Here is a 57,671-nt window from a genome sequence, read left to right on the forward strand (position 1 = left end):
ACATTCTTTCAAATACAAATTGTGTTGATTGTACATAAAAAAACCTCCTCTAAGTTTTCATTTTTATACTAACTTAGAAGAGGTATTTATTAAAAATAATTTAATTTAGCTTAAGTACACGGCTATGGTCGAGCAACCCTTCACTACAATCGCAAAGTTTGCATCTGCTAGACGTAGACTCCTGCGGGAACGCACAGAACGTAAGACGCTGGCATTCCGCTCGTTAGCGAGGGTTGCGGCTTACGTCGTGCCCACGGAAAACTACCGTCAGTAGCGGACAGCAACGGTCACAGTACTCTAATCCCTCCCCTATTCTCCTTCCATCCCAAACTTCTGTCGATAGCCACATTTTCTACATAGCTCTTCGACCGCTTCTCGTCTTGAAAAGCCTTCTACTATATTATTGGCACGCTCACCTTCTACAATTTCACTAAAGGATTGCTCATGAACATTGCCTAAGTTAATAACACCTTCTCCATCAAGACAGCAAGGTACAACAGTGCCATCTACAAGAATAGCTGCTTGGCTGCGTAACGCATGGCAAAAGCCTTTCCCTTCATCCTCTGGAGCAAGTAGACTTGGCCATCTAAATTCATGGTCTTGATTTAAATAAATATTATTCGCAATTTTTACACCCTTACCAGGCTGTACTTTTTCTTCGATTCGAAAATCAAGATTATATTCATTTTCTATAATTTCAAGCGTCTCACGGTTTCTTCTTGCGGCCAAATCTGAAACATGATCCTGTTGTAAATTCCACAAACGATACGAAATAATCGTATTAAATTTACTTGCTTCACGCACAAATTCTAAAATATCCCCTAAATATTTTTCACGATTTTCAGATCCCTCATGCCCATCAAAGCTGTGTAATGAAAAATTGATTTGGCGTAATGCAGGCTTACCTAATAGCTTTTCGCGATTTTTTTTAATCAGCGTACCATTCGTTGTAATATTGACCTTAAAGCCCTTGTCATGAGCCGCATCCAAAAGCTCATGAATACGTGGATGTAAAAGTGGTTCACCCTTTACATGCAAGTAAATATATTTCGTATGTGGGCGTATTTCATCCAATATTTTATTAAATTGTTCAACTTTAATAAGTCCCTTTGCACGCTCAGTTGGCGGGCAGAAACTACAAGCTAAATTACAAACACTTGTTATTTCTATATAAACCTTTTTAAATGTTTTCAACGTTTATTCACCGTTCCAGTTCCATAGATATTCATATAATCTTATTCATTTTAACAAATTTTCGTAATAGCGCGCAGAAATTCATGTTGGATACCCTACATGTAATGTTTGTCTCATGACTTTTTACTACTTTCACACATGGTAACAAATAATTTTCTTCATATTCTCTGTCAATATAAGGCTACACGTACAAGTAAACTTTTACTAATTTAATACTTTAATAATAATACTTAAAAGAAAGGAGTGGAAACTATGACAGGTTTTTATAATTCTCCAAAACATTCGAATCACTCGGAGGAACCTGAAAGAGAAAGTTCTAATAAACAAGCGAAAAATAACATCACAATAAATATTACATTTAATATTGGCAATACCGAAAACCACTTTGAACAAAGGGCTGAAGGTGGCGGTCAAATTAATAAAGATGTTGGAACAAATGCCAACCAAGGTGGGCAAAACGCGCTAAATCACAGTCAAACAAGAAATCTTAATTCTCAATTTGCGGATGGTAATGGCAGAAGTGGAATTGCCGGAGATGATAACGATGAGGCTGGTGGACAACAAGGTATCAAGGTACGGGATAGTTTAGTTATCGATAGTGATATCCATTCGCACGCTAATCAGTCTCAAGATGTTGAAGAAGGGCTACTAGATACAGTACCTGAAGAAGAACCATCTAACAGCGACCACAATGAATAAAAATTCAAATTCATTGCCTAAAAAAGTAAAACTTCTATCTGTAGGTACTTTCATCCTACCTGATAGAAGCTTTGCTTTAAACAGAACGCTTATAATTTTTTGTACCATCATACGAATAAAGCATGGGCTTTCCATCAACATACGTCTCTAAATGCACAGGACGCCCCCACAATTGATAAATATACGGCAAGACATTTTCTAAATAATGTGGATCTAGTTCCATTCCTTCATAACCATGAACCAAATATAATTCACCATTTCGTAGGTAATCGCCATTTTTCACAACGATATATGGGAATCCTCCATTGACGCGCATCGATACAAGCTGATCCCGCACCATTTCATGATCTTTATCTGTTATACGATATTCATTGCCCTTTTTTTGAAACAGATACAAATCCTCTTGCTTTGCTAAATCCTTTGTTAAATAGTTGCGAATAAAGGAAATATCCGATTCAATTTCTCGCACCTCAAACATCTTTTCACGCCCCGTGTTCGGTAGAACGCCTAATCTGCGCATCTCTTCACTTGGGTTATTATAGCGTTTTTCAATATCCTCAAATATTTTCAAACCTAAATAATAAGGATTAATCGATGTTTTTGATGGTTGCACAACACCTGCGTTTAATTTGGCATATTCAATTGTCTCCACTGTTGTTAAATTAAGTTCACGCATAATGCGTTGATGCCAATAAGAAGCCCATCCTTCGTTCATTATTTTGGTTTCTAATTGCGGCCAAAAATATAGCATTTCCTCACGCATCATCGTTAAAATATCACGCTGCCAGTCCTCAAGCTCCCGACTATGCTCCTCAATAAACAGTAATAAATCTTTTTCCGGTTTTAATGGAAACTGTTTAATTTTTCTACGTACGGGTCTCTGCTCTTTTTCTTTCGTATCTAAATTCCAAAGATCATCGTACGGTGATTTGGAAGTAATCACGTCTTCTTCATCTTGTTCCTCATCTTCGGATGACAGCTTTGGCCTTAATAAGGAAGGGTCGATATGTTCTTGAATGGCTAAAATTGCATCTAAAAACTGTTCCACCTCTTCTTTGCCATATTCTCTTTCATAACTGGCAATACGTTCTGCTGTTGCTGTCATACTCTCAACCATATCGCGTCTTGTATTTGAAAATCGCACATTGTTTTTAAAGAAGTCACAGTGTGCTAATACATGCGCAATAATTAGCTTATTTTGTGTAAGTGAATTCGTATCAAGTAAAAATGCATAGCACGGATTGGAGTTAATAACGAGCTCATAAATTTGACTTAATCCCAAATCATATTGCAGCTTCATCTTATGAAATTGCTTGCCAAAGCTCCAGTGGGAAAAACGAGTAGGCATACCATATGCGCCAAATGTATAAATAATATCTGCAGGACATATTTCATAACGCATCGGGAAAAAATCTAAACCAAATCCTGTTGCAATCTCTGTTATTTCATCAATCGCACGGTGAAGCTCCTTCTCCATTTTTCAGCCTCCTCCTTTCGGAAATGAATGCTTAGCACCTTCCAATTTAATTTTCATTTTGCAATTCAGTTTTTTGGAAAAAGCTTTTTAAGGCATCGTAGACATCGCCTTTTTTCTTTAAAATATGATATCTAAATTTTGGATCATCAATTTTTTTATACGTATACATTAACGTCGAGAAACGATTATGCTGATTTACTTCTCCATAGCCAAACATACTCGATACTTCCATCAATTCACTCACTAGTTTTAAACATTTCTCATTGTCCATCGAAATGTTCTCGCCATCCGAAAAATGAACTGGGTAAATATTGTAACGGCTTGGGTTATATTTATCGCGTATTAACTCTAACGCTTTTATATACGCTGATGAACAAATCGTTCCGCCACTTTCTCCCTTTGTGAAAAACTCTTCTTCTGTCACCACTTTTGCCTCGGTATGATGTGCAATAAATTCAATTTCCACTGTCTCATATTTCGAACGTAAAAATCTCGTCATCCAAAAGAAAAAGCTTCTTGCACAATATTTTTCAAAAGTGCCCATGGAACCACTTGTATCCATCATTGCAAGCACGACTGCCTTCGATTCAGGCCTCTCCACTTCATCCCATGTTTTAAAGCGTAAATCATCGTTATGAATGGGCGTAATTTGAGCATTCCCTTCCATGGCATTGCGTTTGATCGCATTTAAAATGGTACGCTTCTTATCAACATTGCCCATAAGCCCTTTTTTCCTTATATCATTGAATTCGATTTTTTCGGTTTTAATATCTGCTTTTTCTTTTTGCTGTAAATTAGGGAGTTCTAGCTCTTTAAACAACACATTTTGAACTTCTTCCATGCTGACTTCTGCTTCATAATAATCTTGACCAGGCTTGTCACCAGCTTCTTTGCCATTGCCATTGCCTTGATTGCTCTTGCTACCGTCACGTGCAACAACATCCCCCACACTACTATCACCTTGTCCTTGACCGACATGCTTTGAATTATCATAGTTATATCGAATTTTATATTCATCGAGGGAGCGTATAGGTATTTTGATAACCTCTCGGCCATTTGACATAACAATACTTTCTTCACTTACTAAATCGGGTAAATTGTTTTTAATCGCATCTTTAACCTTTTCCATATGACGTTGTTGGTCTTGGTGCCCTTTACGATGGAGGGACCAATTTTCCTGAGAGATGACAAATCGCTTATTTTCGTTTTCAGTCATTTTTATCCTCACCCATCTATCAAATTCGCTTTTTCTATCCTATGCTAGCAGTCAGCTTTCTTGAACTTTTTTAGAGAAATAAAAGGAGTGCCCTAAAAAATGGGACACTCCTATTCCGACGATTCATTACGCCCCTGCATAATTGTCACTGGCATTGGTTAACGGTTTAACAAACTACCTACATATTGTAATAATTCATTCGCCGATGTTGTGTTATAGCCATGCTCATCAACAAGCCTTGCTACAACTTCATTAATTTTCTTCAGTTGTGACTCATCAGGCATTTTGGAAGACGTTGTAATTTTCACGATGTCTTTCAAATCAGCAAACAGTTTCTTTTGGATCGCTTCTCGTAATCTCTCATGAGAATTATAGTCGAAGCGCTTGCCATTTCTTGCGTAAGCTGAAATGCGAATTAATATTTCCTCACGGAATGCTTTTTTCGCATTTTCAGAAATGCCAATTTGCTCTTCAATGGAACGCATTAGCTTTTCATCTGGATTCATTTCTTCGCCAGTTAAGCGATCAAATATTTTATTTTTATTACAAAACGCCTCTACATTATCGAGATAATTATTCATTAATGTTTTGGCAGATTCCTCGTACGAGTAGACAAACGCTTTTTGCACTTCATTTTTCGCAATTTCATCGTACTCTCTTCTTGCAACAGCAATATAGTTCATATATTTTTCTCGATCTTCTTGAGATATAGAAGCATGCTGATCAAGACCATCTTTCAGTGCTCGCAACACATCCAATGCATTAATAGATGGGATTTCTTTGCGAATGATTGCTGATGAAATACGGTTAATAATATACCGTGGATCAATACCGTTCATGCCTTCGTTAGGAAACTCTTTTTTCAGTTCCTCTAAGTCAACGGAATTAAATCCCTCCACATTTTCTCCGTCGTACAAGCGCATTTTTTTAATAAGATCCACACCTTGTTTTTTCGGAACTTCTAGCCTTGTTAGAACCGAAAAGATTGCTGCGGCCTTCAATGCATGTGGCGCAATATGAACATGAGCCATATCACTTTCATTAATCATTTTTTCATAAATATGTTCTTCCTCGCTCACTTTTAGGTTATATGGAATTGGCATAACAATAATACGCGAGTGTAGAGCTTCGTTCTTTTTATTCGAAATAAAGGAACGATATTCCGTTTCATTTGTATGAGCAACAATTAATTCATCGGCACTTATTAAAGCGAATCTTCCTGCCTTAAAATTCCCTTCCTGCGTCAGTGACAATAAATTCCACAAAAACTTTTCGTCTAATTTTAACATTTCTTGGAATTCCATCATTCCTCGGTTCGCCTTATTTAACTCTCCATCAAAGCGATAAGCACGAGGGTCCGACTCTGAGCCAAAAACGCCAATAGTCGAGAAATCAATGCTCCCCGTTAAATCTGCAATATCTTGAGATTTTGGGTCAGAAGGTGTGAAGGTTCCTATGCCCACACGTTTGTCTTCAGAAAAAGTGATACGCTCAATAATGACATTTTCAATACGTCCCTCGTATTCTTTTTCAAGACGCATCGTATTTAAAGGCGATAAGCTGCCCTCAATTCGTATTCCATACTCTTCAAAAAAGTCATTACGTAAATGATGTGGAATTAAATGCAGCGGGTCCTCATGCATTGGACATCCCTTAATTGCATAAACCGCTCCTTCTTCCGTGCGCGAGAATTGTTCAAGTCCTCGCTTTAACAATGTTACGATCGTTGACTTTCCTCCACTTACAGGCCCCATCAGTAATAAAATCCGTTTTCTAACATCTAATCTTCTTGCTGCAGGATGGAAATATTCCTCCACCAGTCTTTCAATTGCTGATTCAAGCCCAAAAATTTCTTTTCCGAAAAATTGATACATCTTTTGCCCATCGCGTTCCTCTACACCTGCGCTTTTAATCATATTGTAGACGCGAGAATGGGCTGTTTGAGCAACTTCAGGTCTTTCCTTTATGATGCGTAAATAATCTGCAAATGTACCTTCCCACTTCAGTCGGTTTTCTTCTTCGCGATAGCTCTTCACTTTATCTAAAATGTTGATAGCCTTCCCTCCATTCTTTCAGGGCTTGATTTATAACATAGTATGAAGTTAGATACATTATGATACCCATTACTTTTTCATTGAATTAGTTTCTTCTTATTGTTCAAGTTTTTTTCTCGCTACATAAAAGGGATTTACTGCATTTAAAGTGGACTTATGAAATATAAAATTTCGGTTATTCTAATCTGTAGAAAGGAGGTCCAATTTTGAATCGTTATTTAATTTTCCTTCTGACATGTATGCTGCTGTGGAGTTATTTTCCCCCAACGGTTACACTGGCAAATGAAGGACCGAGTAATGAAGAAATTTTACAGCAACGTATGTCCTATTACGTACAATTCGATGAATTACTAATTCCATGGCACTTTTTAGCGGCTATCGATCAATATGAGCGCAATCTTCAATCCGTTCGTAAAGATATCCCGAAACGAGATGGCTTCATTGCCATTCAATTTTCTAATGAATATTGGTCAGGTGCATTAAATCCTGTCAAGGAAGATACGATACCTGAAACAATCAGTTATTTTGGTGGAATGGGACTGGATGGCAACGGTGATGGTATTGCAAGCCCTTCAGATGATGTAGATGTGATCTTCTCCATGGCCAGTTATATAAGTCAATTTGGTTCTACAGATGAAGACTTTAAACTTGCTTTATGGGAATACTACAGAAGTGAAGAAGCCGTTAATCAAATCGTCACGATTTCCACTTTGTATAGACATTTTAAAACGACTGAGCTGGATGCCCATACATTCCCGATTCCAACACGCTCCGATTACAGCTATAGAGGTACTTGGGGTGATAATAGAGGTTGGGGAGGCAGACGAATCCACGAGGGAACTGATATTTTTGCTGGCTACGGGACACCTGTACTGTCCACTTCCTATGGTGTAGTCGAAGTCAAAGGCTGGAATCAATTCGGAGGTTGGCGAATTGGCATTCGCGATAACCATAATTCTTATCACTATTATGCCCATCTTGGGAGCTATCATAAGGACATAAAGGTTGGAGATGTTGTAGAACCAGGGCAAGTACTCGGTTATGTAGGCAGCTCGGGTTATGGAAAAGAAGGCACATCTGGAAAATTCCCACCACATCTTCATTACGGCATATACAAATTTAATGGTCGAACAGAATGGGCATTTGATCCATATCCATCTTTATTGCAATGGGAGCGTCAAGCAAAAAAAGATAAGCAGTAAAGAACTAGGCAACTGCTCCATTCACAACGAAATCAGATGGATACCTCTAAAGACAAGGCAAGAGGCTGGGACAAAAGAGAAAAAGTGTTAGATTGAACCTAATCAATCTAACACTTTTTTGCTATGCCGTTGTTGTCCGCTACGACGGTGCTTTCCGCTCAGCACAGTAAGCCGCAACCCTCGCTAACGCGCGGAATGCTCGCGTCTTACGCTGTGTGCGTTCTGAGCAGGAGTCACCTCCTCCGCTACCGACAACTAGTGAACCCTTCTAAATTTTTATTTATTGCAAAAGCAAGAATAGCTAAGTGTGCTAAGTTCTCCATATAGCCAAAATTTATGAACACCTTTCCTCTGTTCCTTAAATTTTTTAATTTTGTCCCAGCCTCTTGCAGTTTTTTGATATCCACTATAGAACTTCTAAAAAATTGTATAGTATTGTCAAATTTATTTTTTCTAAAAACACCATGACAATAGGTAAATAGACACACGATTTTAGCAAACAGACAAAAATATTTGAAAAATATGAATTAAATTATGCCAAAAAACCTTTTTTAGTATTTTTAACAAAAAAATTCTACTTTTCTTTTGAAATAGTAATAAAATAAATAGAGTAGGATAAGTTTTAAAGAAAAACTAAAAGGATGGAAAAAATGAATCGTTTATTTCAATTTAAAACAATTAAAGCACGTTTATTAAGTACATTTATTATGTTATTAGTATTATTTGCTTGTTTTACTACGTATACTTATTTTTCTAATACAAACATGGAGAAACAGGCTAAAGTCCTCGTTGAAGAAGATTTAATGGTGTTAACCGCAAGTAAAAATCTAGCAATGTCTACGAGCGTCCGATTATCTGCCGCCTTAAGTTATGTTGTATCCGGTGAAGAAAAATACATAGAGACGTTTAATGAATACCGTAAAATTGCTGAAGATAATAACCTTATCGTTGAAAAGTATGAAAATACGCCAGAACGAGAAAAACTGGTAGAGATGGCTCGTGAATGGAGCAACCGAGTAAATAGTGAAGTATTTGAAGTATATAAGCAAGGTGATAAACAATTAGCGTTAGAAAATTTAACAGCTATCAATCATCTTGTTACTGAAGTGCGTGCTGGCTATGAAGAAGTAGCTGATAAACGCGCAGAAGCCATTACAAAGGTCGGCAATGATGTCGTATCAACAAGTTCAAGCAATAAATCAATTGGGGTCATTGCAAGTATCATATTATCAATTTTAGGAATTCTTATCGCTATTTTTACAGCAAGTAGAATCTCTAAGCCTATTTCTATAGTTTCCAATCGTATGAGGGAATTAGCTGATGGGAATTTACGCAATGAAAAGTTCTCCGTAACCCGTCAAGATGAAATTGGTCACTTAATGCTTTCTGCCAATGACCTGAATGAAAAATTACAAGATACGATCAGTTCTATTCATAATGTATCAGAAACGGTAGCTGCAAGCAGTGAGGAATTAGCGCAATCTTCTAATGAAGTTCAGACAGGTACGGAACAAATTTCCTATACCATGCAAGAGCTTGCAACTGGCACAGAAACACAAGCCTCTACAGCTAGCGATTTAGCTGAAACTATGACAACGTTCCAACGCCATATTTATGAAACAACGCAAGAAGGCATTGAGTTGAAAGAGCATTCGGGGCAAGTACATGATTTAACAAACACAGGGAAAACATTAATGGTACAATCTACACAACAAATGGCAACTATTAATGACATTGTATTAGATTCCGTAAAAAAGGTAGAAGGTTTAAACGAACAGTCTGCTGAAATCTCAAAGTTGGTTTCTGTAATTGATGAAATTTCTAACCAAACGAATTTGCTTGCTTTAAATGCTGCCATTGAAGCGGCACGTGCAGGAGAGCATGGCAAAGGCTTTGCAGTAGTTGCCGATGAAGTGCGTAAGCTGGCAGAACAAGTACAATTCTCTGTGACAGATATTTCAACAATCGTTCATCGCATTCAAAGCGAAACAGGTAATGTAACAAATTCCCTTCAATCTGGTTATGAAGAAGTAAAAAAAGGAACAGCACAATTAAATCAAACGAATCATACATTCGATCAAATTTCTCAAGCGATAGAGGATATGAATAACAATATTAATGTGATTTCAAATAACTTAACAAAAATTTCCCAACATTCCGAAGCGATTAATGGTTCGATTGATGAAATGGCTTCTATTTCACAAGAATCCGCTGCTGGTGTTGAGCAAACAACGGCTACTGTTGAAGAAACGGCTGCAACAATGGATGAAATTTCAAAGAGTGCCAATCAATTAGCTGAAATGGCTGAAGAGCTAAACACACAACTACAAAAATTCACACTTTAATAAGGAAAAAGCTATCCGAATGTCTTCGTGATAGCTTTTTTATTAGGCTAGATTACATCTAGTATAGGTTATTGCCAATGTCGGATAGGTACTCGCTCTAATTCATAGTGCTTAATAATAATACTGACCTTTTGATACCATTGTTCACACAACGCCATTGCTTCGATATACGTATCATCTTCTATTGACATGCCATCCTCTTGTTCTAAAAAGATATACTCTATAATTGGATCGCTTAGATTGTCTACCACTATTTTTAAAGCTAATTGCGACACTCCCTGTTCCTCACATGCTTCTTCCTCAATCTCCGCTTCTTCTACTAAAACACGGTTTTCCCCCGCTAGTAAAGAGTCACTAAACAAACCATTACTAGTTCTTGCCACAATATGACCGTCCTCTACAATCGCTACCTCATAAATTTCATTAAAACAGACTTCTTTCTTTGCTACTGCAGCTTCCCAATCTTCTCTAACTGCCAGTATAAGTGTTTTGGTTTGCTCATTCAGTAATAATGCATGTAAAGCATCATTTGCGATGGTGGCATGGGTATGAGGGATATTCTTTAACTCTTCTTCACTTGCACTTTTAAGTTCTGCCATCATTCTAAAAGTATGATATTTCCATTTAATATAACGCATTACGCCAATGATGACTAAGGTTATGCCAATTAAAAAGTACAATTTTTTTATTAGTTCAGCATTTATTGCCATTGCTAAAAACAAATATATCGTACCTAACAATACTAGAAAGATTGTTTTCATTATTATCCCACTTTCAACAAAATAATAGATAGGGAAAATACATCTCTATAGTAGAAATCTTATTCAGCTATCTCTCTTTTCATGCTTCATTTTTGGATAATAAAAAAACACGAAACACTGTCATACTCAAGTGTTTCGTGTTGTTGAACAAGTCTTTTTAAGCTAAAACAGAGCTTATTGTTGTTTCACTAGCTCGTCCTTACTACCTACATTATCTAATGTTTTATCTTTTTCAATTTTATGCATATCAAGCACATGTTGTGAAGGTGGCACAAGCAAACTGACAATCACAATCGTTATACCTGAAATGACTACTCCAGAGAAAACAGGTGCCTGCCATAATTCGTTTATTAAACCTATAAAGCCTTCAGACTGTATGGATAAACTAGGTACAAAAGTTAGTGTTGTGATTATATAATAGATAAGCCCGACCGATATACTTGCCCAGACAGCTGGCGTACTGACCCGCTTCCAAAATGGACCTAAGACAATTGGCCAAAAAATCGTCACGAATATTACGTCCCAAGCTAAGTAAGCTAAATCAATTACTTTTTGAAAGCTAACAGCCAAGATTAAGCCTAATACTGCACTGCTTAAAATCACAAGTCTTGAAAATCTCAATAAATTTTTAGGATTAGGATTACGATTAATAAAGTCTAAATAAATATTCTTTGTGATAATACCAGAAGTTGCAACATAACATGCGGCAACAGTCGACATTCCCATCGCTGCCATTGCTGTTAAAAAGATTGCAGCTAAAAGAGGAGGAAAGTATCCTTGTGCAAAGGCTAGCATTAACGTTTCTGGATTTGTGCTATTAGGATAAATTGTTTTAAAAGCTTCACCTAACATGCCAGGAATCCAACTAATCGCTATAATAACGATACCAGCTATAATCATACTGCGTTGTGCTACTTTTGGACTTTTCGCGGCCGCCACCCTTTGACCTAAGTCAACAGCAGGGATGTCACCAAGTGCTAATACAAGATATAACGTCCAAAATTCAGCTCCTGCCTTATTAAACAATTCACTTATATTCCACCACTCCGGATTAAACGTCACATCAGGATAATAAATAAACACAAAAATGGTAATACCTAAAATACCAGCTACTGCTAGCGCACCTTGTACGATTTCTGTGTAGGCTACAGCCCATAAACCGCCAATTACAGAATACAGTGCTGTTAACGATACAAATAATAATGCTGCTGGAACAAAATCTATTTGTAGCAATTGCTGGATAATATACGTTCCACCAACCGTTAAAGCTGCTGCATTAAAGATTCCAAAGGCGATAGCCATTACAATCCCTGTGTAAGCTCCTAACTTTTTACTACCATATCTTAAACCATAGTAGTCTGCTAATGTCCATCCTTTTAATCTTCTAAGCGGTTTTGTCCATATAAGCGCACCAAGAATCATACAGGTCCCTAAACCACCCATAGTCGCTGATCCCTCAAAGCCGCCACTCGTATAACCAGAACCGACAGCGGCAAAAAAGAACGGAGCGGCTAATAAAGCCGCAATTAAACTTCCCGTCACAACTGAGAGAGGCATGCTCCAACCGGCTACGATTAAATCTTCTGCCGTATGAACGCGCTTATACCCCTTATAACCAATATAATAAATAAAAATTAAGTACAAGCTAAAGATTAAAATATTCAACATTTTTATTGCTCCTTAGTTCTTACATTATCCATTCATTACTACTCCACCATTAGGCGTTAAAATTTGACCTGTATAGAAATCAGCATTGTCAGAGGCTAAAAAAAGTACACTTTTTGCGATTTCCTCAGGCTGTGCCAAGCGTTTTAATGGATACTTTGCGGATTCCTCTTCAATATAGTTCTCTCCAAATTCTTGTAGGATATCTGTGAGTGTCCCACTAGGAGCTACAGCGTTTACTAATATGTTGGGCGCTAATTCTCTTGCCAAAGCTTTTGTAAATGCATTAATGCCACCTTTTGCAGCTGAGTAATGCGTAAACTCTTCACAACCTAGACTACCAATATCTGAAGAAATATTAATAATCTTGCCTTTGTTTCTTTCCTTCATTCGTTTCGCTGCTTCTCGGCAATTATAAAAACATCCATAAAGATGTACTTTAATCATCCTGTCCCATTGTTCGTCTGTTAAATCTAGCACGCTAGAAGCTTGTGCAAATCCTGCATTATTGACGAGAATATCAATCTGCCCTAGATGCCTGTCCATGTATCGGAACATGTCCTGTACTTGATGAGAGTCTGATACATCAGCACGGTATTTATAAGCTCGTACACCTAGCTTTTCAGCCTGTGCTCGCACTTCTTCCGCTTCATGATCGTCACCAATATAGTTAATGAATACATTGGCACCTTGTTTTGCGAATGCAAGTGCAATTGCTTTTCCGATGCCCTTACTAGAACCAGTAATCAGAACATTTTTTTGTGCTAAATTATTTTCCATTTTCATCGTTCTCCAATTTGAATTTTGCTACAAGTGCTTGTAATTCTTGTGCTGTTATTCCTAAAGAAGAAGAAGCCTCTTTCACTTCTTGCATCGTCGTTAATTGTTCCTGTGTCGCTTTTGAGACATTAGATGAAAACTCTGATGAAAGCTCCGATGATTGTTTAATGTTATTGACAGACGCTGCAACTTCCTCTGACGAAGCTGAAATTTGCTGAGAGGCTGCTGAAATTTCACGAATTTGACTAGCGACTTCTTCCGATGATGTAAGAATTTCTTTAAAGATTTCCCCTACTTCATCTGTATATTCCATACCTGCTTTTACATCTGCTTTTCCTTTTTCCATCACGACAATGGAAGCATTTGAATCGGATTGAATCGTACTAATAAGATTGTAAATTTCTGTTGCTGATTGGGAGGATTGTTCTGCCAACCTTCTCACTTCATCTGCTACCACTGCAAAACCTTTACCATGTTCTCCCGCTCTTGCTGCTTCAATAGCCGCATTTAAGGCAAGTAGGTTAGTTTGATCCGCAATTGCTGTAATAAGACTCACAATATCGCTAATTTTATTCGTATTAACATGTAAGCCATTAATGGTTTTGCCAATTTGTTCTACTGAACCATTAATTAGCTCCATTTGGGATATAACTTGTTGCACGACTTTATCTCCACGTTCAGATGCAAGAGACGCTGCTATAGATGATTCGGCAGCTGTATTTGCTGAGTCAGCTATTTGTTGAATACCTGTTGCTGTTTCCTCCATAGCTGCAGCAGTTTCTTCTGTCATCACCATAGCTGCTTCCGCATTCTCATTTATACGTTTCATATCCTTTGCAATATCGGTAGAACTGTTAAACGACTCTCCTGCATTGACAGTTAACTGACTTGCAGCAGAAGAAACATGATTAGATGTATTTCTAATATTTAAAATAATATGTTGCAAATTGGTAACCATCGTTTGAATAGATTGCGATAAATTCCCTATTTCATCTTTTGTAATTTCTAATTGAACTTGTTGCAATTCACCATTTGCCACTTGATTTGCAACATCGACTACTTTCTTAAGAGGTTTTAATAGTCGATCGATAATTATGTAAAGTAAAATTAGTAAAATAATCAAACCAACAACTGCGATTGCAATTTGTTTTATCATGCTTGTTTTGATGATCGTATTTATGTAATCTGCTGAATAATCAATACCTAACAAAGCAATTATTTTGCCATTATCATCTTTAATAGGAGTAAATACTGTTCTCCAAGCACCATATTGATCTTCGAATACGTTCGTCACTTCAGACTGATTATTGTCAATTGCACGCTTAGCTGTTGCTACATGTTCATCTGCTAACTCTTCGAAAATCTCACCAGCTTCATATACCTCATTCAAGTTGGACGTATACCCTATCGGATTAACACCTTTATCTTTCATATCCCAAATATAACTCCAGCTCATTATCCCTTGCTCTTCTTGGATCATGTCTAGCTGTTTTTGGAGATTTTTAAAATCCGGATTACTTTCCCCTTTTTCAGTTAATAAATGTTTAATCTGATCACTATCAAGATTCATAGCTGTCAATATACCAACACTTTTTAACTCTTGTTCCAAATCTACATTCATTCTTTTGTTTAGCTCACTAATACTTTGCGTTGTGATGATAGAAATCAACATTAAAACAATAATAGAAACTGTAAGTAATAATTTGTATTTCAATGAAACATTTTTTAAAAATTGCATAGATAGTTCCTCCTCTTTATATTTTATAGGTCAAAAAAAAAATAACCTATTTCAAAAGAAATAGGTTATTAAAGATAAAAAATAATAAATCCCAATAACTACTAATCTTTTGCAACCCAGCCATCATAGCGTTATCTGCCTTAGACCTGTAGCTTTGCGTCTCTACCTTTCAGTAGATTTGCCCTTATTTCTCCTCAAATTAACATAATAGTAAAAAATAATCAATACAACTTCCAAAATTACTATTTAGTCCATGCTCTTATTTTACTACTTCTGTACAAACAATGAAATAATTACTATGTAAAAATATTCTTTTTTATTGTAAAAAGTCCTTACAAAAAATAAGCAGCGACAACGTAAACATACGTTATTGCTGCTTAAATTTCTGATAAACACTTACCCCTAAATGTTTATTCAATTATGCAAGTTGTGTTACGAGTAAGACAGCTGGAATAAAGGATAATGCAAAAACGCACATATACCATACAGAAGTACGGCGTAATGAAAAACGAACTTTTTTGCGTTCTGCGTAAAAAATGTCTAACATAACAGCAACTATTAATGGAATACTAATGCAAGAAATAGCAATTAAAATAAGATCAAAAAATATCATAAAAAGCACCCCTCTGTTCATGAACATTTCTTTTCCCTTTGTGACAACTTTGTGTCAATTTAATTGTACACAATTCCGTCACATTTATCAACAGTTAAAAGAAAATAATGGTGATTTTACAATTTATTTTTTATTGCTTTTATTGTTATTATGTATGTCATCCGATACAAACAAAGGCGGGACGCTTACTGTAGGTAAGCACCCCACCACAATTCACTATAAAGAAAATTAATACTTAATCTCTATATTTATATGTTAAACCTTTTAAAAAGTTTCTCACAAAGCGATCGCCACATTCTTTGTAATTACGATGACTAGGATTTCTTAAAATCGCACCTAACTCACCTTTCGATACTGTTACGCCACCTTCATATAAAATATCAAGCATATCTTCCGTTGTTAAAGCCATTGCAATTTTTACTTTTTTCAAAAGCATATTATTCGGACTTTCTTTCCCTGTAACCGGTGGTGGTCCTTCTTGTTGACCTTGTTTTGATTGTTGAGGGCCTCGTTTAAATGTAATTAAACCATTTAAAAATGCCTCTACCATTTTATTATTACATTTAATGTAATTCTCTGGGATATCTTCTTCATCATCTTTAATTTTGATAAGCATGTTTAATACATCCTCTTTTGTGTATTTCATGCCACCCAGCTTAAAAATTTCTACCATATCCGTATTTTTAATATCTAGTGCATATCGTAAACGAATCAAAATATCATTATTCGTCATCTCAAAACCTCCTTGATTTTCTTGCAAAACCTTAATTTAAAAGAGCCAGGCTTTATTATAACAGAGTAAAATGTATTTTTAGCTAGCTTTGTGATTATTCCTCACCTATAGTATGTAGATTGCACATTTCCTTGTTTTTAAATGTATGAAAATCAAACTGCCGACCATTCTAATAGCACAAGGAGGTGAGAAAAATGGCTAATAAAAATCGAAGTTCCAATAAACTTCAAGTTCCTGGTGTACAAGAAGCTGTTGATCAAATGAAATATGAAATCGCACAAGAGTTCGGCGTACAACTTGGGCCAGATGCTTCTTCTCGCGCGAACGGTTCCGTGGGTGGAGAAATCACGAAACGACTTGTAGAAATGGCTGAAAAAAAACAAAAATAAATAAAAGGTGCCAGGCACTAAAACAATTCAGAATTGTTTTAGTACCTGGCACTTACTTTCTTGCTCCTTTTATCATGACGAAGATGAATGCTAATAAAAGAATAAGTAATGCACCTATAATTACGTATCCGACCATACTTGTTATTCCCAAAACACTAATACTCCTTCCATACGTAAAGCGGAACGAAAAATTCCCCATTGTAGAACCGCTATATTTCCACTTTAGTTTACTTATTTAAAATACCCTTCTACTTCTATTTCTTCAACTAAACTGCTCTATTAGTATAATAAATTCAACGACTACAGCTTTCTATTCATTCACAGTAATTTCATTTTTTCCGATAAACACAATTTATAAACTTTTAATTATAGATTGTATCTTTAGACGCTACGCTTTTCCTTAAAGTACAGCACACCAAACAAACCAATGATGGAGAAAAGAACTGGCACAATAAAGCCATAGTAGTAGCCATCATCTACGTAACCTGAAACAGATTGAAAATGATCTAATAAATAACCAAAAATAATGGGAAGCAAAACGGCACTTAAAAAGCCTCCCGTATTGGCAAATCCAGAAACTACGCCCGCTTCGTGTAAAGGGAAAGATTGCCGTACAGCAGCAAAAGTTAATGCACTTGCCCCGTATCCAAAGCCGATAATAAAAAATAGTACTAACAGCAAGAAAAAAGCTGGATGTCCATTGCATATAAGAAACGTACACCAACTAAGTAAAACAGTACTATGCACGACAATATAGGGCCTTTTAATGGTATCTAGCTTGCTAGCCAGCCAACTAGTTAGAGGAGCTCCGATTAGCGCCCCTATAAGACCAACCATAATCAATTGGCTTGCATCCGAACGTGTCATTTCATATAAAGTCATACCGTATGGTACAGCCCAGGAACTGATAAATCCTACATAACCCCCTACTACACCAAAATGACAAAAAAATAGAGCCCATGCTTGCGGATGTGAAAATATTCTTTTCAGTAATACGGATGTTTTATCACGTTGTTCTTCATCGGTTACAAAAATTTGCTCGTTGATAAAACGTGTTTTAGGCTTTTTGACAAGTACAAAATAAAGGACAAAGCCACACAAGCTTAATAGTAGTCCTGCGCTACAAAAAGCCATCCGCCAACCTAGTAAATCAATCCACGTGGAGAAGGGGACTGTCGCCAATAAAAACCCTAGACTCCCAGTCATACCTGCCAGACCAATTAACCGTACAAACTCCTTACGATGAAACCATTGTGCCAAAATTAGCACCATATTAACCCAAATCGTTGCATCTCCTATACCGGTCAGTATTCTCGAAAAAAATAGCATGAGTTCATGGGTGCTAAGGCTATAAATGATTGTACCTAACCCTGTAAGTGTCGCCCCTAAAATTAAAAAAGTATTTGGACCGTAGCGATCAGCCAATATCCCCATTGGTACTTGTAAGCTTGTATATACAAAAAATTGGATACTTGTTAACAAGCCAATCGTTGCTGCCGTTACCTGAAAATCGCTCATTAATTGGTCTGTAATTAATCCTGGCGCTGTGCGTTGACTCGCCATTAACAAATAAGTAAACAATACAACAACAAATACAACCCATCTGTATCTGCTATTTTGTTTGTCCATGGATATCTACTCCCATTAGCTTTTACTAGAATATATGAAAGAGTGCCAGACACTAAAACAATTTAGAATTGTTTTAGTGTCTGGCACCGATTTCTCTATATTTTTAAGCTGACAAGGTTTCCTGCTTCTTGCACTAATTTATCCATTGTACTTAATTCGTCATCGCTAATTTCAACTAGCTCCTCAAACATTTCCACCGATTCACGTGAAATGAACGAAATGTCTCTCATTGCCACCATGATTTGCTGAGAGCTTGAAGATAATTCTTCTGTACTTGCAGATGAATTGGCATTATTTTCAGCAATAATTTTTGTCGTTTCTACAATTCTTTCGAACATCGTACCAATTTCTAAAATGGTAGTATTCGTTTGTGCAAACTCTTCTGTTCCTTGCTTCATGGATGTAACCACTCGATCCGTCTCTTCTTGAATATTTTTTACGATATTCGATACTTCAGCAGCGGACTGTTGTGATTGTTCTGCTAATTTACGAACTTCATCCGCAACGACAGCAAACCCTTTTCCATGTTCACCTGCACGAGCTGCTTCAATAGCTGCGTTCAATGCTAATAAATTGATTTGCTCTGAAATCCCCGTAATTACTTTTACAATCTTGCCAATCTCATGTGATTTTTCTCCAAGGATATTGATTGCATCAAAAGTTGTATTAATCGTTTGATCAAATTGCTCCATTTTCACCATCGAATCTTTTAGCTTTTCGTTACCCTCTTGCGTCAATTCTAACGTCGTATTCGATTGTTCTGAAATTTGGTTTGATCTTATAGACAGTTCTTCGATAGCCACTGTGATGTCTTCAATCGAAGTTGAACTTTCCTCCGTAGCTACTAATTGTTTTTTTAACCCTTTGCCTACCTCATCAATGGCTGCTCTAACGATATCAGCCTTCTCCGCTGCATACTCTCCATGTTCAACAAGATTTTGACCTTTTTCATTTATATTTTTTTCGTATAGATGAAATTGCTCTTTTAATTGACTTGCAGATAATTCCTCTGCCCCGTTGGTCACTTCACTCTGACTATCGGCCCGACGTTTAAGCGAAAAATATCGGTAAGCAAAATACAAGGACGTGCATAATAAAAATACTATAATCACTAGCATAATAGCATCCATGATATAAAAATCTCCTATTCTCTCTACCTATGATGTTTTATAACTCTTTTACAATAATATAAATTCCATCAGCTACAGTCGCTGGGATATCGTTTAAATGCTCATTGCTTTCGTATTTATGAACAATGAAATCCCCTTCAACATTTACATATTTTTCAAATCCATGATACTTCTGTAACAAAGTCATTGACTTCGGATTTGTAGCTTCAGCTAACACCAGTCTTAACCCTTCTTCAGATGCTTTTTGAACTAACATATCACCTAACGTTTGTACAATTTCATGACGATTGTGCTCAGCAACGACACCTAATAAAAATAAATGCAGCACTTCATTATCTTCCATTTCTTTCCCATATCGTTGTTTATAGTCATTTAAGAAACGAACATCGATATCCTCTAAGACATCCATCACAATATTCATATCAGAAAACGTACCACTAAAAATAGGACCTTCATGTATTTCCAGTGCGTTTGTATCTCCAACTAGAGCGCCTACTACATTGTGCTCTGCATCAAGCGCAACCACACAGTATCCTTGATGCACATTGTCTTCAATGTATTCCTTCGTGAATTGGTAGAAATCATCATAAGGCAATTTTAAAGAGTACCCGATTATCGGTTCTTGCACCCATTTACCGGCTACATCTACTCCAACAAATGTTTTTGCTAAACATGTTGCCGCTTTTTCAATTAAATCTGGTTGGTCTTTTGTAATGATTTCATATGTATATACATCTTGTAATGTTGGCATCATAAATTCCTCCAAAATATGCTTCTAGTGATTTAAAAACTATCGTGTTGCTAATTGTGATACATTGTCAACTACTGTTCCTGGGAAATTCACTCCCTCTAAAGCATTTCTCACTTGCACATAGGCAATTTTAGAGGATGGATTGACAATATAGATATCTTTGAAGCCAAGTGATGCGTAAAACATTAATGTTTGCCCTAGCTCCGCTGAAACTTTAGATGGAACAGGTGATTGATACGTTGCATCAACTACAAAGGTATAGGATTTTTTTGGTACTTTCGCCACGGTCTCTTCCAAATCTTTTATATATTCCTCTACAAGTTCTGTTTTAATAAACCCATGAACTTGAACGTGTACTTCTTTTTTTGCTTCATAAATCGCCATATTATATTTCGGTTTATCAACGACTAACATTTTTAATCTCCTTTTTCATATAGTTTTTTTACTATCCTATACTAATAAGACTTTATTAACGCTATAGTTCTTTAATTCGTCTCCTTTTAGGAAAATAAAAACTACCCTTATTATAAAAATTAAGGATAGCCAAATAATCGTTTATTATTTTGGCAACCCGACTATCATAATCCCAATAGGATTTTAGACTCGTAGCTTTGCGTCCTTACCTTTCAGTAAGTTTGCCTTTTCATTTTCTTAAAATAATTCTAACATTATTACAATTTCACATTATAAATTACATGTCAATTTTTGTCGACACTAGTAGTATTATCTAAAGAATATTAGGTAAATATAAGTAATATTAAGATACTACGTAGTAAGAATGTAGTACGTGCCAGTCACTCAAACAATTTAGAATTGTTTGAGTGACTGGCACCTATTCAAATTGATTGAGTAATTCGCGTACTTCATCCGTTGTCTTTGTATTCATCAACTGATTTCTTAATTCACTTGCCCCGCGGAATCCTTTAACATAGATTTTGAAAAAGCGATGCAACGCAGTAACTGAACGTGGTAGCTCCTCAGCATATTGATCTTGAAGATCAAGCTGTAATCTTAAAAGATCAAGATATTCTTTACTACTATGTTCCTTCGGCTCTTTTTCAAAAGCAAATGGATTTTTAAAAATACCTCGCCCAATCATCACGCCATCCACACCATATTGTTCAACTAGCTTCATACCTGTTGCACGGTCAGGGATGTCTCCATTGATTGTTAATAGCGTATTTGGTGCAATTTGATCTCGCAGTTTTTTAATTTCCGGAATTAGCTCCCAGTGTGCTTCTACTTGGCTCATTTCTTTTCTCGTACGCAGATGGATTGATAAGTTGGCGATATCTTGTTTTAAAATATGTGTAAGCCATTCCTGCCACTCATCCACTTCTGTGAAGCCAAGTCTTGTTTTCACACTGACAGGCAGCCCACCCGCTTTCGCTGCTTGAATAAGTTCCGCAGCAACATCAGGACGTAAAATAAGACCGCTTCCCTTGCCTCGTGAAGCCACATTCGGTACAGGACAGCCCATATTAATATCAACACCTTTAAAACCAAGCTCCGCCATACCAATACTCATTTGTCTAAAATATTCAGGATTATCTCCCCATATATGAGCAACCATAGGCTGTTCATCTTCAGTAAAAAGCAAACGTCCTCGCACACTTTTCTGACCCTCTGGATGACAATAGCTATCTGAATTTGTAAACTCGGTAAAAAATACATCTGGTCTACCTGCTTTACTTACGACATGACGAAACACAACATCCGTCACATCTTCCATTGGAGCAAGTACAAAAAATGGTCGCGGTAAATCCCGCCAAAAATTATTCGTCATATTTTACTTCAAACCCTCTCATTATAGGATATTCGGTTATACACTTATCCCCTAAAACTTCATTGCTTCTACTTCTAAAAACGAATCGTCCTTAACACCATAATGCTAGTTTCAGCAATAAAGTCATTATTATAGTATAACCTAGCTTTTGTTATTTATCTTCATACAGTTCCTACTTTAATTAGATTTCTAACTTCTAAAATCAGGAAATACTATGAACTAGCGGCTCGTGTTAAAAAGCGAAAAGGCAGTCCTAGCTAACGGTACAATATCATAAACTTCGTGATATCAAACTCATCATCTTGAACTGCCTACTAATTATTATTTAGCTTCTATACTCTCATCTTTGTTGTAATTGTACTTTGAAGAATCTACTGGCGTATAACCTGTTGGTTTATAAAATCGCAGTAAATCACCATTCACTACTTTGTCAGATAAGCCTAATTTAAAATCTACTTCTTTTTTAATAGCTTGTGCTGCCTCTAGTTGACTATCATCTAGTAGTAATCCGGTTTTATTATCATAAAATTTTTCATTAATTGAATAAATCTCTGGACTCACAAAATCGCCATTTCTAAATGGCACAATTTCATTATGCTCATCTGATAATAAGTCTGAACCGAATTGAATAAAGTTTTGTGTATCAATTCCTAGTAAATGTAAAAGCGTTGGAAGCAGGTCTGTTTGACCACCATACGTATGGTTGATACCACCTTGCATACCTGGAACATGAATAAATAATGGGACACGTTGTAAATTAGCACTTTCATATGGTGTAATTTCTTTCCCCATAACTTGTTCCATTGCTGCATTATGATTGTCTGAAATACCATAATGGTCACCATAAAGAACAATCATTGAATTATCATATAAACCTGATTCTTTTAGTTGATTAAACATTTGTTCAATTGCTTCATCGGCATAGCGTGCTGTTTGGAAATAATTATCTACACTTGCATCGCCCGTATTCGCTTTATCGATTGTTACTAAGTCTTGATTCATTTTATATGGATAATGGTTCCCTACCGTAATTAATTTTGTATAGAACGGTTGTGGTAAAGAATTTAAAAAGCTTTGCGATTGTTCAAAGAACGGTTTATCTAACAAACCATATTCAGCCATATTATCTGAAGAGGCTGTGTCATAATAATTTGCATCATAAAACTTATCGAATCCAAATGATTTATAAATAACATTTCGGTTCCAGAAGCTTCCGTTGTTACCGTGGAAGACAGCCGATGTATAACCATAATCTTTTAAAATACTTGGTGCTGCTTGATACGTATTTTGTGCTTTTGTAATATAGGCAGAACCTTGTGGTAATCCGAATAAAGAGTTTTCTAACATAAATTCTGCATCAGACGTTTTACCTTGACCTGTTTGATGGAAGAAATTATCGAAATACAATGTATGATTATCTTTTGCTAATGAATTTAAAAATGGTGTAACTTCTTGACCGTTTAATTTATAGTCGATCAGGAAGTTTTGGAATGATTCTAAGTGTAAATAAATTACGTTCATTCCTTTTGCTGCACCAAAATATTTTGCATTCGGATTCGCATAGTTCGATTTTGTATAGTTAATTACTTCGGTAATATCACTACTATCAGCCAACGCTCTTTGTGAGGAAGCTTTCATCGTTTCTACTGAGTCATAAATCGTATAGTTATACATACCTAAATATTTCACAATATAGTTTCTATCAAACCCTCGCGTTAATAGTTGAGGGCGGCTAGCCTCAGCTAATCCTAAATTGACGACTGATACGATTAATGCAAAAGCAATAATCGCCATTGCTTTTTTATATCCAAATGATTTTGTTTCTTTTGGTACTTTGCTTGAGAATCGTAGATAAAACATGACAACGACATCCACAAAGAACAAAAGATCATAAGGTTTTAATAATGAAAGAATACTACCACCTAAATCGCCAAAGTTTTGCGTTTGGAAAATGGTTGGTAACGTAATAAAATCACTAAAAAATCTGTAATATACTACATTGGCATATAAAAGAATTGACATAAGCGTGTAAATAACAAGCAGTAATGTATATCTTTTCTTTCCTCTAATTAAAAAAGCAATCCCTAAAAATAGCATTGCTGAACCTAGTGGATTTAACAGTAAAAGGAAATGTTGAAGTGCTCCTTCTACACCTAAATCAAATTGTGCTGTCTGCGTGATGTATGTTTTCATCCATAACATGACGACAGCTACTATATATATCCCTAAAAAGCTGTTTAATAAGTCACCTTTTTTACTTATTAGACTTTTCATTTCTGCACCTACCTATTACTTATTAATTGAAATCTAATGTTAGATTGTTCGTATAAATTTCGGAAAATTATTACTTCACTATAGCTTTTTTTCGGTAGCTAATGTATAATACTCCCGTTTTTGCACTTCTGTCAAGTTGTAGACGATATTGCAAGAGAATAAGTTTCGTTTCTCTCTAGTACTGCCACGCTTGCCATAAAAACACCCTGCAAACGTTAGTTTGCAGGGCAATTTAGGTCAAATCATTCTTTGTGTCTTCTTAAACATGTTGAATTTTATAAATGACCATACTACATGACTAAACTGGATTGCTTAAGATTTTACACTTCATACATATTTAAACGCCTTTGCGAAAAAATTTGTTATAAAAGAATTCGATCGTAACAAACCAATAACAAACAAAAAAAGAACGAATTCCAGCAAAATTGGAATTCGTTCTTTTCTTATTATATTGATAACGTCTACCATCTTTTATACTTGTGTTTCGACGTTGCTTTCTTGTATTTTTTCGTTAAGCTGATACTCAATGTTTTCCGTTTTTTTCGACCAATAAGTGGCAAGAATTGGACCGGAAATATTATGCCACACAGCACCAAGAACACTCGGTAAGGCAGCTAACGGACCAAAATGGGCAGTGGCTAATGCTACCCCAAGACCAGAGTTTTGCATCCCCACTTCAATGGAAATCGCTCTCCGATTACTTTCATTAAGTCCTAATAGTAGCGCTGTTAAATAGCCAAGCAGCAGCCCAAATGCATTATGAAGCATTACTGCCGTAAAAATAATAAATCCTGCCGATGCTATGCTATCAACATTGCCAGCAACAACTGCAGAGACAATAATGATAATAGCCACTACTGAGATAAGAGGAATGACATTAATGCTCTTTTCTACAATCTGTGGAGCAAATTTTCGTATGACGATGCCTAAAATAATCGGCAAAATAATCACTTGAATAATAGAAGTAAACATTGCCATTGGATCGACCGGCATCCATTTACCTGCAAGTAATAGAAGTATGAATGGTGTGGTAATTGGCGCTAATAACGTTGAAAAGGAAGTCATCGTAATGGATAATGGGACATTGCCCTTCGCTAAATACACCATGACGTTCGAAGCTGTACCCCCTGGAACTGAACCGAGAAGAACAAGCCCTGCCGCTAATTCTGCGGGTAAGTTCATGATATAGGCAATGGAAAAAGCAGTTAGCGGCATAATAAGATATTGAGCACAAACACCAATAATAACGGGCACTGGATTCGTTAAAATTAATTTGAAATCAACCGCTTTCAACGTTAGTCCCATACCAAACATAACGATGCCGAGCAAAATTGTAATATAGCCACCAAATAATAAAAATGGATCGGGAATGATAAAAGCAATAACAGCTATGCAGATGACCCATAGCGCAAAGTATTTTCCAGCTATCGTACTAATCGCTTCTAATATTTTCATATTCCCACTCCCTATTTCTTTATTTTTAATATTTTATTTGGATTCAACAGTGCATCCGGATCAAGCGCTTGTTTAATCTTTTCCATCACAAGCAGTGCTTTCCCATGTTCTTTCTCTTGGTATTTCTGTTTCCCTATACCGACACCATGCTCTCCTGTACAAGTTCCCCCTCGTTCAAGCGCATACATAACAATTAATTCATTAAATTCATCCGCCTTTGCTATGTCATTAGCATCCTGCATATCAATCATTAAAAGAACATGGAAATTGCCATCACCGACATGTCCAACAATCCCCCCTGTAAGGGCAAACATATTCAGTGTTTTTCTCGCATGTTCAATAGCCCCTGCTAACTCAGAAATCGGTAAACAAACATCTGTCACCATCAGTTTTTTTCCTGGATGTCCATGGACATAGGCGTAAGCTAAATTATGGCGAGCTTCCCATAGCTGATTTCGCGCTGCATTATCAGTCTCAAAATCTATATTTTGACAATTATGCTCTGCTACAATTTCTTTCATAAAATCAACGTCTTGCTTTAAGCCAGCTTCATTTCCATGAAACTCTAAAAATAACGTAGGTTGCTCTTCATATGCTGTTTTACTATGCAAGTTCACTTGTTTCATAGAAGGTTCATCAACCAGTTCGACTCTTGCGATTGGAATTCCGGCCTGTAATATACTAACGACTGCTTCAACTGCATCATTGACTGTTTTGAAAGATGCCCGAGCAGCCATTACATATTCAGGAAGTCCATAAACTTTTAGCGTCAATTCCGTAAAGCAACCGAGCGTTCCTTCAGACCCTACAAAAAGACCGTTCAAATGAAAGCCAGATGAAGATTTTTCCGCTAAATTACCGGTATGAATAACCGTACCATCCGACAGCACAACTTCTAAATCTCGAACTTGATCGCGCATTACTCCATATTTAACAGACGTTGTGCCACTCGCATTTGTCGCGGCCATTCCACCTAGTGTTGCATCTGCCCCAGGGTCCACTGAAAAAAACAAACCGTATTTTTTTAACTCTTTATTTAACTGCGAACGCGTTACCCCTGGTTGAACTTTTACGAGAAAGTCCTTCTCCCTTACTTCTACTATGTTGTTCATGTCTGAAAAATCAATGGTAATCCCTTGTTCATAAGGAATTACATGTCCTTCCAAGCTTGTTCCTCTGCCAAATGGGACAATTGGAACTTTATATTGATTTGCAATAGTTAGTATGTGACTCACTTGTTCTGTTGTTGTTGGAAACACAACGATATCCGGCAAACTAGCTTGATGATAAGATTCATCACTACTATGTTGTTCTAAAATTGTTTGATTGATCGTTACTTGGCTTTCTGACAGAACACCTTGTAAAGCGCTCACCAATTGTTCATTTGTTGCACTTGCCATCATTTTATTCTCCCCTTCTTTTCTCCCATTTTCCCAAAGTCATGAATGATAAATAAATAGGTTATACCAATCTTCATAAATATTAAAATTGGTCCAACCATTTTTATTATACTTAATATTCAGAAAATATCAATAATTAATCATTTTCTTTCATTGCTAACAAGGTGGGAATTCTGTATGATTAAAGCGTTTATACTTTTACTATGTAATTGAGGGGAAGGACATAGGAAATGCTGCAACCAAAGAAAAAAGCTTATCAAGTTATTGTAGATCAAATACAGGAATATTTTTTAAATGGAGAATTACAGCCTGGAGAAAAACTACCGACGGAAAGAGAATTAGCGAGTCGCTTTAATGTAAGTCGAACATCGGTTAGAGAGGCACTGCGAAAGCTTGAAATAAAAGGAATTATAGATATTAAACAAGGCAGTGGCAGTTTTCTGAAATCACCTGAATGCCATTCATTAGGACAAGAGCTTTCCTCTACCATTTTAAAAACAGAAAAAAAACTTATTTATGAAATGCTAGAGCTTCGCCAAACACTTGAAGTAGAATGTGCCTTTTTAGCTTCACAACGGGCCACTTCTGAAGATTTAGAACGAATTGGGCAAGCATTGGAAATGATGAATCAAGTAAAAAATGACGTGGAACTAGGCATTCAAGCTGATTTAAGCTTCCATATTAATATCGTTCTCGCTGCTCATAATTCAATCTTCTCGCAATTATTCCAAACCCTTAGCGAACATATGCAAGATACAATCCGTGTGACCCGAACACAGCGCTTAAAAGACTTAGACCGTACGCAAGAAACTATAGATGAACATAAAGAAATTTACTTGGCCATCGCAGCCGGTGATGCCACGCAAGCCAAACAACTAATGGAAAAGCATATTAAGCAAATCCGAAGAGAATTGACCTCCTCCCTTTTCAATCATATTGGCGAACAACATAAATAAAACTACATCTACCCTCAATAAAAAAGCCACGGATTGATATTAAATCCGTGGCTTTATTGACAAAAACTAAAAATACATAAATAAGTAGATCTTATTTATATTTTATACAAAAAGAACGAATCCCATGAATAAGAATTCGTTTTTGATAAATGATTGTATAAAAAAATGTCAGTTCCCTGTCATTCTTATTATCTTTGAGATAGCGTCTAAATACGCATTAATGCCCCATTCGGCTTTGGTAAATCTTGAACTGTTATCTGATTCATTTTACAAAAATGTTTTAAAAATTGTTGTGCAAGCTCTCGTTCTGTTGGTTCACTCTTCAATGAAACGATATCGAGTAAAATTTGAGCCATCCATAAATTATCAAAATAACGGTATTTACCTGTATTCCATGTCATTTTGTCAGGGTATTTTTTATCTATATAATAATTCCATAAAAGTAGCTGATTCGATTCCTGTTCTGTAAGTTGGAGTCTGTATTTTGAATGGGCCGGAATATTCCCATCTTCACACAGCTTACCGATGAAATCTTCATTCACCATATAGACACCTAAAATACGTCTGTCTTTTTCAGGCATGCCAGAATCTAATGCTGTTAATAGGACAGCGCTATTTTGGTGCATGCGGTTAGGTTTGTTTGGCTTTCCTTTGTTATTACCACTTTTTATTGCGCCTGAAAAAACCTTCCACTCTAAAAAAGAACTATTTTGTTCTTCTGTGTCACACTTAAAAACCATTTGAGATTCTGGATGAAGTTTATGATGCTTCATCAGTTTTTCGTGTTCTAAGCGAAGTTTTTGGTTTCTTCGTTGCAGTTTTTTTTCTTCTTCCTTCCTCATTTCTTCTTCCTTACGTTCGATTTCCTTTTTTTGTATTATTTTTTCGATTAACTGAGCATCACTTTTATCATGGAGTTTTAAGTACTTTCCAAATACATCAGGGAAAACAAACATTTTATTTTCTGATGCAAAATGTATTTCAATAATGGACTCATTATGTTTAACGATACTACCCGTGCCAAAACGCTTATGTGTAACTTTCTTATTAATTAGATTCATTATTCTAGTCCTCCTTATGGAATAAAACCTCGGTTACTATTAGATAGTCAATTAATCATTTAATTCAACTACCTACCTCAAAAAGCTCACATAACTGTTTTAATTTTTTTCTTCGTCTTAATAAAGGATATTAAAAAACGTATCCAAATTCTATCTGCAAAAAAGGTCAGCGGAATTCGAAATACGATTTAAAAAAACAATTATAAGACTATTATAACATTTTTTTAAAAAATCACAAACTTATTGTTGACAACATATTTTATTATAAGGTAAAATAAAAAATTATTCTCTAAATCCTCATGAAATAAGAGCCTTATAACAAATCACAAAGCTTCTGAAAAGCCCCTATAAAAAGCAACTGATTTCCGCTGATAAGCATAGGAAATCTTCTTAAAATAAATCAAGTTCCTTCCCTAGAAAGAACGGATGGAAATCTATGTACAATCCTATAGGCTGAACATACATATATTCCAATTAATTTCCATATAAAAAGACCCCAATTTCGCAAAAGTTATTTGCAAGATCAAGGTCTGTATTGAAAATATCTACTTTTTCAAGTTTTATAGGAATGCTTTTAAATTATCCGAATCGTTCAATCATTATATGTGTCCCCCGAATATTAAGCAAATTCCAACCAAGCAACTGCTTCACAATGTGTAGAGTGCGGGAACATATCAACTGGTTGTATTTCTTGTGTTTTGTATCCGCCATCTTCCAAGATGCGTAGGTCGCGTGCGAGTGTGGCTGGGTTACATGATACGTATACTACTCGTTTAGGACGCTGCTCTAAAATCGTTTGTAAAAGGGCTTCGTCGCAGCCTTTACGTGGTGGGTCGACAACTAGGACATCCGCTTCCTTGCCTTCCTTATACCAGCGTGGAATGACTTCCTCTGCTGGGCCTGCCTCGAAGTACGTATTGGTAAAGCCGTTCAGCTCTGCATTGCGTTTTGCATCTTCAATAGCTTGGGGTACGATTTCAACACCCATCACCGCTTTTGCTTTTTGTGCTAGGAATAAAGAGATGGTACCGATGCCGCAATAGGCATCAATGACACGTTCATGTCCTTGTAAATCAGCATAGTCGAGCGCTTGCTTGTAAAGTACTTCAGTTTGCTGCGGATTTACTTGATAGAAAGAACGTGCTGAAATTTCAAAGCGTACATCGCCGATAGCGTCAATAATGACGTCTTTGCCCCAAAGGTTAATCGTTTCATCACCAAAAATAACGTTTGTTTTATCGCTATTGATGTTTTGCATAATGGATGTAACATTTGGTACTAGCTTTACTATGCTCGCTACAGCGGCTTCTTTTTGCGGGAATTTTTTCTTTTTCGTCACAAGTACAACCATGACCTCACCTGTTGCACGTGCTGTACGGATTACGACGTGACGTAGCATGCCTTCATGTGATGCCTCATTGTATGGTTGCATGCCGATAGCTGTTAATTCTTTTTTTAGACCAGAAAGAATTGCGTCTGCCTCGCCTGTTTGAATAAGACAACGATCCATATCGACAATCGTATGCGATTTTGTTTTGTAAAAACCAGCAATCACTTGGCCGGCGTCATTTATGGAAAATGGAATTTGGGCTTTATTACGATATTGCCATGGTTCCTCCATCCCTTTCACTGGTAAAACGGGTGCTTCGATTTTGCCTAGACGTTGCATAACATTACGCACCATATTTTCCTTCCACTTTAACTGACCTTCATACGATAAGTGCTGTAACTGACAGCCGCCACATTGCTTGAAGTAATCACAAGGTGCTTCTACTCGATCAGGTGAAGGCTTTAAAATATCCAAGACTTTTGCAAAGCCATAATTTTTTAATGTTTTTAAAACATGGACTTCTGCTGTTTCATTCGGTAAAGCCCCTTGGATAAATAATGGATAGCCTTCGACTTTTGCGACACCATTGCCATCATGTGTTAAATCTTCTATATAAACTGTAAGTTGGTCATTCTTTTTTACGGGTGCTGACATTCGTACATCCTCCATTTCAATCTCCTTATTGTAGCATGTGATAGCGGAGGAAAAAAGAACAAGGCTTGAATTTATCAGGTTGTGCTAATTTTGCTAAAAAAGAGCCGCTATTCGCGACTCTCTTTCTTATTTTTTCTTACATAATCATCCTTTGGTGCCCACCAAAACATAATGATGATACTAATAATGACGACTATAAACGGCGCATAAAATATTTCGATTTTTTCCATACCTATATCCCCCTATGCATGATGGTCTTCTTTTCCTGTCACGTAATTTTTGTTGAATAGGAATAATTTCAACAATAAATAAAGCGAAGGCAGAAGCAAGCATAATCCTAAAATAAAGACGATGACTAATGCAATGGCCATTTGCGTGCTTGTGAAGCTATCGTAAATTGTTAAATACGGATACAGTAAATATGGATATTGTGCGATGCCATAGGCGAAAAATGCTACCGCAAACTGCGCGATTAATAATCCTACTGCAAGACCATAATTTTTTCGCATCCATAGTAATATCACTGTAATGATAAATAATACGGCGGAAATAGCAAACATCCACCATAAATCAACCATATTCTGATAGCTTTCAGGGTTAATGGATTTCATCTCATACATAATACCAAGTGCACTAATCATTAAAGGCGCTGCCCAAATAAGCGCGTATTTTCGCATTAAATTTGTAGCCTCTACATCGGTTGCTTTATGTGCATACCACGTTAAAAATACTGCGGATATATAGAGAACTGCCGCTATACTTAATATGACAATACTCCAAGCAAATGTACTTGTATATAATGTCCAATAATTTAATACAGGTTGACCTTCTACAATGTCTACATAACCACCACCTGCAATAGCAAAAACAACAGAGAGCGAAGCTGGAATCAATAAACCTGATACGCCATATGTCAGCGTGTAACCAATATGCCCGCGTGCCCCATACGCCTCAAATGCATAATACGACCCTCGAATTGCAAGCAACACTAATGAAATGCTGACTGGAACAAGCAAAATCGTTCCATAATAGAAGGCGGTTTGTGGAAAGAATCCTACAATCCCTACAAAGAAAAATACTAAAAAGACATTTGTTACTTCCCATACAGGCGATAAATAACGCTTAATAATATTTGTTATGACATGATTTTTTCCAATAAGTAAACTGTAAGCATTGAAAAAACCTGCCCCAAAATCAATAGATGCCACCATCACATAACCGAAAAGGAATATCCATAAAACTGAAATTCCTAGAACTTCTAATGTCATATGATGTCACCGCCCTTTTCTGTATGCCGATCTTCAATTTCACGTTCAATCGGATTCTTTTTAAACATACGAACTAATACGACTGTACTTCCTATTCCAAGTACAGTATACACACCTGTAAATAACAGCATCATTAAATCTACATGATCACTCGTTGTAGCGCCTTCTGGGGTACGCATGATACCGTATAATATCCACGGTTGACGTCCAACCTCCGCAAGCCACCAACCGGCTTCAATTGCAATAATTGACAGTGGAGCACCTGCTACAATAATCCATCTAAACCATCGTGCATGAATAAAGCGCCAACCTCGGGGTTTCCCTACTACGTAAAGGAAGGACACTAATACCATAAACATGCCGATAAAGACCATAATATTAAAAAGATAGTGTATATAAAGTGGTGGTCTGTCTTCCTCCGCATATTGATCTAAACCAATAACTTCTGCATTTGGATTATTGCGTGCTAGTATACTTAAAGCATAAGGAACTTTGATGGCATACTTAACTTCCTCGCCATCCAATACACCAAATAAAACCAATGATGCTTTATCTGTTGTTTCAAAATGCCATTCAGCCGCTGCTAATTTTTCTGGTTGGTATTCCGCTAAGTATTTACCTGAGAAATCGCCTATAATTGCTGCAGCAATTGATGAAACTAAACCGATTTTCATCAGTAAAAATAAAGACTTTTTATGGTAAACATGATCTGAGCCTTTGAGCATACGGTAGCCTGCAATGGCTGCCAAGACGAATGCTGATGTCATATAGGCTGTTACGAGAACATGCGCAACTTTTGTTGGCATAGCCGGGTTAAACATTGCTAGAAATGGTTGAATATTCACAAGCTGTCCGTCCACAATATCAAAGCCTTGAGGTGCGTTCATAAAGGCATTTACCATTGTGATAAAGACAGCTGACATGGATGCACCAACTGCAACAGGTATTAGGAGTAACATATGCTTTTTCTGGCTATCAAAGCGATCCCATGTATATAAATAAATTCCTAAGAAAATGGCTTCAAAGAAAAATGCAAAGGTTTCCATAAAGAGCGGTAATGCTATCGTTTGCCCTGCAAGTTGCATAAAATTCGGCCATAGTAACGATAATTGCAATCCAATAGCTGTTCCTGTTACGACTCCTACAGCAACGGTAATGACGAAACCTCGTGCCCAACGTCGCGCCATCAAAATATAATGTTCATCATTCTTTTTATATCCAGTCCATTGTGCGATCATGATCATTAACGGCACACCGACACCAATCGTTGCATAAATGATGTGGAATGATAACGTAAGCTCCGTTAACGCACGACTCCAAAAGACTGCTGATTCATTAATCATCTCATTGCCCTCCTAACTTCCAAATATTCTTCCAAGTATGGAAAGTAGCATGATAATTGCAACACCAAAACTTAACCAAATAAGCTTCTTTTCCTGTGACTTATACAACTGCACCACTTCCTTTCCCTTTCCCATACCCATATTTTCCACTATTCCAACTAAAAAAACCTTTATAATGGTCCGATATTTCGGCCTATTATAAAGGTTTCAAATTTTGTTCAAGTAATATACGCACATTTGCCAAACATTTTTCTTAATTCGTTCACAATGCTTCATTATATGGTAATAAAATACAAAAAGCGTAAATTTATAAAATAAAATTTACGCTTTTTGTTAATCTAAATACGGTCTTCCTCACGAATATCTTCAATTGGTACAAAAATTTCAATATGGCGTTTTAAGTTTTCAAAAGTCGCAGGCGCATCTCCACCATATTCACCATCTAAATTTAAATGAACTTCACTATCCGTCGTTACTTTTACAACACTTGCCTTTTTATAAATAACACGATCATCCTTTAAATGTTCGCCTCGTAAAGCCATTGCTGCAAGTTGAATAAATTCTGGCAAGCTTACTTTTTTTAATACTAATAATGTGAAGTAGCCATCGTTGATGCTCGCATCTGGCGCAAGCTTTTCAAAGCCTCCTACTGAATTCGTTAAGCCACATAAAAACATCATGGCATCGCCATCGAATACTTCACCATCATATTCAATACGCATATGCGATGCCTTAATAGATGGAATCATTTCAACTGCTTTTAAATAGTAGGCAAGCTGTCCAAGCATTGTTTTCATTTTGCTAGGTACTTCGTACGTTAGCTCAGTAATACGTCCTCCAGCAGCAATATTGATGAAATAGCGTTCTCCATTTAACAATCCAACATCAACTGGTAAGGTATCCCCTTTAATAATAATATCAACGGCTTCATCAATATTTCGTGGAATATGGACAGCACGTGCAAAATCATTCGTTGTCCCCATAGGAATTAGACCAATCTTTGGACGTTTATCGAATTGGCCTACACCAGAAACAACTTCATTTAACGTTCCATCGCCACCAACCGCTATGATAATATCAAATCCACGTTCTACTGCATTTTTTGCTGCCTCTATTGCATCACCTTCACAAGTTGTTGCGTGACAAGATGTTTCATAGCCTGCTACCTCTAGTTTCTCCAATACTTCTGGTAGATGCTTTTTAAACACTTCTCGCCCAGATGTAGGATTATAAATGATTCTTGCTCGTTTCATAACATACCTTCCTGCTTCATAAGATTCTAATACTTTCAACGAATTTTTCGTTGAAATGTTGCACTACTATTACTACGCCAGCACAAACACCTCTGGCGCTAAACAAAGTGTTTTATTTTTGTAATGCTGCTGTTACATGTTTTTTGAAATCTTCATATACATAAGTCCAATTTGTTTTGTTGGTAATATTGTCTTCACGAATTTCAGCGTAAAGCGATTTTTGTGCTTCCTCAAAATTTGGGTCTTCTTTATCTGGCAACGTCGCTCTTTTGTTCACAACAATATCCTGTAACTCTGGCGCACGTGGTCCCCATTTACCTATCACTTGTCCCGACTCATTTAATAAAATATACATCGGAATCGCGCGTCCACCATTTGTTAAATAACGGTCGATTAAATCTGTATCTGCATCACGGAAAACTGTACGCATATCTAATCCAGCTGCTTCAGCAACACGGCGAATAATTGGATTATTTAGCATTGCATCGCCGCACCAATCTTCTGTAATGGTTAAAATTTTTGGTTGCTTGTCCTTCAGTAACGTTACAAAACCATCGTTTGTTGGCACTTCAAAACCATCATAAATTAGAAAGCTATCTTCTTTTAGCGTCGTCATCTGATCCATATATTGTTGAATTGAAATGGCTTCTTCAAAATATTGTTGCTCAGTTTTCATATACTATCCCCTTTTTAAGTGATGTGATTGTTTCTATTCTATATTTTGCTATGAATACTCTTTTTAGACAACTATTAAGTGCTACTTTTTGTTAGTATGTACAGTCTTTACATTTAAAAAGCCAAGAAAGTGAAGACACTTTCTTGACTCGTTGTAATAGCAAAAAATTAGCGTTTAGCAATTTCTTGTTGTAATAATTTATTAACCATTGGTGGGTTCGCTTGGCCTTTTGTCGCTTTCATAATTTGACCGACTAAGAAGCCAATTGCACGATCCTTACCATTTTTAAAGTCCTCGATTGATTGTGCATTGTTATCTAATACTTCTGTAACAATTGCTAATAAGGCACTCTCATCTGAAATTTGAACTAAACCTTTTGCTTTTACGATGTCATTAGCTGAACCGCCGTTTTCTACTAATTCAGCAAATACTTTTTTACCGATTTTAGAAGAAATTGTACCGTCCGTAATTAACTTCACCATACCAGCAAGGTTTTCTGGTGTTAATGCTGTATCTTTAAGATCCTTTTGTTCAGCATTTAAATAAGCTGAAACATCGCCCATTAACCAGTTAGCTGAAAGTTTTGCATCTGCACCATCAGCTACCATCGCTTCAAAGAAATCCGAAATTTCTTTAGAAATAACAAGCACGCCCGCGTCATAAGGTGTTAAGCCTAATTCTTCAACATAGCGTTTTTTACGAGCATCTGGCAGTTCAGGGATTTCTGATTTAACGCGCTCTAACCATTCATCGTCGATTGACAGACGCACCAAGTCAGGCTCTGGGAAGTAACGATAATCATCTGTTCCTTCTTTCACACGCATTAAAATTGTTTTACCTGTTTTTTCATCAAAGCGACGCGTTTCTTGATCAATCACGCCACCTGAAAGTAATACGTCAGCTTGGCGTAACTCTTCGTGCTCAATCCCACGACGTACGTAGTTGAATGAGTTCAGGTTTTTAAGCTCTGTTTTTGTACCGAATTCTTCTTGGCCATATGGGCGAATCGAAATGTTGGCATCACAGCGCAGTGAACCTTCTTCCATTTTACAGTCTGAAACATCTGTATATTGGATAATGGATTTTAATTTTTCAAGGTAGGCGTACGCTTCATTTGCTGTGCGAATATCTGGCTCAGACACGATTTCTACAAGCGGCGTCCCTTGACGGTTAAAGTCCACAAGTGAGTGGTCACCAGCATGCGTTAGTTTACCAGCATCTTCTTCCATATGAAGACGTGTAATACCGATACGTTTTGTATAACCATCTACTTCAATATCAATCCAACCGTTTTTACCGATTGGCTTATCGAATTGTGAAATTTGATAAGCTTTCGGATTATCTGGATAGAAGTAGTTTTTACGGTCAAATTTTGTTTCTTGTTCGATTTCCATGTTTAATGCAAGTGCTGCACGCATTGCGAAATCTACAACGTTTTTATTTAAGACAGGTAGGACACCAGGGTAGCCTAGGTCGATTACTGTTGTGTTTGTATTTGGTTCAGCACCGAAGTGAGCTGGCGCTGGCGAGAAGATTTTTGAGTTTGTTTTTAACTCAACGTGTACTTCTAAACCAATGACTGTTTCAAAGTTCATGTTATTTTCCCTCCCAAATTTGAGGAACTTCTTTATGGAACGCAGTAGCTTGCTCGAACGCATGCGCTACACGGTAAATTGTTGCTTCATCGAAGTATTTACCGATAATTTGCAAGCCTAATGGTAGACCATTTTCAAAACCACATGGAATTGAAATGGCTGGCACACCTGCTAAGTTCATAGGAATTGTTAAAATATCGTTAGCATACATCGTCATCGGATCATCTACATTTTCACCAATTTTAAATGCTGGTGTTGGTGCAGTAGGTCCAATGATGACATCAAAGTCTTCGAATACTTTGTCGTAGTCTGCTTTGATAAGTGTACGTGCTTGTTGCGCTTTTTTGTAGTAAGCGTCATAAGTACCTGCGCTAAGCGAGTATGTTCCTAGCATGATACGACGTTTTACTTCATCACCAAAGCCTTGCGCACGTGTTTCTTTGTAAAGGTCCATTAAATTCTTCACGTTTTCAGCACGGAAGCCGTAACGGATACCATCGAAACGAGAAAGGTTTGATGAAGCTTCAGAAGAAGATAGGATATAGTAAGCTGCAAGTGCATATTTAGAATGAGGAAGTGATACTTCTTCTACTGTTGCCCCTAAGCCTTTTAGTACTTCTAATGCATCCAGTACGGATTGACGTGCTGCTTCGCCAACACCTTCACCTAAAAATTCTTTTGGTACAGCAATACGTAAGCCTTTGACATCGCCAGTTAGTGCTGCTGCGAAGTTTGGTACTTCTACATTTGCTGAAGTTGAATCGTTAGGGTCTAAGCCTGAAATTGCTTCTAATAGAAGTGCATTGTCTTCAACATTACGTGTAATTGGTCCGATTTGGTCTAACGAAGAAGCAAATGCTACAAGTCCAAAACGAGATACACGACCATATGTAGGTTTCATCCCTACGACACCGCAATATGCTGCAGGTTGGCGGATTGAACCACCTGTATCTGAACCAAGTGAAAATGGCACTTCTCCTGCTGCTACTGCTGCTGCAGATGCACCTGATGAGCCACCTGGTACGTGGTTCAAGTTCCATGGATTTTTTGTTGTTTTATAGTATGAGTTTTCATTTGAAGAACCCATTGCAAACTCATCCATGTTTAATTTTCCGATTGTAATCATGCCCGCTTCGCGTAGCTTATTTACAACAGTTGCATCGTATATTGGCATAAATCCTTCAAGAATTTTAGAAGCACATGTTGTTTCTAAGCCTTCTGTTACGATATTGTCTTTCACGCCAATAGGAAGACCAAAAAGTGGTCCACGTTTTTCAAATGGTACTTTGTCCATTTCAGCTGCTTGTGCAGTTGCTTTTTCTTCGTTTGAAGCAAGGAAAGCTTGTACATCGCCGTCAAGCTTTGCCACTCGTTCATATGCTTCTTTTGTTAAGTCAGCGATTGTTAGCTTACCAGCTTTAATATCAGCTTGTAGCTCCTTTGCTGAACGTTCAAATAACGTCATGAGGAATCCTCCTATGTTTTAGTATTACATGATAGCTGGTACTTTTACTTGACCATCTTCTTGTTCTTTTACATTTAACATCATTACATCGCGGTCTAAACCTTTTGTTGCCACGTCTTCACGCATTACGTTTACTAATGGTAAAACGTGTGTTGTTGGTTCAACATTTGTAGTATCTAACTCGTTTAACTGCTCTGCAAAGTCAGTAATTTTCCCAAGTTGCTCAGCAAATTTTTCCGCTTCTTCTTCTGTAATTGCAAGACGTGCTAAATTCGCAACGTGCTTAACCTCTTCTTTTGTTAATTTTGCCATTGTTCACACCTCCGAATACTATCCAATTCATTGTTTTTATCGATAACAATAGGGTTGAATAAAGTTAACCATGCCCATTATCATAACATTTTTCCTACTAAAAATCACAACTTTCACCAAAAATATAGAAACTTTCACTACTATGACAAAGTGTTGTCTTATGATGTCTTCTATTGTTGAAATGGACAACATCATCCATAGCGGATTTCCGTACTTTGAGGCTTATTCGTACTATGTCTTGTTCTCATTTCATTAAAAATAGCCAGCACAAGGCTGACTATTTTTTACTCATACACGTGTACATATGGGTCTTTATCATTCGCTTCTTTCATAATTAAAGCTTCTGGACCATTAACCGATGTAATGCTCACTTCGACATTGATATTATCAAATTGATTGATAAGGACGCCCGTCAAATATTGTGTGAAACCAATAATTTCAGCCGTGCCGAAAAATTGGATTGGAATTTCAATTGAGAGCTTTTGTATTTTTTTATTTTGATAGAAGCCAGTACCAATTACACTCGTATAGTTAGAAAAATATTTATCAACATCTTGTTTGAAGTTTTTAAAATTATTACTTACATCTCGATAAGCATCATGTGTGTCATCTGTAGGGAACATCACATATTCTTCATCAAGCGCCTGCCAATCGCCAATATCATTTTGCCCTTCTTTGGCAACACCATAAGTAAAATACGTACCTGGAATTATTTCATTGCGCGCTCGCTGTTTAAATAGCCCTACGACAATCGGTACATCTTTTAGTTCATCACGTGTACGCATACGGGAAACGATTTCAGCCGCCATCTTTTTGCCTTGTTCAATAAGAGCAGATTCCGGAATAGGCTCCTCGTAATACTCCCCATATTGTTCTTTCTGATAATAATAAATAGAATTCAAAGCGAGCCCGATTGAAATACCACCTAGTTTTACTTTGTTATCATCCGTTTTCTTTAAGTAGTTTTGCTCTACAATATGGGCTAAATAAATAGGCGCTTTGGTTGCACGTTCTTCTGGCGTCATAGCGTCTGTTGTCGGAGGATTTAAACCATTCTCCGTTTGTGAACTACGCGCTAACCAGGAGCTTACTGTGCTTTCAGCTAAATATTGCCCTTCTTGGAAGTAATAATTTTCTGTGTCAAACTCATTTTGAGAAAGACGCATTAACCCTGTTTCAACTTCCTTCATATCATACTTCGTGTAAATATTTGAAACGACTAATCCACGGCTTGCACTTTCTTTATATGGAATGAGTGTTTTATAAAAAGATTCATCAATCTGTAGACTAGGAATAATCGTTGTTTCCGCTTTTTCCTGTTGCGTTTCCTGTGTAAGCTCTGTCTCCTTCTTATTCGAAGGTACACAGCCGACTAGCATTGCAGCAGCTACAATTGCTGGAATGAGTCGAAATGACTTCATTATGTTAGTACCCCTTTACTAATATCAGATTCGTCTTGGACAAATTATATTTGACGCCACTAATTTTTGGGCGCAAATATTCTTTACGCTTTACCTGTTTTCTTGCGTTATGAAGCTTTACTTTAAATGATGTTAAGTCAGTTGCTCAATTAGGTCATCTTCGTTCCAAATTTCAATGCCTAGTTGTTGTGCTTTCGTTAGTTTGGAACCCGCATCCGAACCAGCAATAACAAGGTCTGTTTTCTTACTAACACTGCCTGTGACAATTCCACCTAACTCTTCTATTTTCGCCTTTGCATCGTTCCGTGTCAATTGCTCAAGTTTACCAGTTAATACGATTGTTTTCCCTGCAAATGGATTGTCTCCTAGGATTACTTCTACCTTTTTTCCTTTATATGTCATATTGACACCCGCTTCAGCAAGTCGCTTAATAACAGCACGGGCATCTTCATTAGCAAAATACTCAACGAGCGACGAGGCCATTTTATCGCCAATTTCATGAATCGCAACAAGTTGTTCCTCAGATGCAGCCATAACCGCCTCCATCGTCTCAAATTCCTCTGACACGATTTTCGCTGCCTTCTCTCCAACATGTCGTATTCCTAACCCAATCAATAGACGTTCCATCGAATTGTCCTTAGATGCTTGAATAGCTTTCACTAGGTTGGTAGCTGATTTCTCACCCATTCGTTCCAACTCTACTAATTGCTCCACTGTTAACTGATATAAATCGGATACATCATGAATTAAATCAGCGCGCAACAGTTGCTCGACAACCTTCTCGCCAAGCCCATCAATATTCATGGCGTTACGGGAGACAAAGTACTTGATGCTCTCTGCAATTTGAGCAAAACAAGCTGGATTCACACAGCGTAAGGCAACCTCCCCCTCAATTCGAATCAGTTCACTATCACATACCGGGCAATTTGCCGGCATTTCGTAAGGAATTGAATCTTCTGGACGTTGCTCTAATAATACCCCGACTACTTGAGGAATAATATCCCCAGCTTTTCGGATAATGACGGTATCTCCAATGCGAATATCCTTCTCGCGAATTAAATCTTCATTGTGTAGAGAGGCGCGTTGCACTGTAGTTCCAGCGACCAGTACCGGTGCTAACATCGCAGTTGGTGTGACAACGCCAGTGCGTCCTACTGTTAAATCAATATCAAGTAATGTTGTGACAACTTCTTCAGCGGGGAATTTGTAGGCAATTGCCCATCTTGGACTTTTTGCTGTATAGCCAAGTTCATCCTGCTGTGCAAAACGGTCGACTTTGATAACAATACCATCAATTTCATAGGCTAAATTCGGTCTGTTTTCTGTCCAATATTCAATAAAGGACAATACTTCCTCAATGGACGCACAACGTTGACGCTCCTTATTCGAAGGGAAGCCGATTCCTTCTAAATAATCTAGCATTTCGCCATGTCCATCAATTCCGTACGCCTCACCATCTCCCCCAATTGCATAGATAAAGGTTGATAATTGACGACTTGCGGCAATTTTAGGATCTAATTGACGCAATGAGCCAGCAGCGGCATTGCGAGGATTTGCAAATAATTCTTCGCCATTTTCTGCTCGCTTTGCATTCAATTTTTCAAATGATTTTTTAGGCATATAGGCTTCGCCACGTACTTCAATCGTAATTGGTTCTTTTAAGCGCAGTGGCACAGCACGAATCGTTTTTAAATTTGCTGTTATATCTTCCCCTACAACGCCATCACCGCGTGTAGCTCCTTGCACAAAAACACCATTCTCATATTTTAATGAAATAGCAAGACCATCTATTTTCAATTCGCAAACATAAGAAAAGTGATCGCCGATTGCTTGACGAATTTTACGGTCAAACTCTTGTAAGTCCGCTTCATTAAATGCGTTTGACAGACTTAGCATCGGATAATCATGCGTCACTTTTTTAAATCCTTCTACGATTGCACCGCCTACACGCTGTGTCGGTGAATCAGGATAAATAAGTGACGGATTTGCCTCTTCTAATGCAATGAGTTCATGTAATAGTTGGTCATATACACTATCTGCAACTAGAGGGTTATCTAGCACGTAATACGCATGCCCATATTCATGCAATAATTTATTTAACTCCGCTATGCGCTGTTCAATTTCATTCATTTAAGTTCCTCCGCTTACGCTTTTTCAATAGGTGCAAATTGCGCCAATAGTCGCTTAATACCGATTGGTTGTGGAAATGCGATATCAAGTTCTGTACTATCACCTTCACCTTTTACGCTAACAACCATACCTGTTCCCCATTTTTTATGAATCGCTTTATCCCCAGCCTTCCAACCGAATTGGTCGCCTCCAGTTGCTTGCAGGCGTGCAGTTGCTGGTTGTGTATGCCGGTGCGCGCCAAGTGTGCGTTTTGAATACCCACTAGACGAGCGATTACTTGATGCAAATGGTACTTCAGGTTTTGAACCACCTTTGGAAATTGACTCTAAAATGTCCTCTGAAATTTCACGTAAGAAACGGGAAGCATTGTTAAAGCTTGAACGACCAAAAATCGTACGAGATTGTGCACATGTTAAATACAAGCGTTCCTCTGCCCGTGTAATTCCAAATGGTGATAGGTAAGCCTTTGAAGTTATCTCCAGCTTTTCCCCCACCCCACACCGTGCGTGCGAGTTTCCCCGCACACGGCGTTCCATCTAATCATCAATAGTTAATTTCGCATTATTTTAGTGAATTATAACCACAAAGTTTTCTGTATTTGTTCAGTTGTTTTAAATTTATATAGGCAGGTAAATCCTTTAATTTCAAATTCACATCATGTACGAATTTATGTGATGTTTTACTTAACATTACAAGGTTATTGTAACTATCCGTACCACCTAGGCTTCTAGGAATTTTATGATGCAAGTGTATTTCTTGAGGGTCCATTGTCAAATACGGTTTATCTAAAATCGGTTCTTTTTTATGTTGGTTCAGTAGACTGGGGATATAAATAATATTACTGCAATTTTCCCCAGTTTTCGTTCGGTTTTCAAAGAAATAGTTCAACCACTCTAATGCTTTATATTCTGTTTGATTTGGCTCCCATAATTTGTGTACTTCATACATATAATCTATTGTACTTTTTACACTTTGTTGCCTCATCTCCCATAGGTCAAGTAGTTGTCCATTTATGATAAAGCTAACATGAGGGTTTCGAACTTTATTAATTTTCACTTCTTGCCGACGTCTACACATCTTTTTTATAAGCAATAAATGTATTCTACTTATTAGCCACGTTAAATTCGTACAGATATTATAATAATAAAATATACCTCTGATATATACGATGAAGTAATCCAATTTGCCTTTCCAAAGACACCATTCAAGTCTTCGTTTGGTTTCCTTCCAAAGTTTCTTTTGGTTCTCTACCGAAATAATAAATGAATTTTGTTTGGTACTGTGTGTTTTTCGGTATTTATATCCTAAGAACTCCAGTTGTGCATCACCATTAATTGGTATTAACTTCGTTTTATCACGATTTATTTCTAATTCGTTTTCTTTACACCAATCTTCTAGCATCATTATTGCATCGTATATATCATATTTTCCTTTGCTAATTAATACAAAGTCATCTGCGTAACGAATAATTTTTACTACTCTACGATGTTGCAACCAATTAAAGTAAAATTCACATCCACGTTTATAGTTCTTACCGTGGTTTTTATGAATATTCGGGTTTTGTATAATCTGACGACCATTTTCTCGCTTGAAATCATTTATTTCATGAAGTCGAAGTTCAAAATCATGGAACATGACATTTGCCAGTATTGGTCCCAATATTGTCCCTTGTCTTAATCCAACACCATTATATTTTTCTTTTGGTTGTATAAGGTCAATCCACATTAAACGCTTTATACACTTTAAAAATCCTAAGTCGTGTATATTGTGATTGATTTTTAATTTATCAAGTACCTTGTCGATTTGCACCGTATCAAAGTAGTCTTTTAAATCACAATCGTAAATATGACCTTCGTTATTGTATTGTAAAGTAGTTGCGATGTAGGACATGCATTCTTGAGCATTTCGATTCTTTCTGAAACCAAAGCTTTCTGGGTTGAAGTGCGCTTCAAGAATTGGTTCTAAAATATTTCTTACACATTGTTGTGCAATTCTATCGAAAATATTTGTAATGCCTAATGGTCGCATTTTTCCGTTGCTTTTTGGTATGATCACACGTCTTGCTTTTCCCAGTTTAGAACCATATAACCGATTTTTAATTTCCTTTATAACAACATGGAATTCAAAATTCATAATGTCGTTAAATGTTAGACCATCTGGACCTGCTGTTTTCTTACCTTTATTGCTGCCTATAATTTTAATTGAACAAATAATATTCCTTTCATCTATGACGTATTGCCATAAGTGGTTAAATCGTGTTTTTGCTAATGCTTTGTCAAATAGAATCTGTTCGATATCATTTAGTCCATATCGCCAAATATCCTTTTCTTTGACTTTCAACCGTATCGCCCTCTTTCCACATGGGATAGCGATTACTATTGATGTTAGACTAGGGGCCTTCCCTCCACTTCCATTACAGAAGCTTCGACAGTACTATGCCCCTACTGACTCCCCTATTCATGCTCTTTCATGCAAATTGCAATCCCCAAGCGATTACTAAACGTTAGGGGTCTCAAACGTTCCGATATTACTAGGTATATAACTGTACTTAGGTTCCACCTTTATCCCGACTATATCTTTTCAGTAGAACAACCCATTAGTTCTATCCATCAGAATCCCATACGATAAATCCTTTGGAATATAGTTAATTAGACAACATTTCTATTGCCCGCTCTACGAGACGTACATTCAGTGGTTCGTCATTAAATTCTTAAATCCTAACCATATACAGCTACCCAGCCCGCACCATGTTCGCAGTAATGTTTAACCTTTCCTCAGCTTGACCTGTTAGGGCTACTTAGCGCGACTTCACCCAACTTCACACAATCTGTTACCAGTGTTGCATGTGGGAGTATTAGCTTCCATCTAGTCACGGAGATTATTTGGGTTCTCCGCCGTGGTGTCATAATATCAGTTGTTGCTAGCAAGCTTACTTGCTAGCCCTGCCAATCCTTCGCCTAAGCGATTTCTGACAAACGTTTCATACCATATGCCAGTCGTCGTTCCTCTTCCATTTCATCGTTGTCATCTAAAGAACGAGAGTGAGGGAAAATATTTTCTTCCATGCCAATAATGAAAACGACAGGGAATTCTAATCCTTTTGCAGCGTGCATCGTCATTAAAATAATATTTCCTTTTGATGCATCTTCCTTGTCGAGCGCATCGATATCGGCAATAAGAGCTAAGTCCGTCAAGAAGGCGATTAAGCTCTTATCTTCACTGCGTTCTTCAAACGCTTTTGTTACAGATAAAAATTCCTCAATATTTTCTAAACGACTTTCCGCTTCAATGGACTTTTCGTTTTGTAACATCGCACGATAGCCTGATTTCTCAATTACTTGTTCCACGATTTCCGTCACAGATAAGTAATTTTGCATTTCCGTAAAACCTTTAATCATTGCATAAAAATGTTCTGCTGAAGCAGCAGCTTTTCCTGTTAGTCCCATAAAGATTAGATCATTCATCGCATCAAAAATGGAGCGATCCTGATCAATTGCATAGCGTGCCATTTTTTCAAATGAGGTAGCACCAATACTGCGCTTCGGTTCGTTGATAATACGCGCAAGCGATAAATCATCGTCATTGTTGGCGATTAGACGTAAATACGCCAGTAAATCCTTTATTTCTTTACGGTCATAGAATTTTGTACCACCCACAATTTGATACGCCATATTGGACTTCACAAGCACTTCTTCCATCACACGAGACTGTGCATTTGTACGGTATAAGATGGCGAAATCATCGAATGAACGATTTTCCTTCTCCATAAGCTGTTGGATTGTTTGCACGACAAACTGCGCTTCTTCCTGCTCATTATATGCTTTATATAAAGCAATTTTTTCACCATGTGCATTTTCTGTGCGCAGCTCTTTCGGATAACGGCTTGTATTATTTTGAATGACGTCATTTGCCGCTTGGAGGATGCGCTTTGTAGAGCGATAATTTTGCTCTAGCATAATGACCTTAGCATTTGGATAATCTTTTTCGAACGATAAGATATTGCCAATATCAGCGCCTCGCCAACGATAAATGGATTGGTCCGAATCCCCTACAACACAAATATTTTTAAATTTTTTCGCAAGTAATTGCACTAATAAATATTGCGATTTATTAGTATCTTGATATTCGTCAACATGAATATATTGAAATTTATTTTGATAGTATTCTAATACTTCAGGTACTCGTTTAAATAAGGTAATCGTTGTCATGATTAAATCATCAAAATCCAGTGACTGATTGCGTCGTAATCTTTTTTCATAGCCTTTATAAACAAGGGCAACTGTTTTTTCATACGGATTATGTTCATTGATTTGCGCTGCATATTCATCTGCAGTTATGCATTCATTTTTTGCTGAACTAATCGCATTTAAAATAGCACGTGGTTCAAAGCGCTTAGGGTCAATATTTTCATCTTTCAAGACATTTTTAATAACTGATAGCTGATCTGTCGAATCTAAAATCGAGAAGTTGCGTGAAATACCTAGTTGCTCGATATTACGGCGCAAAATGCGTACACACATCGAGTGAAATGTGGACACCCACATGCTGTCGCCCGTTCCATTTCCGAGAATGCCATCTATCCGCTCTCTCATTTCACGAGCAGCCTTATTCGTGAACGTAATCGCTAAAATCTTTGATGGGTATACTTCTTTTTCTATGATTAAGTACGCAATACGATGTGTTAGTACTCTCGTTTTGCCCGAACCAGCGCCTGCCATAATAAGCAATGGGCCTTCAGTTGTTTTCACTGCTTTTTCCTGTTCAGAATTCATACCTACTAATAAGTTTTTTGTTAAATGCTCCATTTCGCACCACCTTACAAACATTTGTTCTTAATTATATCGCATTTTTTACAGCCTTAACAGTCGAAAGTGCAGCTTTTAAATCTTCATATATAATATTCCCCACAACTACAGTATCAGCAACTTGTGCCATTTCAGCAGCTTGCTTAGAAGAAGTTATGCCACCACCGTAAAAGAGCTTCGTATTTTGCAATTCACTTTTCACCGCACGTACTATTTCAATATCGCCATACTCTCCGCTATATTCTAAATAAAATACAGGCAGTTTGAAGAAGTTTTCTGCCATTCGTGCATAGGCCACTACATCATCCGTCGATAAATCGGTATTCGCTTGTGTTACTTCTGCAACTTTACAATTTGGATTTAAAATACAATACCCTTCAGCTACTAACTCATCCCAAACCATAATATCTCCATATTCTTTAATAGCCTCATGGTGTAAATTTTTAATCCATTTCGGGTCATCACTATTTAACACCGTTGGAATAAAATAATAGTCATAGCCAGGCGTTACTGCATCAATTGTTGAAATTTCCAGCGCTATTGGTACTTCAAAGCGACGCACACGGACAAGTAAATCTAATACGCCATCTAATGTTACGCCATCTGTGCCGCCAACCAAAATAACATCCGTGCCAGATTCGCAAATTTTTTCTAGTGCTTCATCCGATATGTCCTTTGCTGGGTCTAACTTGAACACATGTCTCCACTCTAAATAATCCATCTATTATACCACCTATCATTTTCTATCTATTCGTTTACAAGTATAGCTTATGGCTCTCTACAAAAAAATACAAAAGACTGAGCAGAAACTCTACCCAGCCTCTTACCTACTATTCTTTTGGTGCTTGAAACGGCTTTTCATCTGGATACAAACGACCTAACATTTCATCATATGTATCGTTACCATAATCAAAGCAGCGACGTACACGAGAAATTGTTGCGGTACTTGCCCCTGTCTCCTTTTTAATGGATTCATAGGTTTTCTTTAAACGTAATAAATGTGCTACCTCAAAGCGTTGTGCTAGCGATTGAATTTCACTAATCGTACATAAATCATCAAAAAATTTATAGCATTCTTCAATGTCCTTCAGTTCTAGTACTGCTTTAAATAACTGATCTGTTTGATGCCCTCGAATTTTTTCGATTTGCATACAGTTTTCCTCCCTCTTAAGGCTGCGTTTTCACCATTGCTTGTAACCCTGGTGAAGCTGGTACGAAATGAACCCATGACTTTCCTGGAACTAGCTTTACAAGGTCACCAGATTCTTCGACAGCCATTGGTAATCCATCGATATTAGCCCATTTTACTTCTCTTAAATAACCATTTTGCAATACATACGCATTTCCACCAGAGGTTAAATCAATATCTTGACGACCCACATTATCAATTGTTTGGTGATTCATTTCAAAAAATAACACATTTGCAAATGTTAATGCTTCGCCTGTCAACATATCTTTCGTTTCCACGCCTGCCGATTGTCGTCCATAACGATTCGTTTGATGATCGTACACATACGTATTGTGGAAATAATTACTATTCCCATAGTTAATGTCAACTTGACTTGTTTCAACGCCTATTTTACCACGTTCATCGGGTTCATAAAAAGCCTGATGCACTTTTTCACTGTAATTCATTGAAGCGCCTACTTTTTCAGCACCTTTTAATATATTTTCAGAGGTAATATAAGAGTTATGTGGCGCTACGCGATCATTCGAGCGTTTAAACAGTGTTCCATCGTAATTCATACCATTTATATTATCCACGACATTATTGCTAAGCATCGCTTTTGCCTCTGGGCTGTAGCCATGTGCGACATAAAATGCCCCAAGACCTTTTGCCATATCTACAAAATATGAACGTGCACTTCGTACTGGGCCAATGTTTTCTGGTAAATCACTTTGATAGACTGCTAGTAAACGCGTAACGTCTCCTTCAGCTAGCATTTCATAAATAATATCTGCTGATGCCAAACCTGATTGAGGGCGTGCGGCAGGATGATTATTAATGGTCACTATAATTGGACGCTGTGTTACTTCTTCTTCAACACTCTCTCCTGTTAACGGTGCCACAAATGTCTCTTGCTTTGCAGGCTCTTCGATAGCTGGCTTATCATCTACTTTCTTTGCTTCCTCATCTGATTCAGACGCATCCTTTGAACATCCACCGATGAACAAGGCGCTTAATGCTAAGCCAACTAGTAGTTTTTTTGATTTTAACACTTGCATTACTCTCCTTTAGTCAATGCCGCTCTGATGTAATGTCTATTTGCTGGTGCTCTGGCGCTACATAAATTGTACTACTTTAACTACCGCATTACTGCTGGTAATAATAATTTATTCTTCAGGACATCAAAAATCCCTTTTGGTGTTATTCGAATATACGGCAAATGCGTAGATTGTAAAAATAGCAAAGTATAAATGGCATCTCCTAAACGATAGCCACGTTCTGCCAATGCTTGTTTTAAATCAAGCTCCTTCACTGTCAGTTCCTCCATATTCCCTTGATACAGAATACCACCGATAGTTAACGGAACAGATGCTACGACCTCTCCTTTTTCTACAAGCACAATGCCTCCACGCATTGCCTTCATCTCTTCAAATGCCTTTTGCATATCGTCTTTATTTTTGCCGATAAGCAAAATATCCCCAGTATTTGAATAGGAGGAGGCAAAACCTTGAACGTTTGTGGCAAAACCTTTAATCATCGTATTAACATGCCAGTTACCACTTCGATTAATCAGCATTAAATAACTTTCATCATGGTTTGCAAGCTGCCCTTCTCGTGTAATCAACGAATTATAAGGTTTCGTTATAACGTCATTCACTAATTCAATTCCAAATGGCATTGAAAATTGGAAATCATGAGAGGTTAGCGAAAAGTCCAAATCAAAAGAAGGAATTGCTGAATAATCTATGTCAGCAAAACGATGCACCCGTTCTCCATCACGCTTTAACCAAACACCTTTTGATAGTACACTTTCCGGTATTGGATGATATTCATCTTGTAGAATATTTAGTGAGGCAAAGCGTCCCGTCGCAATAAAACCATGTAAGTTTGACATATTGTAATAACGCGCAACATTATAGGATGCCATTTGGTAAGCATCGATTGGTGAAACCCCTGCATCTAATGCGACTTGAATACATTTATCCATCACACCATCCTGATGGAATGATGGTGTTGAGCCATCCGTTGTCATCATTAGATGGTCGAATATCGGTAGTTGTTTTTCTACGATTCCTTTCAATAGATTTGGTAAATCTGGACGAATCGAAGAATGACGAAGCGTTACCGCAAATCCTTGCATAATACGACGTTCTACTTCTTCCACCGTCATGGCTTCGTGGTCTCCATCTGCACCAAGTAATTTCATCCGCGCTAAAGTGCGCTCTGATGCGCCTGGAAAATGACCTTCAATCTTTTTGCCATATCCTTTCGCCATTTGCATGCGATAAAGCATTAAATCATCACCATGTAGTAAGCGTGGCCAACCCGTTAGCTCTCCACCTAACAATACATCGTCACGTTCTAACCATTCTAAAATAGAAGTGTTTGAAAAAATTTCTTCCTCTTGCTCCATTTCAGTTTGTGAATCAAAGCGCGTCCACCAATAGAACGAAAACGGTAATTTCTTTAAGTCATCTAATATTGAAAACGCTTTCTTGTTTTCTAAAGATAAGACGAAGCTTAAATTATCCGATATAAAAGCTGTAGTCCCAAGTTGCCCACAAAAATCAGCAAAGGATTGAGGATGATACAACTGGAACGGATGAACATGTGGTTCAATGTAGCCAGGTACAATCGTTTTACCCGAACAGTCCACTATTTCTGTTCCTTCTATTAATGGAGGCATTTTTTCTCCCGCATACACGATACGGTCTCCTGCAATCCAAATATTCCCTATCACCCATTGTTTCAGCATGCTATGTAAATAACGTGCATTTTTCAAGACAATATTAGGCGACTTTTTGCCATCTATAACAGCTAAATGCTGACGCAATTCCGTAATTTTCCATACTGGATCCATGTAAATCGCTCCTTCCTAATTTGCGTAAAATTTCATTGTGTAATTCCTATTTGAATTCACATACTACTACTGCATAAACGCTTTTGCATTCATTGTGCATATGGATGTATTGGCGTTCGCATTTTGAATAGGACTCACAAGTTGACGCCTTTCAAAAACCGAGCCATGTACATCTTCATTTCAGATTATCTGCAATATGAAGCAAAATAATGCTTTATGCAATCATCTTGTTTCAATCGTAACACAGCACTTTCATAAAGCAAAGTGCACCCCGCTTTATTTTTCCCACTATGACTAAAGGAGGAAACGATATGATGCAACAAGCAAATCTTAGTGATAAAAATGCCTTTTGCCGTTTTGCCCTTGGCACAAGTATGACGGCATTTGGTATCGCTAAAGTTTCAAGAAATCCTAACTGTTTGAAAAGTCGACTGATGATCGCATTAGGGGCAATGAAAATGGCTGAGGGTATTTTTAAATATTGTCCTGCAAAGGCAATGTTAAACACAAATGTGGAAACTGCCATGAACACCTCTATGCAAAGTATGTTCAGTGGGCAAAATTCTATGTCTTCTGAACAAAATCCAATGTCCACTGAACAAATTGGTAAGCTTATGAAGGATTTCTCCTCTGCGATTACTGGTAATTCGTCAGATATAACTGCAAGTTCTTCTAATTCATCTGACACCAGCACTTCAAACCAACATTCCTCGGACAGTAAAAATTCTACAACAAAAGCACAAAATCCTTCTTAGTCAAAGAAGCCGTCTCAATACAAATTTGAGACGGCTCCTTACTTTTTAGAGAAATGAAAAGTCTATGAAAAATATTTGTAAATGTTATTTAAATGTACGCCAGCCAATATCTTTGCGATAGAAGAAGTTGTTCCATTCAACTGTGGCAATACCAGCATACACTTTTTCTTGTGCTTCTTGTAAAGTAGATGCTTTAGCCGCGACAAGTAAAACACGCCCACCATTCCCTACATACTTTCCATCTACAAACTTCGTACCTGCATGGTAGACTGCATGTGAAGCTGATAATGTTTCTAAGTTCGGTAACGCATTTCCTTTCTCCACATCACCAGGATATCCTTCAGCAGCAATAACAACACCTAACATCGCTTCATTTGACCATTGCAAATCAAATGGTTTTTCCTCCATTAATGCGTTCATAAAGGCACCGAAATCGGATTGCATGCGTGGCAGGACGACTTGAGTTTCTGGATCACCGAAGCGCGCATTGAACTCGATTACTTTAGGACCCGTTTTTGTTAAAATTAGACCTGCATACAAAATACCCGTAAATGATACCCCATCTGCTTCCATTCCTTTAACAGTCGGCTCAACTACTGTTCGATAGGCGACATCCACTACGTCCTGCGATATTTGTGGAACGGGAGAATATGCACCCATGCCACCTGTGTTTGGTCCTTTATCGCCGTCATAAGCCCGTTTATGGTCTTGTGCAATCACCATTGGATAAATTTGTCCTTTATGTACAAAAGACATAAAGGAGAATTCTTCACCATCAAGGAATTCTTCAATCACGACACGAGATGAAGACTCCCCGAAACGCTGATTCCCGATCATATCCTGTACGGCATCAATCGCTTCTTCTTCTGTCATAGCTACTACTACACCTTTACCAGCCGCTAAGCCATCTGCCTTAATAACAATTGGTGCACCTTGGGCTTTAATATAGTCAATCGCTTTTTCTGATTCTGTAAAGGTTGCATGTGCAGCCGTAGGAATATGATATTTATTCATAATATCTTTGGCATATGATTTACTACTTTCAATTTGCGCTGCTGCCTTCGTTGGACCAAATACGCGTAAGCCACGTTGCGTAAAGAAATCGACAATCCCTTCTGCAAGTGGTTGCTCTGGACCAACAAATGTTAAATCTACTTCGTTTTCTTTTGCAAATTGTGCAAGTCCTGCAAAATCCATTGTGTCAATCGCAACAACTTCTACATCTTCTCGCATCCCATCATTACCTGGCGCTACGAATACTTTTTTTACGGACGGAGAAATGCTAAATTGTTTGGCAATTGCATGCTCACGACCGCCACTTCCTATAACTAATACGTTCATAATTAGTGAATCCTCCTCTTTAAGAGTAAGAGCTGTCTAATAAGCTGCTCTAAATAAATCCTTCGAACCTCATGTGAGTTAGAGCATTTATATGCTTTTATAGAAAAAATAGTATACTAGAAACGCTCCCAGTATACTATTTTCCTTATTAGGACAAACCCTTTATTATTTGTATATTTTTATATAGCGATGATTAATGCTTGAAGTGACGTACGCCTGTAAACACCATTGCAATGCCGTACTCATTTGCTTTATCAATCGAATCTTGGTCTTTAATAGAGCCACCTGGTTGAATAATGGCTGTAATTCCTGCCGCATGAGCTGCTTCTACTGTATCACTCATAGGGAAGAATGCGTCAGATGCTAAAGCAGCACCTTTTGCTTTATCACCAGCTTGTTCGAAAGCGATTTTCGCAGCACCTACACGGTTCATTTGACCAGCGCCAACACCTAATGTCATTTGAGAATCTGTTACAACGATTGCATTTGATTTCACATGTTTAACTACAGCCCAGCCAAGTTGTAATGCTTCCCATTCTTTGTCAGTAGGCTCTCTATCTGTCACTACTTTAATGTCTGCATCACCAAAGCCAAAGCTGTCTGGCTCTTGTACAAGTAAGCCACCTTCAACAGAGACAACGTTAAATTGATCTTTTTTAGCTTGCTCAAATGGAATTGTTAATAAGCGAATATTTTTCTTTTGTGTAAGAATATCTAATGCTTCTTGCGTGAAAGATGGCGCAATAATAATCTCTAAGAAAATATGGCTTAACTTTTCTGCCGTTGCCGCATCTACTTCCATGTTCAATGCAATAATTCCACCGAAAATAGATGTAGGATCGGCTGCATATGCTTTGTCAAAAGCTTCTTCTAGCGTTACACCTGTACCAACACCACAAGGATTCATATGCTTCACAGCAACTGCTGCAGGCATTTCAAATTCTTTCACGATTTGAAGTGCGGCATTACCATCTTGAATGTTATTGTACGATAATTCTTTTCCGTGTAATTGCGTAGCATAAGCTAATGAGAAATCCGAACCAAGACGTTTTTGATAAAACGCTGCTTTTTGATGAGGATTTTCACCGTAACGTAAGTTTTGCTTTAATTCGTAAGTAAGCGTTAAGCTTTCAGGGAATGCTTCCTCTGTTAAGTGATTGGAAATATAAGAATCATACGCTGCTGTGTGACGGAAAACTTTTGCTGCTAACTTACGACGTGTTTCAATCGTTGTAGCACCCGTTGCTTTCAGTTCTTCTAATACAGTTGCATAGTCATTGCTATCTACAATGACTGTTACATATTGATGATTTTTAGCTGCTGAACGTAGCATTGTTGGACCACCAATATCAATATTTTCGATGGCATCATCCCATGTTACATTAGGCTTTGAAATTGTTTCAACAAACGGATAAAGATTAACACAAACAATTTCAATTGGTTCAATTCCATGCTCATTCATTTGCGCTTGATGAGAAGCATCATCGAATTTCCCTAATAGTCCACCGTGGATCATTGGATTTAAAGTCTTTACACGCCCATCTAAAATTTCAGGGAATTTTGTTACTTCATCCACTGCTGTTACTGCGACATTATTGTCCTGTAACATTTTTTTTGTACCACCAGTTGATAAAATTTCATAACCTAATGCCACTAATTCTTTGGCAAATTCTAAAATACCATCTTTATTGGAAACACTGATTAATGCACGTTTTGTCACAACGAAATCCTCCTAATTTGTCTCGTGTAAAGCCACGAATTATCTATCCATCTTGATTTAGCGGCGTTAGGTGCTAATTGAACGACTCGTTCTACTTGAGCGGAGTTCATCATGATTTGAGCGAATCTTACAGGAGTAATTAGCGTTTCCTGTTACAATGAGCCAAACCTAACTACCTACCAATCCATTATTTTAATAATTGTTGTAATGCTTTTGTATATAACACATGCTCTTGCTGATGAATGGCCATTTCAGTTGCCTCACGATCACCTTCGATAACAGCAACTGCAGCTTGTGCAATAATAGGCCCTGTATCCATGCCTTCATCTACAAAATGCACCGTAACACCCGTCACTTTCACACCATGTGCAATTGCTTGTCCAATAGCATCTTTTCCTGGGAAGGATGGTAACAGTGAAGGGTGGATATTCACAATACGCTGTGGATATGCCGCCAATAATACTTCGCTAATTAGACGCATATACCCTGCAAGTACAATCCACTGCACACCACATTCACGCAAGGCTTCAATAATCGCAGTTTCGTAGTCTGCTTTCGATGCAAATTCTTTTGGATTTAAAGCTAGGACAGGGATACCAAATTTTTCAGCACGAGTCACAACAAATGCTGCAGGCTTATCTGTCACAACAAGCTCCACTTTAGCATGTAGTTCGCCACGTTCAATCGCTTCTTGAATCGCTTGAAAATTACTGCCGCTCCCTGAAGCAAAGACGGCAATTTTTACTGGTGCAGTCATTACACTAAGCTCCCATCATGTGAGCCGTTAAATACAACGCCCTCGCCTTTCACAACGCGACCGATTTTGTATGCTTTTTCACCATTCGCTTCTGCTGTAGCAATAACTTTATCTGCTTCTGCTGCTGGTACAGCCAATACGAAACCAATGCCCATATTGAAGACATTATATAAATCTTTATCTTCAAGCTGACCTTTTTCCTTTAAAAATTCGAAAATACGAAGAACCGGCCAAGAACCTAGGTCAATTTCTGTTGCTAAGCCTTCTGGCATCATACGTGGTAAGTTCTCATAGAAACCGCCACCCGTTACATGTGCACAACCATGCACATCAGCCGCCTTTAATGTTGCAAGAACTGGTTTTGCATATAATTTAGTTGGGACTAACAGTGCTTCACCAATTGGGCCTAAATCTTCGAAGCCTTCAACAACTGCATCCACTGCATAGCCGTTGTCAGCAAACACGATTTTGCGCACTAATGAATAGCCGTTCGAATGGACGCCGCTTGACGCTAATCCAATAAGCACATCACCTTCAACGATTTTTTCACCTGTTACGATTGCTGTTTTTTCACAAGCGCCTACAGCAAATCCTGCTAAATCATACTCATCTTCTTCATAAAGACCTGGCATTTCCGCAGTTTCACCACCGATTAAAGCAGCACCAGACTGCACACAGCCATCTGCAACACCTTTGACGATTTGTTCAATTTTCGCTGGTTCTGCTTTACCAAGTGCCACGTAATCTAAAAAGTAAAGTGGTTCTGCACCTTGCGCTACAATATCGTTTACACACATAGCAACACAGTCCACGCCAATTGTATCGTGCTTGTCTACCATGAAAGCTAATTTTAATTTTGTCCCAACACCATCTGTCCCTGAAATTAAAACAGGTTCTTTAAGATTTAGTTCTGACAAGTCAAACATACCACCAAAGCCTCCAAATGTACCCATCACGCCTAGTCGATTCGTACGTTCAACGTGAGACTTCATTCGTTTAACAGCTTCGTAGCCCGCTTCAATATTTACACCTGCTTGTTCATATGCTTTTGACATGCAGAGATCCTCCTTTAAATTAATTCAGCACAAGTCCCTAACTTTTACATATAGAGAGTCGTACAAAATTATGTTCAACATCATGCTGGGAATATCAATCCTAACTCAATGTCATTTTCACCTTTAGAGGATACCCAACATCGTTTGAATGTGGGTACTCCAACAAGGCTTTATTGATTAACATACACTTAGCGTAACAGTTCTTTTTCGTGCGGTAAGATTGTATCTGGGAAAATTTCTGTTGGGTATTTGCTTGTAAAACATGCTAAGCAAAGACCTTTATTTTCATCCTCAAATGGACGTGCAATCGTTTCGACCATGCCTTCAACTGAAAGGAATGTTAGTGAATCAGCACCAATTGCGTCTCTTATTTCATCCACACTATGGCTCGAAGCAATCAACTCTTCATGTGTTGAAGTATCAATACCGTAATAACAAGGGTCCGTCATTGGTGG

Annotated in this window: 46 protein-coding genes, 2 pseudogenes and 2 riboswitches (1 of these 50 running past the window's edge); of the genes and pseudogenes, 6 read left to right on the forward strand and 42 right to left on the reverse strand. The window is 37.5% G+C overall.

Features of this window, described 5'->3' with window-relative positions; all coding sequences use genetic code 11:
- Positions 1-309 precede the first annotated feature (309 nt).
- Positions 310-1,194 (reverse strand): radical SAM/SPASM domain-containing protein, encoded by an 885-nt coding sequence (locus tag C9J37_RS20760; RefSeq protein WP_107896913.1) that lies wholly within the window; start codon positions 1,192-1,194, stop codon positions 310-312.
- 252 nt (positions 1,195-1,446) lie between these two features.
- Here C9J37_RS20760 and C9J37_RS20765 point away from each other — a divergent pair, with 252 nt between their 5' ends.
- Complete coding sequence (locus tag C9J37_RS20765; RefSeq protein ID WP_107896914.1) at positions 1,447-1,893, forward strand: hypothetical protein; 447 nt, start codon at positions 1,447-1,449, stop codon at positions 1,891-1,893.
- 76 nt (positions 1,894-1,969) lie between these two features.
- Here C9J37_RS20765 and C9J37_RS20770 read toward each other — a convergent pair whose 3' ends face one another.
- The 3 genes from C9J37_RS20770 to C9J37_RS20780 form a co-directional block, all read right to left on the reverse strand.
- Complete coding sequence (locus C9J37_RS20770) at positions 1,970-3,370, reverse strand: SpoVR family protein (RefSeq protein ID WP_107896915.1); 1,401 nt, start codon at positions 3,368-3,370, stop codon at positions 1,970-1,972.
- A 46-nt stretch (positions 3,371-3,416) separates the two neighbouring features.
- Positions 3,417-4,586, reverse strand: a complete 1,170-nt coding sequence (yhbH, locus tag C9J37_RS20775) for a sporulation protein YhbH (RefSeq protein WP_025220635.1) — start codon at positions 4,584-4,586, stop codon at positions 3,417-3,419.
- 158 nt (positions 4,587-4,744) lie between these two features.
- Positions 4,745-6,640, reverse strand: a complete 1,896-nt coding sequence (locus C9J37_RS20780; protein WP_024364498.1) for an ATP-dependent protease PrkA — start codon at positions 6,638-6,640, stop codon at positions 4,745-4,747.
- Between the two features lie 206 nt (positions 6,641-6,846).
- Between C9J37_RS20780 and C9J37_RS20785 the strand changes: the two genes are divergently transcribed.
- Both C9J37_RS20785 and C9J37_RS20790 read left to right on the forward strand, forming a co-directional pair.
- Positions 6,847-7,842 carry a M23 family metallopeptidase gene (locus C9J37_RS20785; RefSeq protein ID WP_107896916.1) on the forward strand — a complete coding sequence of 332 codons (996 nt, stop codon included), beginning with the start codon at positions 6,847-6,849 and terminating at the stop codon, positions 7,840-7,842.
- Positions 7,843-8,492: 650 nt separating this feature from the next.
- The gene (locus C9J37_RS20790; protein ID WP_107896917.1) at positions 8,493-10,187 is read left to right on the forward strand and encodes a methyl-accepting chemotaxis protein; all 1,695 of its coding nucleotides are present in this window, start codon (positions 8,493-8,495) and stop codon (positions 10,185-10,187) included.
- Between the two features lie 68 nt (positions 10,188-10,255).
- Here C9J37_RS20790 and C9J37_RS20795 read toward each other — a convergent pair whose 3' ends face one another.
- From C9J37_RS20795 to C9J37_RS20820, 6 genes are all read right to left on the reverse strand, one after another.
- On the reverse strand, positions 10,256-10,948 hold the full coding sequence (locus C9J37_RS20795) for a hypothetical protein (protein WP_107896918.1): 693 nt from the start codon (positions 10,946-10,948) through the stop codon (positions 10,256-10,258).
- A 174-nt stretch (positions 10,949-11,122) separates the two neighbouring features.
- On the reverse strand, positions 11,123-12,616 hold the full coding sequence (locus tag C9J37_RS20800) for a sodium:solute symporter family protein (protein WP_107896919.1): 1,494 nt from the start codon (positions 12,614-12,616) through the stop codon (positions 11,123-11,125).
- Positions 12,617-12,640: 24 nt separating this feature from the next.
- A complete protein-coding gene (locus tag C9J37_RS20805; protein WP_107896920.1) occupies positions 12,641-13,393 on the reverse strand; it encodes an SDR family NAD(P)-dependent oxidoreductase in 753 nt (250 codons plus the stop codon).
- Positions 13,383-15,131 (reverse strand): methyl-accepting chemotaxis protein, encoded by a 1,749-nt coding sequence (locus C9J37_RS20810; RefSeq protein WP_107896921.1) that lies wholly within the window; start codon positions 15,129-15,131, stop codon positions 13,383-13,385. Before C9J37_RS20810 ends, C9J37_RS20805 begins: the two co-directional genes overlap by 11 nt.
- 107 nt (positions 15,132-15,238) lie before the next feature.
- Positions 15,239-15,324, reverse strand: a riboswitch (cyclic di-GMP riboswitch).
- A 225-nt stretch (positions 15,325-15,549) separates the two neighbouring features.
- Entirely contained in the window at positions 15,550-15,744 is a 195-nt protein-coding gene (locus tag C9J37_RS20815) for a hypothetical protein (protein ID WP_107896922.1), read from the reverse strand.
- Between the two features lie 235 nt (positions 15,745-15,979).
- On the reverse strand, positions 15,980-16,477 hold the full coding sequence (locus C9J37_RS20820; protein ID WP_069509663.1) for a YehS family protein: 498 nt from the start codon (positions 16,475-16,477) through the stop codon (positions 15,980-15,982).
- A 194-nt stretch (positions 16,478-16,671) separates the two neighbouring features.
- Here C9J37_RS20820 and C9J37_RS20825 point away from each other — a divergent pair, with 194 nt between their 5' ends.
- Positions 16,672-16,866 (forward strand): alpha/beta-type small acid-soluble spore protein, encoded by a 195-nt coding sequence (locus C9J37_RS20825; RefSeq protein WP_107896923.1) that lies wholly within the window; start codon positions 16,672-16,674, stop codon positions 16,864-16,866.
- Positions 16,867-17,247: 381 nt separating this feature from the next.
- Here C9J37_RS20825 and C9J37_RS20830 read toward each other — a convergent pair whose 3' ends face one another.
- From C9J37_RS20830 to C9J37_RS20865, 8 genes are all read right to left on the reverse strand, one after another.
- Positions 17,248-18,495, reverse strand: a complete 1,248-nt coding sequence (locus tag C9J37_RS20830; protein WP_107896924.1) for an MFS transporter — start codon at positions 18,493-18,495, stop codon at positions 17,248-17,250.
- 95 nt (positions 18,496-18,590) lie between these two features.
- Positions 18,591-19,625 (reverse strand): methyl-accepting chemotaxis protein, encoded by a 1,035-nt coding sequence (locus C9J37_RS20835; protein ID WP_107896925.1) that lies wholly within the window; start codon positions 19,623-19,625, stop codon positions 18,591-18,593.
- 37 nt (positions 19,626-19,662) lie between these two features.
- Positions 19,663-20,379 (reverse strand): hypothetical protein, encoded by a 717-nt coding sequence (locus tag C9J37_RS20840; protein ID WP_235617192.1) that lies wholly within the window; start codon positions 20,377-20,379, stop codon positions 19,663-19,665.
- Positions 20,380-20,415: 36 nt separating this feature from the next.
- Positions 20,416-20,790: a hypothetical protein gene (locus tag C9J37_RS20845; protein ID WP_069509653.1), complete on the reverse strand. Its 375-nt coding sequence runs from the start codon at positions 20,788-20,790 to the stop codon at positions 20,416-20,418.
- Between the two features lie 148 nt (positions 20,791-20,938).
- Positions 20,939-21,026, reverse strand: a riboswitch (cyclic di-GMP riboswitch).
- A gap of 182 nt (positions 21,027-21,208) precedes the next feature.
- A complete protein-coding gene (locus C9J37_RS20850; protein WP_029747424.1) occupies positions 21,209-22,162 on the reverse strand; it encodes a tRNA dihydrouridine synthase in 954 nt (317 codons plus the stop codon).
- 321 nt (positions 22,163-22,483) lie between these two features.
- Positions 22,484-24,436, reverse strand: a complete 1,953-nt coding sequence (locus C9J37_RS20855; protein ID WP_107896927.1) for a lipoteichoic acid synthase — start codon at positions 24,434-24,436, stop codon at positions 22,484-22,486.
- 471 nt (positions 24,437-24,907) lie between these two features.
- On the reverse strand, positions 24,908-25,891 hold the full coding sequence (locus C9J37_RS20860) for a bile acid:sodium symporter family protein (protein WP_107896928.1): 984 nt from the start codon (positions 25,889-25,891) through the stop codon (positions 24,908-24,910).
- A gap of 11 nt (positions 25,892-25,902) precedes the next feature.
- Complete coding sequence (locus C9J37_RS20865; protein ID WP_107896945.1) at positions 25,903-27,291, reverse strand: FAD-binding oxidoreductase; 1,389 nt, start codon at positions 27,289-27,291, stop codon at positions 25,903-25,905.
- 230 nt (positions 27,292-27,521) lie between these two features.
- Here C9J37_RS20865 and C9J37_RS20870 point away from each other — a divergent pair, with 230 nt between their 5' ends.
- Complete coding sequence (locus C9J37_RS20870; RefSeq protein ID WP_107896929.1) at positions 27,522-28,247, forward strand: FadR/GntR family transcriptional regulator; 726 nt, start codon at positions 27,522-27,524, stop codon at positions 28,245-28,247.
- A 206-nt stretch (positions 28,248-28,453) separates the two neighbouring features.
- On the opposite strand, the gene C9J37_RS20875 is transcribed toward C9J37_RS20870, so the two are convergent.
- From C9J37_RS20875 to C9J37_RS20960, 19 genes and pseudogenes are all read right to left on the reverse strand, one after another.
- The gene (locus C9J37_RS20875) at positions 28,454-29,308 is read right to left on the reverse strand and encodes a malate synthase (RefSeq protein WP_107896930.1); all 855 of its coding nucleotides are present in this window, start codon (positions 29,306-29,308) and stop codon (positions 28,454-28,456) included.
- Between the two features lie 619 nt (positions 29,309-29,927).
- Positions 29,928-31,292 (reverse strand): 23S rRNA (uracil(1939)-C(5))-methyltransferase RlmD, encoded by a 1,365-nt coding sequence (gene rlmD, locus C9J37_RS20880; RefSeq protein WP_107896946.1) that lies wholly within the window; start codon positions 31,290-31,292, stop codon positions 29,928-29,930.
- Between the two features lie 107 nt (positions 31,293-31,399).
- Complete coding sequence (gene cydS, locus C9J37_RS29460; protein ID WP_255313777.1) at positions 31,400-31,522, reverse strand: cytochrome bd oxidase small subunit CydS family protein; 123 nt, start codon at positions 31,520-31,522, stop codon at positions 31,400-31,402.
- Between the two features lie 12 nt (positions 31,523-31,534).
- Positions 31,535-32,560: a cytochrome d ubiquinol oxidase subunit II gene (locus tag C9J37_RS20885; RefSeq protein WP_107896931.1), complete on the reverse strand. Its 1,026-nt coding sequence runs from the start codon at positions 32,558-32,560 to the stop codon at positions 31,535-31,537.
- Complete coding sequence (locus tag C9J37_RS20890) at positions 32,557-33,903, reverse strand: cytochrome ubiquinol oxidase subunit I (protein WP_024364478.1); 1,347 nt, start codon at positions 33,901-33,903, stop codon at positions 32,557-32,559. The genes C9J37_RS20885 and C9J37_RS20890 overlap by 4 nt, the downstream gene beginning before the upstream one ends.
- A 338-nt stretch (positions 33,904-34,241) precedes the next feature.
- Positions 34,242-35,156 (reverse strand): diacylglycerol kinase, encoded by a 915-nt coding sequence (locus C9J37_RS20895; RefSeq protein WP_107896932.1) that lies wholly within the window; start codon positions 35,154-35,156, stop codon positions 34,242-34,244.
- A gap of 112 nt (positions 35,157-35,268) precedes the next feature.
- Positions 35,269-35,832, reverse strand: coding sequence for a thioredoxin family protein (locus C9J37_RS20900; protein ID WP_107896933.1), 564 nt, complete (start codon positions 35,830-35,832; stop codon positions 35,269-35,271).
- Between the two features lie 167 nt (positions 35,833-35,999).
- On the reverse strand, positions 36,000-37,427 hold the full coding sequence (gatB, locus tag C9J37_RS20905) for an Asp-tRNA(Asn)/Glu-tRNA(Gln) amidotransferase subunit GatB (protein ID WP_069509620.1): 1,428 nt from the start codon (positions 37,425-37,427) through the stop codon (positions 36,000-36,002).
- 1 nt (position 37,428) lies between these two features.
- Positions 37,429-38,892 carry an Asp-tRNA(Asn)/Glu-tRNA(Gln) amidotransferase subunit GatA gene (gene gatA / locus C9J37_RS20910; protein WP_107896934.1) on the reverse strand — a complete coding sequence of 488 codons (1,464 nt, stop codon included), beginning with the start codon at positions 38,890-38,892 and terminating at the stop codon, positions 37,429-37,431.
- Between the two features lie 24 nt (positions 38,893-38,916).
- Complete coding sequence (gene gatC, locus C9J37_RS20915; protein WP_024364473.1) at positions 38,917-39,204, reverse strand: Asp-tRNA(Asn)/Glu-tRNA(Gln) amidotransferase subunit GatC; 288 nt, start codon at positions 39,202-39,204, stop codon at positions 38,917-38,919.
- Positions 39,205-39,488: 284 nt separating this feature from the next.
- On the reverse strand, positions 39,489-40,625 hold the full coding sequence (locus tag C9J37_RS20920) for a CamS family sex pheromone protein (protein ID WP_107896935.1): 1,137 nt from the start codon (positions 40,623-40,625) through the stop codon (positions 39,489-39,491).
- 132 nt (positions 40,626-40,757) lie between these two features.
- A complete protein-coding gene (gene ligA / locus C9J37_RS20925) occupies positions 40,758-42,755 on the reverse strand; it encodes an NAD-dependent DNA ligase LigA (protein WP_107896936.1) in 1,998 nt (665 codons plus the stop codon).
- A 14-nt stretch (positions 42,756-42,769) separates the two neighbouring features.
- Positions 42,770-43,204, reverse strand: a pseudogene (locus tag C9J37_RS20930) (ATP-dependent DNA helicase PcrA); the annotation flags it as partial.
- Between the two features lie 112 nt (positions 43,205-43,316).
- A complete protein-coding gene (locus tag C9J37_RS20935; RefSeq protein ID WP_107896937.1) occupies positions 43,317-45,095 on the reverse strand; it encodes a reverse transcriptase domain-containing protein in 1,779 nt (592 codons plus the stop codon).
- A gap of 626 nt (positions 45,096-45,721) precedes the next feature.
- Positions 45,722-47,560, reverse strand: a pseudogene (pcrA, locus tag C9J37_RS20940) (DNA helicase PcrA); the annotation flags it as partial.
- A gap of 31 nt (positions 47,561-47,591) precedes the next feature.
- Positions 47,592-48,281 carry a heptaprenylglyceryl phosphate synthase gene (gene pcrB, locus C9J37_RS20945; RefSeq protein ID WP_069509607.1) on the reverse strand — a complete coding sequence of 230 codons (690 nt, stop codon included), beginning with the start codon at positions 48,279-48,281 and terminating at the stop codon, positions 47,592-47,594.
- A 109-nt stretch (positions 48,282-48,390) separates the two neighbouring features.
- Entirely contained in the window at positions 48,391-48,711 is a 321-nt protein-coding gene (locus C9J37_RS20950) for a YerC/YecD family TrpR-related protein (protein ID WP_004225717.1), read from the reverse strand.
- A gap of 16 nt (positions 48,712-48,727) precedes the next feature.
- Complete coding sequence (locus C9J37_RS20955) at positions 48,728-49,780, reverse strand: DUF3048 domain-containing protein (RefSeq protein ID WP_107896938.1); 1,053 nt, start codon at positions 49,778-49,780, stop codon at positions 48,728-48,730.
- Between the two features lie 86 nt (positions 49,781-49,866).
- Positions 49,867-51,588 (reverse strand): adenine deaminase C-terminal domain-containing protein, encoded by a 1,722-nt coding sequence (locus tag C9J37_RS20960; RefSeq protein WP_107896939.1) that lies wholly within the window; start codon positions 51,586-51,588, stop codon positions 49,867-49,869.
- Between the two features lie 311 nt (positions 51,589-51,899).
- Here C9J37_RS20960 and C9J37_RS20965 point away from each other — a divergent pair, with 311 nt between their 5' ends.
- Positions 51,900-52,343: a YgaP-like transmembrane domain gene (locus tag C9J37_RS20965; protein ID WP_107896940.1), complete on the forward strand. Its 444-nt coding sequence runs from the start codon at positions 51,900-51,902 to the stop codon at positions 52,341-52,343.
- Positions 52,344-52,427: 84 nt separating this feature from the next.
- On the opposite strand, the gene purD is transcribed toward C9J37_RS20965, so the two are convergent.
- The 5 genes from purD to purF form a co-directional block, all read right to left on the reverse strand.
- Positions 52,428-53,684, reverse strand: coding sequence for a phosphoribosylamine--glycine ligase (gene purD, locus C9J37_RS20970; RefSeq protein ID WP_024364465.1), 1,257 nt, complete (start codon positions 53,682-53,684; stop codon positions 52,428-52,430).
- 193 nt (positions 53,685-53,877) lie between these two features.
- The gene (purH, locus tag C9J37_RS20975; protein WP_107896941.1) at positions 53,878-55,404 is read right to left on the reverse strand and encodes a bifunctional phosphoribosylaminoimidazolecarboxamide formyltransferase/IMP cyclohydrolase; all 1,527 of its coding nucleotides are present in this window, start codon (positions 55,402-55,404) and stop codon (positions 53,878-53,880) included.
- A 187-nt stretch (positions 55,405-55,591) separates the two neighbouring features.
- Positions 55,592-56,161: a phosphoribosylglycinamide formyltransferase gene (purN, locus tag C9J37_RS20980; RefSeq protein WP_025220658.1), complete on the reverse strand. Its 570-nt coding sequence runs from the start codon at positions 56,159-56,161 to the stop codon at positions 55,592-55,594.
- Positions 56,161-57,216: a phosphoribosylformylglycinamidine cyclo-ligase gene (gene purM, locus C9J37_RS20985; protein ID WP_107896942.1), complete on the reverse strand. Its 1,056-nt coding sequence runs from the start codon at positions 57,214-57,216 to the stop codon at positions 56,161-56,163. Before purM ends, purN begins: the two co-directional genes overlap by 1 nt.
- A gap of 188 nt (positions 57,217-57,404) precedes the next feature.
- Positions 57,405-57,671, reverse strand: the final stretch of a protein-coding gene (gene purF / locus C9J37_RS20990) for an amidophosphoribosyltransferase (RefSeq protein ID WP_024364461.1). 1,158 nt of this gene lie beyond the right edge of the window; 267 of the gene's 1,425 nt are visible here — the last part of the coding sequence; the start codon falls outside the window, past its right edge; the stop codon is at positions 57,405-57,407.

Origin of the sequence: Lysinibacillus mangiferihumi (genome assembly GCF_003049665.1) — a bacterium.
GTDB classification, from domain to species: domain Bacteria; phylum Bacillota; class Bacilli; order Bacillales_A; family Planococcaceae; genus Lysinibacillus; species Lysinibacillus mangiferihumi.

Excerpts from the sequence above, each read along its gene's own strand:
- C9J37_RS20795 (WP_107896918.1), bottom strand. The coding sequence starts at position 10,948 with ATGAAAACAATCTTTCTAGTATTGTTAGGTACGATATATTTGTTTTTA.
- C9J37_RS20950 (WP_004225717.1), bottom strand. The coding sequence starts at position 48,711 with ATGCAAATCGAAAAAATTCGAGGGCATCAAACAGATCAGTTATTTAAA.
- C9J37_RS20890 (WP_024364478.1), bottom strand. The coding sequence starts at position 33,903 with ATGATTAATGAATCAGCAGTCTTTTGGAGTCGTGCGTTAACGGAGCTT.
- C9J37_RS20825 (WP_107896923.1), top strand. The coding sequence starts at position 16,672 with ATGGCTAATAAAAATCGAAGTTCCAATAAACTTCAAGTTCCTGGTGTA.
- C9J37_RS20835 (WP_107896925.1), bottom strand. The coding sequence starts at position 19,625 with ATGGATGCTATTATGCTAGTGATTATAGTATTTTTATTATGCACGTCC.
- C9J37_RS20860 (WP_107896928.1), bottom strand. The coding sequence starts at position 25,891 with ATGAAAATATTAGAAGCGATTAGTACGATAGCTGGAAAATACTTTGCG.
- C9J37_RS20960 (WP_107896939.1), bottom strand. The coding sequence starts at position 51,588 with ATGGATCCAGTATGGAAAATTACGGAATTGCGTCAGCATTTAGCTGTT.
- C9J37_RS20870 (WP_107896929.1), top strand. The coding sequence starts at position 27,522 with ATGCTGCAACCAAAGAAAAAAGCTTATCAAGTTATTGTAGATCAAATA.
- purN (WP_025220658.1), bottom strand. The coding sequence starts at position 56,161 with ATGACTGCACCAGTAAAAATTGCCGTCTTTGCTTCAGGGAGCGGCAGT.
- C9J37_RS20790 (WP_107896917.1), top strand. The coding sequence starts at position 8,493 with ATGAATCGTTTATTTCAATTTAAAACAATTAAAGCACGTTTATTAAGT.
- C9J37_RS20885 (WP_107896931.1), bottom strand. The coding sequence starts at position 32,560 with ATGACATTAGAAGTTCTAGGAATTTCAGTTTTATGGATATTCCTTTTC.
- C9J37_RS20875 (WP_107896930.1), bottom strand. The coding sequence starts at position 29,308 with ATGAATCTAATTAATAAGAAAGTTACACATAAGCGTTTTGGCACGGGT.
- C9J37_RS20800 (WP_107896919.1), bottom strand. The coding sequence starts at position 12,616 with ATGTTGAATATTTTAATCTTTAGCTTGTACTTAATTTTTATTTATTAT.
- C9J37_RS20920 (WP_107896935.1), bottom strand. The coding sequence starts at position 40,625 with ATGAAGTCATTTCGACTCATTCCAGCAATTGTAGCTGCTGCAATGCTA.
- cydS (WP_255313777.1), bottom strand. The coding sequence starts at position 31,522 with ATGGAAAAAATCGAAATATTTTATGCGCCGTTTATAGTCGTCATTATT.
- C9J37_RS20815 (WP_107896922.1), bottom strand. The coding sequence starts at position 15,744 with ATGATATTTTTTGATCTTATTTTAATTGCTATTTCTTGCATTAGTATT.
- purM (WP_107896942.1), bottom strand. The coding sequence starts at position 57,216 with ATGTCAAAAGCATATGAACAAGCAGGTGTAAATATTGAAGCGGGCTAC.
- C9J37_RS20965 (WP_107896940.1), top strand. The coding sequence starts at position 51,900 with ATGATGCAACAAGCAAATCTTAGTGATAAAAATGCCTTTTGCCGTTTT.
- C9J37_RS20865 (WP_107896945.1), bottom strand. The coding sequence starts at position 27,291 with ATGGCAAGTGCAACAAATGAACAATTGGTGAGCGCTTTACAAGGTGTT.
- gatC (WP_024364473.1), bottom strand. The coding sequence starts at position 39,204 with ATGGCAAAATTAACAAAAGAAGAGGTTAAGCACGTTGCGAATTTAGCA.
- C9J37_RS20770 (WP_107896915.1), bottom strand. The coding sequence starts at position 3,370 with ATGGAGAAGGAGCTTCACCGTGCGATTGATGAAATAACAGAGATTGCA.
- C9J37_RS20895 (WP_107896932.1), bottom strand. The coding sequence starts at position 35,156 with ATGAAACGAGCAAGAATCATTTATAATCCTACATCTGGGCGAGAAGTG.
- C9J37_RS20840 (WP_235617192.1), bottom strand. The coding sequence starts at position 20,379 with ATGATGCCAACATTACAAGATGTATATACATATGAAATCATTACAAAA.
- C9J37_RS20810 (WP_107896921.1), bottom strand. The coding sequence starts at position 15,131 with ATGCAATTTTTAAAAAATGTTTCATTGAAATACAAATTATTACTTACA.
- C9J37_RS20830 (WP_107896924.1), bottom strand. The coding sequence starts at position 18,495 with ATGGACAAACAAAATAGCAGATACAGATGGGTTGTATTTGTTGTTGTA.
- C9J37_RS20805 (WP_107896920.1), bottom strand. The coding sequence starts at position 13,393 with ATGGAAAATAATTTAGCACAAAAAAATGTTCTGATTACTGGTTCTAGT.
- pcrB (WP_069509607.1), bottom strand. The coding sequence starts at position 48,281 with ATGGATTATTTAGAGTGGAGACATGTGTTCAAGTTAGACCCAGCAAAG.
- ligA (WP_107896936.1), bottom strand. The coding sequence starts at position 42,755 with ATGAATGAAATTGAACAGCGCATAGCGGAGTTAAATAAATTATTGCAT.
- C9J37_RS20855 (WP_107896927.1), bottom strand. The coding sequence starts at position 24,436 with ATGAAAAGTCTAATAAGTAAAAAAGGTGACTTATTAAACAGCTTTTTA.
- C9J37_RS20845 (WP_069509653.1), bottom strand. The coding sequence starts at position 20,790 with ATGTTAGTCGTTGATAAACCGAAATATAATATGGCGATTTATGAAGCA.
- C9J37_RS20850 (WP_029747424.1), bottom strand. The coding sequence starts at position 22,162 with ATGACGAATAATTTTTGGCGGGATTTACCGCGACCATTTTTTGTACTT.
- C9J37_RS20765 (WP_107896914.1), top strand. The coding sequence starts at position 1,447 with ATGACAGGTTTTTATAATTCTCCAAAACATTCGAATCACTCGGAGGAA.
- purD (WP_024364465.1), bottom strand. The coding sequence starts at position 53,684 with ATGAACGTATTAGTTATAGGAAGTGGCGGTCGTGAGCATGCAATTGCC.
- gatB (WP_069509620.1), bottom strand. The coding sequence starts at position 37,427 with ATGAACTTTGAAACAGTCATTGGTTTAGAAGTACACGTTGAGTTAAAA.
- C9J37_RS20820 (WP_069509663.1), bottom strand. The coding sequence starts at position 16,477 with ATGACGAATAATGATATTTTGATTCGTTTACGATATGCACTAGATATT.
- yhbH (WP_025220635.1), bottom strand. The coding sequence starts at position 4,586 with ATGACTGAAAACGAAAATAAGCGATTTGTCATCTCTCAGGAAAATTGG.
- gatA (WP_107896934.1), bottom strand. The coding sequence starts at position 38,892 with ATGACGTTATTTGAACGTTCAGCAAAGGAGCTACAAGCTGATATTAAA.
- rlmD (WP_107896946.1), bottom strand. The coding sequence starts at position 31,292 with ATGTCAGCACCCGTAAAAAAGAATGACCAACTTACAGTTTATATAGAA.
- C9J37_RS20900 (WP_107896933.1), bottom strand. The coding sequence starts at position 35,832 with ATGAAAACTGAGCAACAATATTTTGAAGAAGCCATTTCAATTCAACAA.